Origin of the sequence: Bordetella flabilis, assembly GCF_001676725.1 — a bacterium.
In the GTDB taxonomy this organism is placed as follows: Bacteria; Pseudomonadota; Gammaproteobacteria; order Burkholderiales; family Burkholderiaceae_B; genus Bordetella_C; species Bordetella_C flabilis.
Genome location: NZ_CP016172.1, coordinates 3,595,121 through 3,651,261, shown reverse-complemented (window position 1 = coordinate 3,651,261; position 56,141 = coordinate 3,595,121). Strand labels below are relative to the sequence as shown.

Annotated in this window: 53 protein-coding genes (2 of these 53 running past the window's edge); 32 read left to right on the top strand and 21 right to left on the bottom strand. The window is 66.6% G+C overall.

Annotation, left to right across the window (positions count from 1 at the left end; all coding sequences use genetic code 11):
* On the top strand, positions 1–499 hold the end of the coding sequence (locus BAU07_RS16005) for a lytic murein transglycosylase (protein WP_084025813.1). Its footprint begins 839 nt before the window's first position; only the last 499 of its 1,338 coding nucleotides appear in the window; the start codon falls outside the window, past its left edge; it ends in the stop codon at positions 497–499.
* A gap of 11 nt (positions 500–510) precedes the next feature.
* Here the strand turns inward: BAU07_RS16005 and BAU07_RS16000 are convergent, their stop codons facing one another.
* Positions 511–1,653, bottom strand: a complete 1,143-nt coding sequence (locus tag BAU07_RS16000) for a hypothetical protein (protein WP_157122524.1) — start codon at positions 1,651–1,653, stop codon at positions 511–513.
* 201 nt (positions 1,654–1,854) lie between these two features.
* Here BAU07_RS16000 and mdtD point away from each other — a divergent pair, with 201 nt between their 5' ends.
* The 3 genes from mdtD to BAU07_RS15985 all read left to right on the top strand — a co-directional run bounded on the left by mdtD (position 1,855) and on the right by BAU07_RS15985 (position 4,767).
* Positions 1,855–3,225, top strand: coding sequence for a multidrug transporter subunit MdtD (gene mdtD, locus BAU07_RS15995; RefSeq protein WP_066659508.1), 1,371 nt, complete (start codon positions 1,855–1,857; stop codon positions 3,223–3,225).
* Between the two features lie 130 nt (positions 3,226–3,355).
* Positions 3,356–4,120, top strand: coding sequence for a meso-2,3-butanediol dehydrogenase (budC, locus tag BAU07_RS15990; RefSeq protein WP_066659506.1), 765 nt, complete (start codon positions 3,356–3,358; stop codon positions 4,118–4,120).
* 113 nt (positions 4,121–4,233) lie between these two features.
* The gene (locus BAU07_RS15985; RefSeq protein WP_066659504.1) at positions 4,234–4,767 is read left to right on the top strand and encodes a hypothetical protein; all 534 of its coding nucleotides are present in this window, start codon (positions 4,234–4,236) and stop codon (positions 4,765–4,767) included.
* 33 nt (positions 4,768–4,800) lie between these two features.
* On the opposite strand, the gene BAU07_RS15980 is transcribed toward BAU07_RS15985, so the two are convergent.
* Entirely contained in the window at positions 4,801–5,889 is a 1,089-nt protein-coding gene (locus BAU07_RS15980) for a flavodoxin family protein (RefSeq protein ID WP_066659502.1), read from the bottom strand.
* Positions 5,890–6,066: 177 nt separating this feature from the next.
* Between BAU07_RS15980 and BAU07_RS15975 the strand changes: the two genes are divergently transcribed.
* The 5 genes from BAU07_RS15975 to BAU07_RS15955 all read left to right on the top strand — a co-directional run bounded on the left by BAU07_RS15975 (position 6,067) and on the right by BAU07_RS15955 (position 11,026).
* The gene (locus BAU07_RS15975; protein ID WP_066659500.1) at positions 6,067–7,203 is read left to right on the top strand and encodes an extracellular catalytic domain type 1 short-chain-length polyhydroxyalkanoate depolymerase; all 1,137 of its coding nucleotides are present in this window, start codon (positions 6,067–6,069) and stop codon (positions 7,201–7,203) included.
* Between the two features lie 42 nt (positions 7,204–7,245).
* Complete coding sequence (locus BAU07_RS15970; RefSeq protein WP_066659499.1) at positions 7,246–8,094, top strand: haloacid dehalogenase-like hydrolase; 849 nt, start codon at positions 7,246–7,248, stop codon at positions 8,092–8,094.
* 52 nt (positions 8,095–8,146) lie between these two features.
* Complete coding sequence (gene tadA / locus BAU07_RS15965; RefSeq protein WP_066665481.1) at positions 8,147–8,596, top strand: tRNA adenosine(34) deaminase TadA; 450 nt, start codon at positions 8,147–8,149, stop codon at positions 8,594–8,596.
* Positions 8,593–9,624 (top strand): LD-carboxypeptidase, encoded by a 1,032-nt coding sequence (locus tag BAU07_RS15960; RefSeq protein WP_084025811.1) that lies wholly within the window; start codon positions 8,593–8,595, stop codon positions 9,622–9,624. Before tadA ends, BAU07_RS15960 begins: the two co-directional genes overlap by 4 nt.
* Positions 9,625–9,793: 169 nt before the next feature.
* Positions 9,794–11,026, top strand: coding sequence for a cation:proton antiporter domain-containing protein (locus BAU07_RS15955; RefSeq protein WP_084025809.1), 1,233 nt, complete (start codon positions 9,794–9,796; stop codon positions 11,024–11,026).
* A 143-nt stretch (positions 11,027–11,169) separates the two neighbouring features.
* Here the strand turns inward: BAU07_RS15955 and BAU07_RS15950 are convergent, their stop codons facing one another.
* Positions 11,170–11,991 carry an enoyl-CoA hydratase-related protein gene (locus tag BAU07_RS15950; RefSeq protein ID WP_066659498.1) on the bottom strand — a complete coding sequence of 274 codons (822 nt, stop codon included), beginning with the start codon at positions 11,989–11,991 and terminating at the stop codon, positions 11,170–11,172.
* A 393-nt stretch (positions 11,992–12,384) separates the two neighbouring features.
* Between BAU07_RS15950 and BAU07_RS15945 the strand changes: the two genes are divergently transcribed.
* From BAU07_RS15945 to BAU07_RS15935, 3 genes are all read left to right on the top strand, one after another.
* Positions 12,385–13,989: an ABC-F family ATPase gene (locus BAU07_RS15945; protein ID WP_066659497.1), complete on the top strand. Its 1,605-nt coding sequence runs from the start codon at positions 12,385–12,387 to the stop codon at positions 13,987–13,989.
* Between the two features lie 215 nt (positions 13,990–14,204).
* Positions 14,205–15,482, top strand: coding sequence for an MFS transporter (locus BAU07_RS15940; protein ID WP_066659495.1), 1,278 nt, complete (start codon positions 14,205–14,207; stop codon positions 15,480–15,482).
* Between the two features lie 2 nt (positions 15,483–15,484).
* A complete protein-coding gene (locus BAU07_RS15935; protein WP_066659493.1) occupies positions 15,485–16,093 on the top strand; it encodes an IMPACT family protein in 609 nt (202 codons plus the stop codon).
* 35 nt (positions 16,094–16,128) lie between these two features.
* Here the strand turns inward: BAU07_RS15935 and trxA are convergent, their stop codons facing one another.
* Entirely contained in the window at positions 16,129–16,515 is a 387-nt protein-coding gene (gene trxA, locus BAU07_RS15930; protein WP_066659491.1) for a thioredoxin, read from the bottom strand.
* 120 nt (positions 16,516–16,635) lie between these two features.
* A complete protein-coding gene (locus BAU07_RS15925; protein WP_066659489.1) occupies positions 16,636–17,673 on the bottom strand; it encodes an LLM class flavin-dependent oxidoreductase in 1,038 nt (345 codons plus the stop codon).
* Between the two features lie 151 nt (positions 17,674–17,824).
* On the opposite strand from BAU07_RS15925, the gene arfB reads away from it, so the two are divergent.
* On the top strand, positions 17,825–18,247 hold the full coding sequence (gene arfB, locus BAU07_RS15920) for an alternative ribosome rescue aminoacyl-tRNA hydrolase ArfB (protein WP_066659487.1): 423 nt from the start codon (positions 17,825–17,827) through the stop codon (positions 18,245–18,247).
* A gap of 51 nt (positions 18,248–18,298) precedes the next feature.
* Here arfB and BAU07_RS15915 read toward each other — a convergent pair whose 3' ends face one another.
* The 6 genes from BAU07_RS15915 to BAU07_RS15890 form a co-directional block, all read right to left on the bottom strand.
* Complete coding sequence (locus BAU07_RS15915; protein ID WP_066659486.1) at positions 18,299–18,730, bottom strand: carboxypeptidase-like regulatory domain-containing protein; 432 nt, start codon at positions 18,728–18,730, stop codon at positions 18,299–18,301.
* Positions 18,731–18,986: 256 nt separating this feature from the next.
* Entirely contained in the window at positions 18,987–19,763 is a 777-nt protein-coding gene (locus BAU07_RS15910) for an NRDE family protein (RefSeq protein WP_066659484.1), read from the bottom strand.
* Between the two features lie 4 nt (positions 19,764–19,767).
* A complete protein-coding gene (locus tag BAU07_RS15905) occupies positions 19,768–20,295 on the bottom strand; it encodes a YbaK/prolyl-tRNA synthetase associated domain-containing protein (protein ID WP_066659481.1) in 528 nt (175 codons plus the stop codon).
* A 1-nt stretch (position 20,296) separates the two neighbouring features.
* Positions 20,297–21,289, bottom strand: a complete 993-nt coding sequence (locus tag BAU07_RS15900; protein WP_198168934.1) for an aldo/keto reductase — start codon at positions 21,287–21,289, stop codon at positions 20,297–20,299.
* A gap of 189 nt (positions 21,290–21,478) precedes the next feature.
* Positions 21,479–23,074, bottom strand: a complete 1,596-nt coding sequence (locus BAU07_RS15895) for a glycerol-3-phosphate dehydrogenase/oxidase (protein ID WP_066659477.1) — start codon at positions 23,072–23,074, stop codon at positions 21,479–21,481.
* A complete protein-coding gene (locus BAU07_RS15890; RefSeq protein ID WP_157122256.1) occupies positions 23,071–23,922 on the bottom strand; it encodes a DeoR/GlpR family DNA-binding transcription regulator in 852 nt (283 codons plus the stop codon). Before BAU07_RS15890 ends, BAU07_RS15895 begins: the two co-directional genes overlap by 4 nt.
* Before the next feature lie 326 nt (positions 23,923–24,248).
* Between BAU07_RS15890 and BAU07_RS15885 the strand changes: the two genes are divergently transcribed.
* Complete coding sequence (locus BAU07_RS15885; RefSeq protein ID WP_066659475.1) at positions 24,249–26,105, top strand: phosphoenolpyruvate carboxykinase (GTP); 1,857 nt, start codon at positions 24,249–24,251, stop codon at positions 26,103–26,105.
* Positions 26,106–26,113: 8 nt separating this feature from the next.
* Here the strand turns inward: BAU07_RS15885 and BAU07_RS15880 are convergent, their stop codons facing one another.
* From BAU07_RS15880 to BAU07_RS27175, 3 genes are all read right to left on the bottom strand, one after another.
* Positions 26,114–26,632, bottom strand: a complete 519-nt coding sequence (locus tag BAU07_RS15880) for a GNAT family N-acetyltransferase (protein WP_232338143.1) — start codon at positions 26,630–26,632, stop codon at positions 26,114–26,116.
* Positions 26,616–26,915, bottom strand: a complete 300-nt coding sequence (locus BAU07_RS15875; protein ID WP_066659474.1) for a DUF2513 domain-containing protein — start codon at positions 26,913–26,915, stop codon at positions 26,616–26,618. The genes BAU07_RS15880 and BAU07_RS15875 overlap by 17 nt, the downstream gene beginning before the upstream one ends.
* 169 nt (positions 26,916–27,084) lie before the next feature.
* The gene (locus BAU07_RS27175) at positions 27,085–27,243 is read right to left on the bottom strand and encodes a hypothetical protein (protein WP_157122254.1); all 159 of its coding nucleotides are present in this window, start codon (positions 27,241–27,243) and stop codon (positions 27,085–27,087) included.
* A gap of 296 nt (positions 27,244–27,539) precedes the next feature.
* Here BAU07_RS27175 and BAU07_RS15870 point away from each other — a divergent pair, with 296 nt between their 5' ends.
* The 6 genes from BAU07_RS15870 (at position 27,540) to BAU07_RS15845 (ending at position 33,824) form a co-directional block, all read left to right on the top strand.
* Positions 27,540–28,559 (top strand): Bug family tripartite tricarboxylate transporter substrate binding protein, encoded by a 1,020-nt coding sequence (locus tag BAU07_RS15870; RefSeq protein ID WP_066659472.1) that lies wholly within the window; start codon positions 27,540–27,542, stop codon positions 28,557–28,559.
* A gap of 74 nt (positions 28,560–28,633) precedes the next feature.
* Positions 28,634–29,953 carry a Rieske 2Fe-2S domain-containing protein gene (locus tag BAU07_RS15865; RefSeq protein ID WP_066659470.1) on the top strand — a complete coding sequence of 440 codons (1,320 nt, stop codon included), beginning with the start codon at positions 28,634–28,636 and terminating at the stop codon, positions 29,951–29,953.
* Positions 29,954–29,962: 9 nt separating this feature from the next.
* Positions 29,963–30,952: an ABC transporter substrate-binding protein gene (locus BAU07_RS15860; RefSeq protein ID WP_066659468.1), complete on the top strand. Its 990-nt coding sequence runs from the start codon at positions 29,963–29,965 to the stop codon at positions 30,950–30,952.
* Between the two features lie 53 nt (positions 30,953–31,005).
* Positions 31,006–31,971 (top strand): PDR/VanB family oxidoreductase, encoded by a 966-nt coding sequence (locus tag BAU07_RS27170; protein WP_066665478.1) that lies wholly within the window; start codon positions 31,006–31,008, stop codon positions 31,969–31,971.
* A gap of 6 nt (positions 31,972–31,977) precedes the next feature.
* Positions 31,978–33,165, top strand: coding sequence for a Gfo/Idh/MocA family protein (locus BAU07_RS27165; RefSeq protein ID WP_066659466.1), 1,188 nt, complete (start codon positions 31,978–31,980; stop codon positions 33,163–33,165).
* A gap of 113 nt (positions 33,166–33,278) precedes the next feature.
* Positions 33,279–33,824, top strand: coding sequence for a MarR family winged helix-turn-helix transcriptional regulator (locus tag BAU07_RS15845; protein WP_066659464.1), 546 nt, complete (start codon positions 33,279–33,281; stop codon positions 33,822–33,824).
* A gap of 39 nt (positions 33,825–33,863) precedes the next feature.
* On the opposite strand, the gene BAU07_RS15840 is transcribed toward BAU07_RS15845, so the two are convergent.
* A complete protein-coding gene (locus BAU07_RS15840; RefSeq protein ID WP_066659462.1) occupies positions 33,864–34,622 on the bottom strand; it encodes an IclR family transcriptional regulator in 759 nt (252 codons plus the stop codon).
* 146 nt (positions 34,623–34,768) lie between these two features.
* Here BAU07_RS15840 and BAU07_RS15835 point away from each other — a divergent pair, with 146 nt between their 5' ends.
* From BAU07_RS15835 to BAU07_RS15820, 4 genes are all read left to right on the top strand, one after another.
* Positions 34,769–36,058 carry an aromatic ring-hydroxylating dioxygenase subunit alpha gene (locus BAU07_RS15835; RefSeq protein WP_066659460.1) on the top strand — a complete coding sequence of 430 codons (1,290 nt, stop codon included), beginning with the start codon at positions 34,769–34,771 and terminating at the stop codon, positions 36,056–36,058.
* Between the two features lie 55 nt (positions 36,059–36,113).
* The gene (locus BAU07_RS15830; RefSeq protein ID WP_066659459.1) at positions 36,114–37,088 is read left to right on the top strand and encodes a Bug family tripartite tricarboxylate transporter substrate binding protein; all 975 of its coding nucleotides are present in this window, start codon (positions 36,114–36,116) and stop codon (positions 37,086–37,088) included.
* Positions 37,089–37,172: 84 nt separating this feature from the next.
* On the top strand, positions 37,173–37,955 hold the full coding sequence (locus BAU07_RS15825; protein ID WP_066659458.1) for an SDR family NAD(P)-dependent oxidoreductase: 783 nt from the start codon (positions 37,173–37,175) through the stop codon (positions 37,953–37,955).
* A gap of 16 nt (positions 37,956–37,971) precedes the next feature.
* Positions 37,972–38,934 carry a PDR/VanB family oxidoreductase gene (locus BAU07_RS15820; protein WP_066659457.1) on the top strand — a complete coding sequence of 321 codons (963 nt, stop codon included), beginning with the start codon at positions 37,972–37,974 and terminating at the stop codon, positions 38,932–38,934.
* Here the strand turns inward: BAU07_RS15820 and pcaDC are convergent.
* From pcaDC to pcaH, 4 genes are read right to left on the bottom strand one after another with little or no spacing between them, the layout of a single operon-like run.
* Positions 38,929–40,107, bottom strand: coding sequence for a bifunctional 3-oxoadipate enol-lactonase/4-carboxymuconolactone decarboxylase PcaDC (pcaDC, locus tag BAU07_RS15815; protein ID WP_066659456.1), 1,179 nt, complete (start codon positions 40,105–40,107; stop codon positions 38,929–38,931). The genes BAU07_RS15820 and pcaDC overlap by 6 nt on opposite strands.
* Before the next feature lie 18 nt (positions 40,108–40,125).
* Complete coding sequence (locus tag BAU07_RS15810; RefSeq protein ID WP_084025807.1) at positions 40,126–41,514, bottom strand: class-II fumarase/aspartase family protein; 1,389 nt, start codon at positions 41,512–41,514, stop codon at positions 40,126–40,128.
* Between the two features lie 38 nt (positions 41,515–41,552).
* A complete protein-coding gene (locus BAU07_RS15805) occupies positions 41,553–42,089 on the bottom strand; it encodes a peptidase associated/transthyretin-like domain-containing protein (protein ID WP_066659454.1) in 537 nt (178 codons plus the stop codon).
* Positions 42,086–42,796: a protocatechuate 3,4-dioxygenase subunit beta gene (gene pcaH, locus BAU07_RS15800; RefSeq protein WP_066659453.1), complete on the bottom strand. Its 711-nt coding sequence runs from the start codon at positions 42,794–42,796 to the stop codon at positions 42,086–42,088. Before pcaH ends, BAU07_RS15805 begins: the two co-directional genes overlap by 4 nt.
* A 100-nt stretch (positions 42,797–42,896) precedes the next feature.
* On the opposite strand from pcaH, the gene BAU07_RS15795 reads away from it, so the two are divergent.
* Positions 42,897–43,835: a LysR substrate-binding domain-containing protein gene (locus tag BAU07_RS15795; RefSeq protein WP_066659451.1), complete on the top strand. Its 939-nt coding sequence runs from the start codon at positions 42,897–42,899 to the stop codon at positions 43,833–43,835.
* 138 nt (positions 43,836–43,973) lie between these two features.
* Complete coding sequence (locus BAU07_RS15790) at positions 43,974–46,346, top strand: DNA/RNA non-specific endonuclease (protein ID WP_066659448.1); 2,373 nt, start codon at positions 43,974–43,976, stop codon at positions 46,344–46,346.
* A gap of 16 nt (positions 46,347–46,362) precedes the next feature.
* On the opposite strand, the gene BAU07_RS15785 is transcribed toward BAU07_RS15790, so the two are convergent.
* On the bottom strand, positions 46,363–47,928 hold the full coding sequence (locus tag BAU07_RS15785; RefSeq protein WP_066659447.1) for a M81 family metallopeptidase: 1,566 nt from the start codon (positions 47,926–47,928) through the stop codon (positions 46,363–46,365).
* 7 nt (positions 47,929–47,935) lie between these two features.
* Positions 47,936–48,919: a Bug family tripartite tricarboxylate transporter substrate binding protein gene (locus BAU07_RS15780; RefSeq protein ID WP_066659446.1), complete on the bottom strand. Its 984-nt coding sequence runs from the start codon at positions 48,917–48,919 to the stop codon at positions 47,936–47,938.
* Positions 48,920–49,118: 199 nt separating this feature from the next.
* On the opposite strand from BAU07_RS15780, the gene BAU07_RS15775 reads away from it, so the two are divergent.
* From BAU07_RS15775 to soxC, 6 genes are all read left to right on the top strand, one after another.
* The gene (locus BAU07_RS15775) at positions 49,119–50,027 is read left to right on the top strand and encodes a LysR family transcriptional regulator (protein ID WP_066659445.1); all 909 of its coding nucleotides are present in this window, start codon (positions 49,119–49,121) and stop codon (positions 50,025–50,027) included.
* 223 nt (positions 50,028–50,250) lie between these two features.
* Entirely contained in the window at positions 50,251–51,216 is a 966-nt protein-coding gene (locus BAU07_RS15770) for a Bug family tripartite tricarboxylate transporter substrate binding protein (protein ID WP_066659443.1), read from the top strand.
* A 95-nt stretch (positions 51,217–51,311) separates the two neighbouring features.
* Complete coding sequence (locus BAU07_RS15765; RefSeq protein WP_066659438.1) at positions 51,312–51,626, top strand: YciI-like protein; 315 nt, start codon at positions 51,312–51,314, stop codon at positions 51,624–51,626.
* Between the two features lie 258 nt (positions 51,627–51,884).
* Positions 51,885–52,265, top strand: a complete 381-nt coding sequence (locus BAU07_RS15760; RefSeq protein WP_066659436.1) for a VOC family protein — start codon at positions 51,885–51,887, stop codon at positions 52,263–52,265.
* 89 nt (positions 52,266–52,354) lie between these two features.
* A complete protein-coding gene (ppc, locus tag BAU07_RS15755) occupies positions 52,355–55,126 on the top strand; it encodes a phosphoenolpyruvate carboxylase (protein WP_066665477.1) in 2,772 nt (923 codons plus the stop codon).
* Positions 55,127–55,314: 188 nt separating this feature from the next.
* Positions 55,315–56,141: the 5' portion of a sulfite dehydrogenase gene (gene soxC / locus BAU07_RS15750; protein ID WP_084025803.1), read on the top strand. Its footprint extends 481 nt past the window's final position; 827 of the gene's 1,308 nt are visible here — the first part of the coding sequence; it begins with the start codon at positions 55,315–55,317; the stop codon falls past the right edge of the window.

Below are 56,141 nucleotides of genomic sequence, written 5' to 3'. Positions count from 1 at the left end.
GGCATCGCCGGATGCCGAATACATGAACCGCGACGACAAGCGTCCGCTATCGCAGTGGGCGGGCGACGGCGTGACACGCGCGGACGGCACGCCGCTGAACAGCGTGCCGATGGCGCAGCCATGGGAGTCGGTGTCCGCCTACCTGTTCGCGCCAACGGGATCGCAAGGGCCGGTATTTCTGGCCACCCGCAACTTCGACGCGATCCTGCACTACAACCAGTCGCATAAATACGCGCTGGCGGTCAGCCTGTTGACGAACCGGCTCCGGGGCGATGCGGGCCTGCTCACGGCCTGGCCCACGGACGATCCCGGGCTTTCGCGAGCGCAGATCAAGACCTTGCAGGGGCTGCTGGCCGCGCGCGGTTACGACGTCGGCACGCCCGACGGCATTCCGGGCAGCAAGACGCGCCAGGCCGTGGCAGCGGAACAGCAACGCCTGGGCCTGCCCCAGGACGGCCGCGTGGGCTACAAAATCTTCAGCGCCCTGCAGAATCCCTGACCCGGACGCCGCTATAGCGGCGGCAGCACCAGGTCCGTGGTCCCGGGCCTGACCCACCGCACGCATTCGCGCGTGGTGTCGATGCAGCCGCCGTCCACATAGACCCCGCGAGGCTCGCGCAAACGCACCATCTTCTTCAGGATGCGGTCGACTTCAGCGGGGTCGGCCATGGTCGCGCGCACACGGGCTTCCACCCGTGTCTCGTCCAGCCGCAGGATGCCGCGCTCGTCGGTGTGGACGCCGTCGCGCCAGTGGTATATCTCCACGCACTTCGCCGTCAGGCTGAAGGGCTGCTCGTGCTTCCAGAAATTGTTGAACATTCCGCGGCCCAGGTAGAACACCCATGAACCCTCGAAGCCTTCGACGTTGGACGAACGTTCGTCGGGGTTTCGAAACCACAGCCGGTCCCCCGGCACGTAGAACCGCGGCGGCAGCGGTTCCTCCATGGACCCGTATTCGCGCAGGAACACGTCGTGGAACAGGCCCGACATGATGGCGCGCGTTTCCCAGTGCCGTTGCAGCTGCGCAAGCAGTTCGGGGTTGCAGCGCGCCAATTCCTGAGCGATACCCAGCAGCGTCACGTACTCCGTGGCGCGATAGCAGGAAAAGGAATACAGCTTGCCCGAGGCCCGCGGCTGCGTCGCCTTGACCAGGCCTTCGATCAGCGACTTGCCGGGCAGGATCGTGAAGCCCCGTGCCTCGTCGTAGGTCCAGTAGTCTTCCGGCCGTTCGGCGTGCTCGGTATCGAAGGCCAGTTCGGTGCGGCACGCGGCCTGCACGATGTTCAGCTTGATACGAACCGCCGACTCGAATTCGTCGTGGCTGGGATAGCGGAAGGGCACGGGCGCTGCCAACATGGCCAGCACGACCTCGCGTTCCATGTTGCGTGCGCGATCCGCGTAGCGCGCGTCCAGGGCCTCGGCCAGCCCGGTGGTGTCGTGGTCGGGGGTCCACTGCGCGGCGGCCGCGTCGGTCAGGCGAAATCCCGCCACCGGGCCTGACGTCTCCTGCCAGCTGGCCGTGGCCACCAGGTCGGCCAGGCCCAGGCCGGCCAGGTAATCCATCGTCCGGCGCATCGATGCGGCATGGTCGTCCACAGGGCAACTGAAGAGATGCACACCGGCGATATGCGGGCGCGCGGCAAGCGGCGTAATGCGATTCACGAACAGGCTCCCCAGGCGGCCGCGATGGCGATATTTGCTGACGAAATGCTGAATTCCGCCGGCCGCAATGGACTGTGCCTTGTCTTCGCCGCGGCGGATTTCGCGATCATAGGCGATCGGCCTATGATTCCGGCGGTCGTCCGGCACGGCGCCGCTTCCTGAGGTGGGCAGGCCGCGCCATGGGAAGGGGAAATGAAGCAGAGTTCTTCGCAGCGCGGCATGCTCGGGGTGGTGGCCGCGGGCTTTTTCATGCAGTCGCTGGATACCACCATCGTCAATACGGCCTTGCCGGCCATGGCGCACAGCCTGGGCGAAGCGCCGCTGGCGATGCGGCCCGTCGTGGTGGCTTATTCGCTGGCCATGGCGATGCTGACGCCGGCGTCGGGATGGCTCGCCGACCGTTTCGGCACGCGGCGCGTGTACTTCGCCTCCATCCTTGTCTTCGTGCTGGGCTCGCTGTTCTGCGCCGTGTCGACCACGCTGTCGCAGCTGGTGATCGCCCGCGTGATACAGGGCATGGGCGGCTCCATGCTGCTGCCCATCGGACGCCTGTCCATTCTGCGCACCATGCGCGGGGAAGACTACATCGCCGCGCTGGCGGCGATTTCCGTCGCGGGTCAGGTGGGTCCGCTCATCGGCCCCATGACGGGCGGATGGCTGGTCCAGGCCTTGAGCTGGCATTGGATTTTCCTGATCAATCTGCCCATCGGCATCCTGGGCCTGGTGGCCGTACGCCTCTACATCGCGCCCAACGCGCTGCTGACCACGCCGGCGTTCGACGTTGCCGGCTTCACGCTGCTCTCGGCCTGCATGGCGGCTTTCTCGCTGGCGATGGAGGGCACCGGGGACACGCACCGGGCCGCCTACAGCCTGGGCCTCGTCGCGGTGAGCGCGGCGATGGTGCTGCTGTACATCGCGCATGCGCGCCGCCGTCCGCGGCCGCTGTTCAAGCTGGCGCTGTTTCGCGACGCCACCTTCAGCGTCGGCCTGGTGGGCAACCTGGTATCCCGCATCGGCAGCAGCGGCGTGGCCTTCCTGTTGCCCCTGCTGCTGCAGTTGCAACTGGGCTACGAGCCCTTCCATGCCGGGCTCATGATGTTCCCCGTCGCGCTGGCCGCGCTGCTGTCCAAGCGCTGGGTGGCGCCGCTGGTCCGCCGCGTCGGATATGAAGCTTTCCTGTCTGTCAACACGATCGTGGTCGGCGTGTCCATCATGTCTTTCGCGGCCATCGCGCCCGGCTGGCCCACGGCGATCCAGATCGTGCAATTGCTGGTGTTTGGCGCGGCCAACTCGATGCAGTACGCCGCGATGAACAGCGTCACGCTGAAAGGCTTGAGCGTCGAGGACGCCGGCAGCGGCAATAGCCTGTTCTCCATGGTGCAGATGCTGGCCCTGAGCCTGGGCGTCAGCGTGAGCGGCGGCCTGGTTGGGCTCTTTTCCCACGGCTCCCGAGCGGACGCCATGGGTTTTCGCCTGACCTTCGTGTGCGTGGGCGCCATCACGCTGCTGTCGACGCTGGTGTTCCGGCGCCTGGAACCGCAGGCCGCGCACCGGCGCGCCTGATCGCCCACGGCACGGACCTGTGCGTTGCCGGCCTTGCCGGTATGCCGCTTGCGGCTGGGTGCGCCTTGTCCATCCAGGCGGCCGTCCGGGCCAGCGCCAGGCCGCGCCGCCAGCCAGCGGGAGTTCAGCCATGAATCGCTTTACCGGCAAGGTCGTCATCGTCACGGGCGCAGGATCCGGCATAGGCGCCGCGACCGCGCGCCGTTTCGCCGAGGAGGGCGCCAGCGTGGTGCTCGCCGGCCGCACGGAAGAGAAATTGCGCAAGGTCGCCGAGTCGCTGCCCGCAGGCCGGGCGCTGGTCCATGTGACCGACGTGGCGCAAATGGAGGCCGTGCAAGGCCTGGTACGCGCGGCGGTGGACCGTTTCGGCGCCTTGCATGTCATGGTCAACAACGCGGGTGTCGCCCCGGAGGGCAAGATCACCGAAGCCAGCCCGGACGATTGGCGCAAGGTGATGGCCATCGATGTGGACGGCGTGTTCCATGGTTGCCGTGCCGCCATCCCCGAATTGGCCAAGACCCGTGGGTCGGTGATCAACGTGTCGTCGGTTTCGGGCCTGGGGGGTGACTGGGGGCTGAGCTTCTATAACGCCGCCAAGGGCGCAGTCACCAACTTCACCCGCGCGCTGGCCATGGATCACGCGCGCGACGGGATCCGCATCAACGCGGTCTGTCCCAGCCTGACCCGTACCGACCTGACGGAGGAAATGTACGGGAACCGCGAACTCATGGCGAAGTTTGCCGAGCGTATCCCCATGGGACGCGGTGCCGAGCCGGAGGAAATCGCCGCCGTCATCGCTTTCCTCGCCAGCGACGACGCGCGTTTCGTCACGGGCGTCAACCTGCCGGTGGACGGCGGCCTGACGGCGTCCAATGGCCAGCCGCCGCAGGCCTGATGCGCGTCCCGCGCGCCGATCAACGCGCCGCGATGGGTACGGCGCTTGCTGATCCATGGACTTGATGAACCGTGCCACCACGGGGGTGGCCATCCCGACTTTGGAGGTCAAGCATGACGCATCAGTTGAAATTGTCTGCCATCGGTCTGGCGTTCTGCGCCGCGGGTATGCTGGGCGCCGCATCGACGTCCCTGGCGGCGTCCGGTACGGACGCCCAGTATCGCGAAGACGTGGCGCGTTGCAAGAGCGGAAGCTCGGGACAGGACCAGGCCACGTGCATGCGGGAGGCCGGCGCGTCGCTGGTCGAACGCCGCCGCAACGGACTGAGCAACCCTGCCGACGCCCGACGCAACGCCATGGCGCGCTGCGATGCCTTGCCGGCGGCGCAGAGGCAGGATTGCATGATCCAGATGTCGGGCCAGGCCAATACCACGGTGCAGGGCAGCGTGGCGGGCGGCGGCATCCTGCGCGAGACGGTCATTCAAGTGCCGGCCGGGACACCCGGCGCCAGCCCCGGCTATAACCAGTCCCCGGGCTATGCCGCACCCCCTGCGCCGCTGGCGCCGCCGCCCGCGGTGCCGCCAGCCGGTGCCGCTCCCTACGGCACGCCGGCGCCTGCCCCGTACGGCAGCATGCCGCGCCAATAACCAACCCCTGCGGCGATCCGCGGCCACTCACCTTCACTTCGGCCGTGGATCTCGCAGCCCCTGATCGGGCCGGCGCAGACGGCCCGCGCGTACATCCCCCACCGCAGCAGCCACCGCCCGCGCGACATTGCGTACCTCCTCGTGCAGCGCCTCGTCGGCGTCCAGTTCGTCATGGCTGGTGGCATACGGACGGTAATAGCCGATATAGCGGTCCAGCCGGGCGCTGGCGCCCGCGTCGATCAGGCCCATCCAGTCCAGCCAATCGCTCAAGGCCCGGCGCGTGCCTTCGATGCCCGCCACGTCGCCATGGACCACCAGGCCGTAGACCCGTCCGGCCAGGTGCTTGGGGTATGACCAGCCGGCCAGTTCGATTTCCTTCGCCTTCAACGCGTCCTTGCCGGACGTCGAGGAAGGGTCCGGATTGCCGCCGTCGGCGCAGACCAACCGGTCGATCATCAGTTTCAGCGGGCTGGGGGATTGGTACCAGTACACCGGCGTCAGCAGGATGACGCCATGCGCGCGCACCCAGCGTTCGTAGATTTCGTTCATGCAGTCGTTGACCTGCCCCAGCGAGTGGTTGGGGTAGCAACTGCACGGCCAGTGGCAGAGCGGCATGGCGGTGGACACGCAGCCCTTGCAAGGGTAGATGACGCGCTCGTATTCCGAGGTGAGCCGGCTCAGGTCGAGCACGTCCGTTTCGATTGCGGCCTGCGCCAATGCCTCGCGGGCGATCGCGGTCAGGCGCCAGGTCTTGGACATCTCACTCGGACAGGTGCCGTCGTTGCGGGAGGATCCGGCGATCAGCAGCACCCGCGCGGGGGTGGTTGCCTGTCCCTGCTGCCGTGCCGCTTCCCGCAGGCGCTCCGCCGCGGCCTTCCATTCGGTGGACAGGTCGTAGTCGGGGTCGGCATGGCCGGGGCCGGCTTTTACCGTTACAGGCGCCTTGCGGCTGTTGCGGTAGGCGTCCCAGGCGATGGCCTCCAGGCGGTCGAGCGCGGCGTCCTCGGCACGGAAGGCGGGATCGTAGAAGCGCCGCATGAAGCGTTCGCGGAAGGTGGCCCGCGATAGTTTCTCCTGGACCTGGCCTTTCCTGACTTGCGGTATCGATATGGGCATGGGCATGGACCGTTCGCGAACAAATGCGCGGGGGCCGCAAGCGCTGTGCCCATCCATGTCGGTTGCTGCATCGCAGCATAAAGCGCACAATACCTGGGATCCCGCGCGCCGTGCCGCGCCTCCAAGCACCCCGGCGATTTGTTTTGGAAGGCTCCGGAATGCACGAATCTCCCAGGTAAACCGATGCAAAGAAAGCTGTCCTCGCTGTTTTTCTCGACCGCCCGCAAAGTGGCGCGTCTGCAGCGGACGGCGTGGGGGCTGGGCATGCCATTTACGGGGCTGGGGGGCGGCGCCGCCAAGCCGGCCAAGCGCGCCAAGGCGAAGCCCGCGGCGCCGGCCATGGTGGCAGCGCGCCGCCGGGGGCTGGCCCCGGCCGCGCCGTACACGCCCGACCCCAGCGCTTTCGCGGGCACCTGGCGGGGCCATGTGTATCGGACACCGCCGCTGCCCGGCGCCTGGCCGGTACGGCTGTCATATTTCGTTTACACCCCACCCCGCTTGCCCAAGGGCAGCCCCATGCTGGTCATGCTGCATGGCTGCGAACAGGGCGCGCTCGATCTTGCGTGCGGCACGCGCATGCACCGCCTGGCGGACCGGGAGGGCTTTCTGCTGGTCTATCCCCAGCAATCGCAGCGGGGGCAGCGCCATCGCTGCTGGCATTGGTATCAGCCCGACCCGGCCCACGGTTATGCCGAGGCCGATGCCATCGCCGGTATCGTGCGCGAAACGGCGATCGATCACCAGGTCGATACCACGCGCATCTACATCGCCGGCCTGTCCGCCGGCGCCAGCATGGCGGCGCTGGTTGCCTTGCGTCATCCGGAATGGATCGCGGCGCTGGGCATGCATTCCGGCGCCGTGCTGGGCAGTGCGCAGAACGCCAGTGAAGGCCTGCGCGCCATGCGTTACGGCGCGGCGCGCGCGCCGGCGCAGGCCATGCCGTCGCTGGTCCCGCAAGACGTTGCCTTTCCCGGCTTGCCTGCCATCATCCTGCAGGGCGAACGCGACTCCGTGGTGGATCCGCGCAGCGGCACGCAGTTGATGGAACAACTGGCCTGGGTCAATGGCGTCCCGCTCGATCGCGCCGCGCCGGCGCAGCACTACGCCGTGGGTACGGTGCGCGCGTATTCGCGCACCGACCTGCCCGCCGGACGTTCCGCAATGGTCACGCTTTGCGAGATACCCGGCCTGGGTCATGCCTGGAGCGGCGGCGATGGCCGCATCCGTTTTCACAGCCGGCAGGGGCCGGACGCCTCCCTGTTGATGTGGCGCTTTTTCAAAACGCGCCGTCGTGAGCCGCCGGCAGGGGTCGATGACTGAATTCAGGCAAAATGGCGCCTGTCCCTCCCCGCGCCTTGCCCCATGTCCGATGTCATCGCCCTGATTTTCGATTTCGACGACACGCTTGCGCCCGACAGCACATCGGGCTTTCTGGCGAGCATGGGCGTGGATACGGCCGGTTTCTGGAAAGAGCAGGTCGACCCGTTGCTGTTCCAGCAGGACTGGGACCCGGTGCCCGCCTACCTTTATCGCATGATCGAGCTTTCGCGCGAAGGCCGCCACGGCCTCATTACGCGGGAACGGTTGCAGGAATGGGGCGCCCGGTTGCCCCTGCACGACGGCGTCGCCACGTTGTTTCCGCGCCTGCGCGCCGCCGTGCGGGAAGTGCAGCCGCAGGTGTCCCTGGAGTTCTACCTGATTTCCAGCGGTATCGGCGACGTCGTGCGCTCCACGCCGATCGCCCACGAGTTCACCGAGATCTGGGCGTCGGAATTCATCTATGGCGAGGACGGCGGCATCGTGTTTCCGCGCCGTATTGTCAGCTTCACGGACAAAACGCGCTATCTGTTCCACATTCAGAAAGGCATCATCGGCCGCGACTTCCGCAGCAAGCCGTTCGAGGTGAACCGCAAGATTCCCGAGGACCGTTTGCGCGTGCCTTTCGACCAGATGGTTTTCGTCGGCGACGGCTATACCGATATTCCGTGCTTTTCCCTGATCCGCAGCGCCGGCGGCTTCGCCTTCGGGGTGTGGGATCCGCGCCATCGCGACAAGCGCAGCAGGGCCTGGGGCTTCATCGAGGAAGGCCGGGTCTCCAACCTGAACCAGGCCCGTTACGACGAGAACGCGGAGCTTTACCAGTGGCTGGAGGAGGCGGTGACCAGCCTGGCGCACCGTATCGCGCTGAAGTCGCGGGTGTACCGTGGCTGAAGCGGCCGTGGCCCTCCCGGCGCCGGCACAGGCGCGCTTCGACGAAGCCATGATGCAGTTGGCGCTGGGACAGGCGCAGGCCGCGTGGGATGTCGGGGAAGTGCCCGTGGGCGCCGTTGTGGTCGACGCCGACGGACAGGTCATGGGGGCTGGCTACAACCGCACCATCATCGACGCCGATCCCACCGCGCACGCCGAGATCGTCGCCCTGCGCGCGGCCGCGCGGGCCTTGTCCAATTACCGCCTGCCGGGCCTGATGCTGTACGTGACGCTCGAGCCCTGCGTCATGTGCATGGGCGCGATGCTGCACGCGCGGCTGGCGCGGGTCTGCTATGGCGCGGCGGATCCGAAAACGGGTGCCTGCGGCAGCGTGCTGGACGTGGGCGCCATCGATCGACTGAATCACCATACTTCGTTTCATGGCGGCGTTCTGGCGGAACCCTGCGGCGACCTGCTGCGCCGGTTCTTCCGGGCACGCCGCGGCAAGGAAAGCCCACTATGAGCAGTACGCAGCACGGCATCTATCTGTTTTCCCCTTCGTCGGCGGTGCAGGATCCCGCTTTCCTGGAACGGGCGCAGCAGCGCTTGCAGGCCGAAGGCTTCAAGACCGTGATCGACCGGGGCGCCGCGCGTGCGCACCAGCGCTTCGCCGGCACGGACGAGCAGCGCCTGGCGGCACTGTCGCGGGCCCTGAAGCAGAAGCAGTCCATCGTCATGGCCACCCGCGGCGGCTATGGGCTGGGCCGCCTGCTGCCCATGATCGACTGGAAGGCGGTGGCCGATAGCGGCAAGCGTTTCGTCGGGCATAGCGATTTCACGGCCTTCAATCTTGCGCTGCTGGCGCGCACCGGGGCCATCAGCTATAGCGGCGCGACGGCGGTTGCCGATTTCGGCGGCAAACGGGTGGACGAACTGACCGCGGCCCTGTTCGGCGAACTGATGCGCGGGGAACTGGAGATACTGAGCTTCGAGACCCCGGATGCCGATCCGGTCGATTGCCGCGGGATCCTCTGGGGCGGCACCCTGGCAATGGTGGCGGCCCTGGTCGGCACGCCCTACATGCCGAAGATCAAGGGCGGGATCCTGTTCCTGGAAGACGTCGGCGAGCATCCCTACCGCGTCGAGCGCATGCTGACCCAGTTGTGGCAGGCCGGCATCCTGCAGAAGCAGAAGGCCATCCTGCTCGGCTACTTCTCCAATTACCGCCTGGCGCCGCACGACGCCGGCTTCGACATGCCGGCGGTGCTTGCCTGGCTGCGCAAGACAGTCAAGGTGCCCGTGCTGACCGGTTTGCCCTATGGCCACATCGCATCCAAGGCCACGCTGCCGGTGGGCAAGAAAGTCGGGGTGGCGACCGAACCCGGCATCGTCCACCTGGTGCTGGACGAGCACGACCATGACCATGATGCGCATCCGGACCGCGGTAACGGCGATCATGATGATGCGCTCGACGCCGGCCGTAACGGTGCTCATGGCGAGCGCCATGATGGCGAGGCCGTCCGCCCCCGACGCCGCGCCCGCGCGGCTTGAAGCGACGCCCCCGCAGTTCCGGCATGCGCGGTTGACCGCGGCGCTTCTGCCGGCGCACCATGGCGGCCACGGACGCGCCGCAATATCGCCGTGATATCCTGCTGTTGCTGAACGTGTTCAGCACGCATTCAGGACGCGGCTGCGCAGCGTCCTTCCCCCAGGAGCATGCATGCCTCATTCCACACCGCTCATTACGACGATTGTGGGCGGCTTGGTGTTGGCGTTCATTCTGGCCACCATCGCTGTCCGCCTGAAGCTGCCGCCGTTGATCGGCTACCTTTGCGCGGGCATCCTGTGCGGGCCGCATACGCCCGGATTTACCGCCGACAGCCATCTCGCCAATGAGCTGGCGGAACTCGGTGTCATCCTGCTGATGTTCGGCGTGGGCCTCCATTTTTCGATGAAGGATTTGCTGTCGGTCAAGAACATTGCCGTTCCGGGCGCCATCGTGCAGATCAGTGCGGCGACGATATTGGGACTGGGCCTTTCGCAGATGATGGGATGGAACATCGGCGCAGGGCTGTTGTTCGGCCTTGCTTTGTCGGTCGCCAGCACGGTGGTCCTGATCAAGGCCATGGAGGAACGGAACCTCGTCGACAGCAACGAAGGCCGGATCGCGGTGGGGTGGCTGATCGTCGAAGACCTCGCCATGGTCGCTGCGCTGGTGCTGATTCCCGCCTTGTCGGGCGCCTTGGGCGGTCGCCAGGCCGACGACGGCGGCACCTCGGTCTGGGTCGTGCTCGGCCTGACCATCGTCAAGGTCGCGGCCTTCGTCGCCGTCATGCTGGTCATTGGCCGGCGCGTGGTGCCATGGCTGCTCGAGCGCATCGTCTATACCGGCAATCGCGAGCTGTTCCGCCTCGCCGTGCTGGCCGTTGCGCTGGGTATCGCCTACGGCGCCACCGCGTTGTTCGGCGTGTCCTTTGCCCTGGGGGCGTTTTTCGCCGGCATGGTGATGGCCGAGTCGGAATTCAGCCAGCGGGCGGCGGACGAGTCGCTGCCCATGCGCGACGCGTTCTCAGTCCTGTTCTTCGTTTCGGTCGGCATGTTGTTCGACCCCCTGGTGTTGCTGCGCGACCCGTGGGGCGTGCTGGGCACCTTCCTCATCATTCTGGTCGGCAAATCCATCGCCGCGTATTTCATCGTGCGGGCCTTCCGCCATCCCAAGCTGACCGCCTTGACGATTTCCGTCAGCCTGGCGCAGATCGGGGAATTTTCATTCATCCTGGCAGGGCTGGGCGTGGCCCAGGAGATCCTTCCCAAGGCGGGACAGGACCTTGTGCTGGCCGGTTCCATCCTGTCCATCCTGGTCAATCCGCTGTTGTTCAATGCGCTGGACCGCTATCGCGCCCGCACCGAGACCGCGCGCATGCGGCCGGAAGAGCCCGACCCCGGCGTCTAGGGCGCCGGCGCCCGCGAAGCATGGCTGCCCGATGTGGGAACTGCCGTTGCGAAACCTGCGCGGCAAAATGCGTCGTGGGCTGAAACGGGCGCCCCAGGGCCTGGAGCCGGACTGCCATCCCCCTGTTCCGAACAGAACGCCTCCTAGCTTTTCACCCAGCCTATGTCGCCCGGTCCCAGCCGGCGCGCGGGCCACTCCGCCGCATGCCGTTCCATGACCGGCGCCGCCACGACGCCTTCCGGTACGTCCAGGCGCGACAAGGCAGGCTGGTCGATGGCGTCTTCCCCGCCGCTGCCGCTGCCCCGGCGCGCGGGCAGGTCGTGGACCAGCGATTTGGCGGCCGCGACGGCGTCCGGTGCGGTCATCATGAAGGTATCGACCAGCGCCGCGACGCGCATGTCCAGCGAGTCCGCCTCCGACAAGCCATGCACGAAACCGATGCGCCAGGCCTCGGCGGCGCTGAAGGTCTCCCCCGTCAGGAACCAGCGCGTGGCGTCGCGCGGCCGCATTGCCCGCAATACATAAGGCGCGATCGTCGCCGGAACCAGGCCGAGCCGCGTCTCCGGCAATGCAAAGGTGGCCTGCGAGGACGCGATGGCGATATCGCAGGCGGCGGCCAGCCCCATGCCCAGGCCCATGCAGGGGCCGTGCAGGCGGACAATGGTGGCCTTGGGACAGCGATAGACGGCTTCAAGCATGGCCGAACAGGCCAATGCATCGGCATGGTGCGCCGACTCGCCCATCTCGGTACTGCGGCGTATCCAGTTCTCGTCGGCGCCCACGCAGAAAGCGATACCGCGCGCGGCCAGCACAATGACGCGCACCTGGCTGTCCTGTCCCAGGGACTCGTAGGTCTCCGTGAGCTCGGTCACCATGAGCGGGTCCAGCGCGTTGCGCACATCCGGCCTGCAAAGCCACACCACGGCGGCCTGGGGCTTGTGTTCGACTTCCAGCGTATGCAGCATGATCTAGACCTTTTCTGGATGCCTGCCGGCCCCGCGCCGACGGCCCGGCCATGGCCGGGCGAGGGCGCTTGGACGGCTGGTTCGTGCCATGCCCGGCGTGGCGGCATCGCCGTCTCGCGCCTTGGCCCTCTGTCCGCATTACATCCCTGTTGCCCGCCCTTGACAATTGGCTGAAGGCGTGGATTAAGCCATATGGCGCAGTCCGGCCGCGGGATAGGGTCGCGTGGCGCGGCATGCGCTCAACCCATTGCCTATCTGACGGACCGACGCCGCAGGTCCGACAACGGCGTGCCGCGCCGCGCAGCGGTACACTACCGGGTTTGGCCTGGGCGCAACGCGCCCTTGTCGCGCACCCCGCGTTCCGGCCCCATTCTGCTTCTCTTCTGACTCCCCGTGATATCCACTGCCAATCTCACCATCCAGTTCGGTCCCAAGCCGCTATTCGAAAACGTCAGCGTCAAATTCGGCGAGGGCAACCGGTATGGACTGATCGGCGCCAACGGATCCGGCAAGTCGACCTTCATGAAGATCATCGGCGGCGACCTGGAACCGAGTTCAGGCAACGTGTCGCTGGAACCCGGCATGCGCCTGGGCAAGCTGCGCCAGGACCAGTTCGCGTTCGAGGACATCCGTATCCTCGACGTGGTGATGATGGGGCACACCGAAATGTGGGCCGCCATGTCGGAGCGCGACGCCATTTATGCGAATGCCGAGGCGTCGGAGGACGACTACATGCGCGCCGCCGACCTGGAAGCCAAGTTCGCGGAATTCGACGGCTATACCGCGGAAGCGCGCGCGGGCGAGCTGCTGCTGGGCCTGGGCATCGAGGTCGAGCAGCACAACCAGCCGATGCGGGAAATCGCGCCCGGCTGGAAACTGCGCGTGCTGCTGGCGCAGGCGCTGTTTTCCAGCCCCGACGTGCTGCTGCTGGACGAGCCCACCAACAACCTGGACATCAATACCATCCGGTGGCTTGAGGATATCCTCAACGGCTACCAGAGCACGATGATCATCATCAGCCACGACCGGCACTTCCTGAACCAGGTGTGCACGCACATGGCCGACCTGGATTATCGCGAGATCCGCATCTACCCCGGGAACTACGACGACTACATGCTGGCGTCGACCCAGGCGCGCGAACGCCTGACCTCCAGCAACGCCAAGGCCAAGGAGCGCATCGCCGAATTGCAGGATTTCGTGCGCCGGTTCTCGGCCAATAAGTCCAAGGCACGGCAGGCCACCTCACGATTGAAGCAGATCGACCGCATCAAGGCCGAGCAGGTCGAGGTAAAGCCGTCGTCCCGCCAGAATCCCTACATCCGTTTCGAGCAGAGCAAGGTCATGCATCGCCTGGCCGTGACGGTCGAGAAACTGCGCAAATCCTACGACGCGCCGGTGATCCGCGATTTTTCCGCGATGATCGATGCCGGCGAGAAAATCGCCATCGTCGGCGCGAACGGCGTGGGGAAAACCACGCTGCTGCGCATGCTGGCCGGCGATCTGGTGCCGGACGCCGGCACGATCCGGTGGTCGGACAATGCCGACCTGGGCTATATGGCCCAGGACGTTTCCGACCAGTTCCTGCAGACCGATATCAACCTGTTCGACTGGATGAGCCAGTATCGCCAGGCGGGCGACGACGACCAATCGATACGTTCAGTGCTGGGGCGCCTGCTGTTTTCCGCGGACGACCTGCCCAAGGCGCCCAAGGTCTTGTCGGGCGGCGAAAAGAACCGCATGACATTCGGCCGCCTGATGCTGGGCCGCCACAACGTCCTGCTGCTGGACGAGCCGACCAACCACCTGGACATGGAATCCATCGAATCGCTGCAGTTCGCGCTCGAAAAATACCAGGGCACCTTGTTCTTCGTGTCCCATGACCGGGAGTTCGTGTCGGGGCTGGCCACGCGCGTCATCGAAATTCTCCCGACCGGAGAAATCGTGGACCACCGCGGCGGATACGAGGATTACCTGTCTTCGCGCGGCATCGAGTCCTGAGGCAGCCGGCGCGGCGAGGGACGCGGCTCGGAGGCAGCGGCGGGGTCGCGACAGGGAAGGGGGGCCACCGGGCTCAGCGGCCGCCCGTCCCGGGATGTTGGATTTTTTGTGCAGTGCGCCCCCCTTCGCGGCCATGCGGTATCATTCGGGAAAACCCTAGGTAGCCCTCCACGCCCCGTGCATCGCTCCTGGGGGTTGCTCTCGTGATCGCCCTTATGTTGCCCCCCTCGACCGCTCCTTCCCGACGCCTTGGCGGCCCCGCCGTCACCCTGCAAGTCCTCTCCGTCGTCTTTTTTACCTTTCTGTGCTATCTGGTCATCGGTCTTCCCATGGCCGTGTTGCCGGGCTACGTCCACGACGGCCTGGGATACGGCTCCGTGCTCGCCGGCCTGGTGATCAGCGTGCAGTACCTTGCGACGCTCCTCAGCCGCTCGCATGCCGGCCGGATGGCCGATACCGTCGGGCCGAAGCAGACCGTCATGATCGGGCTGGTGGCGTGCGCGGCGAGCGGAGTGTTCCTGCTGCTGGCGCATGCGCTGGCGGACCGGCCTGCGCTGGGCCTGGCCGCGCTCATGGCGAGCCGGCTGGTGCTGGGCTTCGGCGAAAGCTGGGTGGGCACGGGCTGCATCACATGGGGAATCGGGCGGGTTGGATCGGTCCATACCGCCAAGGTCATTTCCTGGAACGGCATCAGCACCTATGGCGCCCTGGCCATCGGTGCGCCCCTGGGCGTGCAGTTGCAGGCTCACTGGGGTTTCGGTGCCGTGGGGGCCGCGGTGCTCGCCGCCGGCCTCCTGGGCCTCGCGCTGGCCGCGCCACGCGCCGGGGTGGCCGTCGTGGGCGGTGCGCGCATGGCGTTCACCCAGGTCGTGGCCCGGGTCCTGCCGCACGGCATGGCGTTGGGCCTGGCGTCGGTGGGTTTCGGCTCGATCGCCGCCTTCGTGACGCTCTACTACGCCGCTCATCATTGGGACGGCGCCGCACTGTCGTTGAGCGTGTTCGGCTGCTTCTTCATTGGCGCCCGGTTGCTGCTCGGTGGCACCATTCGCCGTTTCGGCGGCTTTCGCGTCGCCATCGGCTCCATCGCCGTCGAGATCCTGGGGCTGTTGCTGCTTTGGGTGGCGGTCTCGCCCTGGATGGCGCTGGCCGGTGCCGCCCTCGCGGGCTTCGGGTTCTCGCTGGTTTTCCCCTCGCTGGGCGTGGAGGCGGTGAACCGGGTGCCGGCCGGCAATCGTGGCGCCGCATTGGGCGCGTACTCGGCGTTCCTGGACCTGTCCCTGGGAATCACGGGACCGGTCGCGGGCCTTATCGTGGCCGGTTTTTCCTATCCGGCGATCTTCGTCTTCGCCGCCATGTCGGCTGCGGTCGCCATGGCGATTGCCCTGGCGCTACAGCGTTCGGCAAGTACGGCGGCAGGACTCGAGGCGCCGCGTCCCGTCGCCCAGCTTGCACCGCTTTCCAGCGCGCATGCCGTCCCGGCGGGTGGCGACTGACCGTGCCGAGCACGCTGGCCGCATCGCATGTGTACCGGGAGACGGTCAAGAAAAGCGTCTTCCTGGCCCAGGCCGGCCCGGCGGCCGATCCCCAGGCCGCGCTGGCCTTCATTGCCGCGCACAGCGACGCGGCCGCCACGCACAACTGCTGGGCCTACCGCATCGGGCAGGCCTACCGTTTCAGCGACGATGGGGAACCGGGAGGCACCGCCGGCCGCCCCATCCTGCAAGCCATCGAAGGCCAGGATTGCGACCGCGTCGCCGTCGTTGTCACGCGCTGGTACGGCGGCATCAACCTGGGCACCGGCGGACTGGTGCGCGCCTATGGCGGCACCGCGTCCAATTGCCTGCGGCTCGCGGCGCGCCTGGAAATCGTGGATGCAGTAATGGCGACCTGTACCTGCCCGTTCGGCGACCTGCAGCACCTGAAGGCCAGGCTGGCACAGGCCGGAGCCAGTATCGTGGAAGAAAGCTTCGGTGCCGCCGGCGCCACGCTGACGCTATCGATTCCCCGGCCGGCCGTGGACGGGTTGCGCGATTGGGTGGCGAATCTCAGCCGGGGACAGGCGCCTTTGCGAATAATGGACCCGCCCATGGGCGGGGACCGCTGAAGCGGACGGATCGCCCCAGGGCCTGCAAGGCGGAATCAGGCCTGATCGTCCGGCGCGCCCTGGTCTTGGGCGGCGGCGATTTCCTGGTGGACCTTGTCCATGTCCAGCTCCTTGACCTTGCCCAGCAGCTCGTTCAGTTGACCGGCGGACAGGGCGCCAGGTTGCGAAAACAGCAGCACCTGCTCACGGAAGACCATCAGCGTGGGAATGGAACGGATGCCCAATGCGCCCGCCAGTTCCTGTTCGACGTCGGTATTGACCTTCGCGAAGGTGACGTCCGGATGGTCTTCGGCCGCCTTTTCGAACACGGGCGCGAAGCCGCGGCACGGGCCGCACCAGGGGGCCCAGAAATCGACGATCAGCGTCCCGTCGGGTTGGATGGCTTCCTGGAAGGAATCCTTGGTGAGTTCGACGATGCTCATTCGATGCGTCCTTGCCGCGCATTGCGCGGCCAATGCGAGCCTGCGGGCTCTGGGTGGATGAGGCCGTGCCGGGTGGCAGGCTGCGGGTTCATGGTAACGCCTGCCTTGCACGGCTCCGTTTCATTGCGCAACGGCGCGATCCGGATGGTCCGGCGCGACGCTGTCCGATTGCTTGATGGCGGCCAGGATTTCATAGGACCGCAGGCGATCGTCGAGCTCGTAAAAGTCGGAAACGATCATCACCTCGTCGGCCTGTGTGCGTGCCACCAGCGCCTGCAATTCGCGCTTGACGGTTTCCGGGCTGCCGACAATGGCCGCGCCCAACTTCTGTTGCACGGCGGCCTTCTCCCAATCGTTCCAGACCGTCGACATGTCTTCGACCGGCGGCTGCAATTGCAAACGTCGGCCGCGGATCAGCGACAGGAATTTCTGTTCCTGGGTCGTGGCCTGGCGGCGCGCCGCTTCGTCCGTATCGGCTGCGATGACCGGCACGCCTATCATCGCGTACGGCTTGTCCAGGGTTTCGGAAGGCTTGAACAAATGCCGATACAGCTGCATGGCCGCCATGCCGTCCGGCGAAAAGTGGCCGGCGAAGGAAAAGGGCAGGCCGAGTTCGGCGGCCAGCCGCGCGCTGTAGTCGCTGGAGCCCAGCAGCCATATGGGAATATCCAGGCCTTCGCCCGGGATCGCCCGTACCGCCTGCGTGGGGTGCGCCGGGCGCAGGAAGGCGCGCAGCTCATCCAGCAATGCAGGAAATTCAAGGCCGCTGCGTGCATCGCGCCGCAGCGCGCGCTGCGTCAGGCCGTCGCTGCCGGGGGCGCGGCCCAGCCCCAGGTCGATGCGCCCGGGAAACAGCGTTTCCAGGGTGCCGAATTGTTCGGCGATGATCAGCGGCGCATGGTTGGGCAGCATGACGCCGCCGGACCCCACGCGGATAGTGCGTGTATGCGCGGCCACATGGCCGATCAATACCGCCGTCGCGCTGCTGGCGATGCCGTTGATATTGTGGTGTTCGGCCAGCCAGAAGCGCTTGTAGCCCAGGGCCTCCACATGCCTGGCCAGCGCCACGGTATTGCGAAAGGCGTCCGCGGCGGTGCGCCCCTGCGCGATGGGCGCAAGGTCGAGGACAGAGAATGGAATTTCTGAAAAAGGCTTCATGGCGTTCCTCACGCTTCATAGATGGGGCAGTGTATCGGCGATTTCAAGCGCGTACCCGAGCAACCTCGCCGGCGGTCGGGTTGTCCGCCATACGCCTCCCTATCTCGATGAAACGCGTAGACTGGCGGACAGGATTTTTCATACAGCCATCATGATTCCCATATCCAGCAACATCTTCCTGGACGAACGAGAAATCGAAGTCAGCATGATCCGCGCGCAGGGCGCGGGCGGCCAGAACGTCAACAAGGTATCCAGCGCGGTGCATCTGCGGTTCGATATCCGCGCGTCGTCACTGCCTGACGAGATCAAGCAGGCGTTGCAGGAAAGCGGGGACCGCCGTATTACCAAGGACGGCGTCGTGGTCATCAAGGCGCAGACATATCGCACCCAGGAAAAGAACCGCCATGAGGCCCTGGCGCGATTGGTGGCGATGATCGAGGCGGTGGCGCGGCCGGTCAAGCCGCGCAAGCCTACAAGGCCGACCCGGGCATCCCAGCGGCAGCGCGTGCAGCGCAAGGTGCGGCACGGCCAGGCCAAGCAGTTGCGCGGGAAGGTCAGCGACGATGCGGGCTAGGACTGCCGGCCCCGTCCAGTGCAATTGGGCCGCCTCACGGCGCGCCCCGCTTTACTTCCACTCGAATACGGCGCGCGTGTGCGAGCCGGGCCCGCCCACGGTGGCCTGGCGTACCAATTCCTTGCCATTGAAGGTGGAGGTGATCCTGTACTGTCCGGCCGGCAGCCTGACCAGCAGATAGGGGCCGTTGGTCGTGGTCCGCAAGACCGTTGCGCCCTTGCTGTCCGTGATGGTCACCGGCACGTCGGCCGCGTAGGCGTTCTGTCCGTCCATCTGCTGCGCGAACACCAGCGCGAGCGGATAGTCCTTTTCGGCGGCCTTCATCGATTCGGATTCATTCAAGCCGATACCGCCGGACACGAACTGCACATTGCCCTGCTGCTGGACGGGCGGCAGCTCGGCGTGGGCGGTCGACCATCCAGCGGCCAACACCACGGCGGCCACGGCGCTCAGCACCGGACGGTTGAATCGAAGCATATTCATCGTTTTTCTCCCATATCAAGACATGGATGCTTCCTTGCATTGCATCGGTTTCGGAATGCGCGACAGGCGTCTGACGCAAGCCATGTACCCGCCGCACATTCGCTTGGATACCCGGGCGCCGCGAAAGTTCTGGGACGCGGTGCGGGACGCCTGGCGGCGCCTCGATGTCCAGGGGGAAATCTCCAGCACCCGTCATCGCAGGAAACCGCGCGGGTGTCTTCAACCAAGGCAGCATCACGCGTTCGCCGCGCGCGCTTCAGGACTGTGCACTGCGTAATTCAAAACTCCAGTCCGAACGGCCACTCGCCGATCCGTCGGGCCCGAAGCGTTGTTCATGCAGGTGGCAGCGGCGCCCGTCGATGGCCATCACGGTCGAGGACCGCGTCCCATAGGTCAAGCCGACGATGAAGGCGCTGCTCAGGAAGCGTTCGCGTTCCAGGCCGACGCCCGTGTCGGGCAGTTCGGCGTCGGCCGCCACGGAGCGATCCGCCAGGGCCTGGAACAATGCGTCGACGTCAGGCTGGGGCGTGGCCCGCAGCACGTGGGCAAAGGCCGCCTTGGTGCGGGCCAGCTTGGGCCATGGCGTGTCGAGCAGGTGATTCGACAAGGCGTAGATGCCGGGTTCCAGCGCGCGCGCGGGTCCGCCGCGGTTGCTGTAATACCAGGTATCGCGCGTGTCGCCCACGATGAGGTTGAAGCCGTTGTACGCCTCACCGGTCTCCTGGATGGCCGCGGCATACGCGGCCGGGGGCGTATCGCCGCGCAGGAAGTCCGCGACGAGCTGGCCGCGTGACGGCGTGCCGGGCCGGATGGTCATGGGATCGCGGTAGTTCGTCACGAGCGCGTAGCGCCCGCCGGTGGTCATGCCCATCCAGGTGCCGCCCGACTGCAGGTCGCGCCCCGCGATGATGTCCGGCGCTTCCGGCCAGGGGCCCGCCGCGGTGGTGGGACGCGCGTGGTACTCGTCGCGGTTGGCCGCAATGACGACCGGTATGTCGGACAGTGTACGAATCGCGAGGACGGCCAGGCACATGGCTTCAATGCGCAGTAGAGGGAATGTCGGTCGGGCTTTCCACCCGGTCGCCGTCGCGTGCAATTGCCGCGATCCTGGGTTGCGCCAGGGCCAGATAGTCCTGCGCGCGCATGATGATCGAGGTATCGAGCCGCCCCGCGTTGAACACGATTTCCTCATGCCGCCGGCCCAGCGTGGCGTCGACCAGCAGCGAAAGGTCCTCGTTGAATACGAAGGGCGGGATCGCGCCGATCTCGCAGCCGGTGAGTTCGCGCGCCAGGTCGCGCGATGCCAGCGCGGCCTTTTTGCCGCCGACCGCGCGCGCGATCGCTTCCAGGTCGGCCTGCTTGTCGGCGGGGAACACGGCGAGGACGTGCGCGCGCTGGGTCGACGTCAGCTTGACGCGGCACACCAGCGCCTTGGCGCCCTGGCCGACCGCCGTGCCACGCAGCGCGGCGACCGCTTCGGAGCGGCCTTCGGCGGCGTGGCGCAGAAGGCGGTAACCGATGCCCCGTTCGTCCAGCAGCGCCGTCAGGCGCTCGTGGATCTGCATATCACCGCACCGAGTCGCCATAGCGGTATTCATGCGTCAACGTATCGAGCCTGGCCTTGAGATCGGGCGCGAGCTTGTATTCGACCGCGGCGAGGGTATCGTCCAGTTGCTCGGGCTTGCTGGCTCCCAGCAAGGGCGCGGTAATGGCCGGATTCGCCAGCACCCAGGCCAGCGACAAGGTGGTCAGCGATACGCCGGCTTCGGCCGCCACACGACGCAGGGCCTCGACGCTTTCGAAGGCGCGGTCATTCCAGTAACGATCCTGGTAGCGGCCGCCCGCGGTGCCCAGGGTGAACCGTGTGCCCGGCGTGGGCGCGCTGTTCGGCTGGTGCTTGCCGGTCAGCAGGCCGCCGGCCAGCGGGTTGTAAGGAATTACCGCCAGGTTCTCCGCCTCGCACAGCGGCAGCAATTCCCGCTCGATTTCCCGGAACAGCAGGCTGTAGCGCGGCTGCACCGAAACGAAACGCGTCAGCCGATGCAGCTCGGAACGTCCCAGCGCCGTCGCCAGCCTCCATGCAAGGAAGTTCGACACTCCGATATAGCGCGCGCGGCCCGACTTGACGATGACGTCCAGCGCTTCCAGGGTTTCATCCAGCGGCGTGTCGCTATCGTCCGAGTGCAGTTGGTACAGGTCGACGTAGTCCGTTTGCAGGCGCTTGAGAGAAGCGTCGATGGCGTCCAGCAGGTGCTTGCGCGAAGCGCCACGCTCCCATTCCTGCGGCCCCATGACACCGACGGCCTTGGTGGCGAGGATGAAGCGCGAACGCTTGCCGGTCAGCCAGCGGCCGACGATTTCCTCGGTGCGCCCCACCGTGTCGGGCGTACCGCCCAAGGGATAGACGTCGGCCGTATCCAGGAGATTGATGCCGGCGTCCGTGGCCTTGTCGAGGATGCGGTCGGCGACGGTTTCTTCGGTTTGCAGGCCGAAGGTCATGGTGCCGAGCGCGAGGCGGGAAACCTTCAGGCCGGTACGGCCGAACTTGATCTGGGGCATGGACATCGTGCGTTCTCCGGGAAGGCGGCGCGCCGGCCGGCGCGTTCGGGATTGTGCAAGCGGGCGGTGCCGTGCCGGCGCCGCCGAACCGTCGTGAATCGCGCCGATTCTACGCCCGATATCCGGATCGCAGCGACTTGAGCGCTGTCCATACCGGAAGGCGGCTTGCCCCGGCCATGCGTGCCCGCATCAGGACGCCAGTCGGTACCGTTGCGCGGTCTGCTCGAAATCCGCCACCGTGCGCCGCTGCCAGGCGGCATCGTGCCCCAGTTCCTCGGCGAGGATGCGCGCGACCTCGGGAGCGGCCCGCAGCGCCGCGCCGCTATCCAGGAACAGCGCCCGGTTGCGACGGGCCAGCACGTCTTCGGCGCTGCGCGCCAGCTCGAAACGAGCGGCGTAGCGGACGTGGGCTTCGGTCAGGGCGCTGGCCGCGATCAGCATGCGGTCGGCACCCGCCAGCGCGCGCAGCGCAGGCAGGTCGCTGCCATAGTACGCGTCCGGCGTGCCGGGGGAGGTCATGCCGGCCGGTGCGCCGGGCGCGCCGTGCAGCGCCAATTGCTCGGTCCGGCACGGGGCGTGGGGCAGCATGTGTTCCCGCGCAGCGGTATCCATGACGTCCTGCGCCATGCGCCGGTAGGTGGTCCATTTGCCGCCCGTTACCGTGATCAGTCCCCCCGGCGACACCAAAATGGTGTGCTCGCGCGACAGTGTCTTGGTCGCACCTTCGCCACCCGCCTTCACGAGCGGCCGCAGGCCTGCCCATACGCTGGTCACATCGGAACGCGTCGGCTTGCGGCTGAGGTAGCGTCCGGCCGTGCGCAGGATGAAGTCGATGTCCTGTGAACTGGCCTCCGGCTCGAGCGGTAGGTCGGCCCGCGGCACATCGGTGGTGCCGACGATGGTATGGCCATTCCACGGCACAACGAACAGCACGCGGCCGTCATCGGTCTTGGGGATCAGGATGGCGTTCTTGCCGGGCAGGAAATCGTGCGGCAGCGTCAGGTGCACGCCCTGGCTCGGTGCGACGATGCCCGTGGCGGCACGGCTTTCCATGTGCCGGATCTCGTCGACCCATACCCCGGCGGCATTGACCACGCACTTCGCGTGCAGCACGAAGCTGGTCCCGGTCAATGCATCGCGCGCCGTCACGCCGTCGATGCGGCCCTTGCTCTGGTTCAAGCCGGTGGCGGGCATGTAGTTGATGGCGATGCCCCCGAGATCGAACAGGGTACGCATCAGCGAGACCGCCAGCCGGGCGTCGTCGAACTGGCCGTCGTAGTAGCGCACTCCGCCCCGCAGCCGCCGCCCGTTCACCTCCGGCGCCAGCGTGGGGGCATCGGCCAGGGTTTCGGCACGGGACAGCATGCGGCTCGGCGCCAGGTTCAGCCTCCCCGCCAGCAGGTCGTACATCTTCATGCCGGTGCCGTAGAAGGGCCGCTCCAGCAGGTTGTAGGCGGGTACCACGAAACCCAGGGGCCAGACCACATGCGGCGCGTTGCGGCCCAGCAACCCGCGTTCGTGCAGTGCTTCGCGAACCAGGCTGATGTTGCCCTGCGCCAGGTAGCGCACGCCGCCATGCACCAGCTTGGTGGCCTTGCTGGAGGTGCCCTTGGCGAAATCCGCCGCCTCGATCAGCAGGGTGCGATAGCCGCGCGCGGCGGCGTCCACCGCCGTGCCCAGGCCGGTGGCGCCGCCGCCGATGACGATGACGTCCCAGGGTTGGGCGGAATCCAACTGCGCCAGCAGGCGGTCGCGGGAGGGGGGCGTGCGGGAAGGGAGGGTCATGGTGTTGCCTGGGATGCGGGGGAGGCTTGCGGCGTGCCGCCGTCGACAGCCTGCTGCTGCAATGTGTCGGCGATCTCGCAGTGAACGCCGGCGTCGCGCAGGAGCTCGGCCAGGGAAGAGGGGACTTGCCGATCGGTGAACAAGCGGCTGATGCGTGAGACATGCGCGACTTCGACCATGGCGCGACGCTCGAACTTGCTGCTGTCGGCGGCCAGCCAGACCTCCCGCGACTGCGCAATGATGGCGCGCGCCACGCTGACCTCGCGCAGGTCATAGTCGCGCAGCGTGCCGTCGGGCTCGATGCCGGAGATGCCGATCACGCCTATGTCCACCTTGAATTGCCGGATGAAAGCCGTGGCGGCTTCGCCGACGACGGCGCGGTCGCTCGGACGCATCACGCCGCCCGCGACGATGACCTCGCAATCCGGATTGGCGGCCAGGATGTCCGCCACATGCAGGTTGTTGGTGATGACGCGCAGCCCGCGATGCCGAAGCAGCGCGCGGGCGATGGCTTCCGTGGTCGTGCCGATGTTCAGGATCAGGGAGCAGCCGTCCGGCACCCGGCGTGCGACGGCTTCGCCGATGCGGCGCTTGCCTTCCGCATTGACCACCTGGCGTTGCTGGTAGGCGATGTTCTCCGTGGTGGATGCCGCGACACGCACGCCGCCATGGAAGCGGGCCAGCAGGCCGGCGCGCGCGAGCAATCCCACGTCGCGACGCACGGTCTGCAGGGTCACGCCGAAGCGCTGCGCCAGTTCTTCGATGGTGACCGCACCCTGCTGCCTGACAGCATCTGCCAAGGCGAGTTGTCGCGGATTCAGGTCCATGTCATCATCATAAAACAACATAAACGAAAATGAAAGCGCTTTTTCGAGCGCGTTATTTCGCAAAACGAACGAAATCGAAAAGAGGGGCTAGCAGTCCGTGACGTAATGGCTCAATTTGACACGGCAGGCCCGTATCTCGCCCTCATATCCTGTCCCGCAGTCCGGTTCCCCCATGTGGTGGGTTGACGGTGCTGGCACGTCGCCGGGTATGATCGCCCGATATGCAACGCGGCATGGGGCACTGTCATGACACCCTGATGACCGCGCGGGCGGTTTCCGCCCGGACCTATCGGTGCCCCGGCGCCGCGCCAGATTTCGACTATTAGCTATAGATAAGGAGATACGCCATGAACCGACCCCTGGATGGACTCGTCGCCGCGCTCGATGTGCCGGCCCACATACGGCACCGCAGGCTGGTGGACTGGGTCGGGGAATTCGCGGCGCTTGCCAAGCCGGATCGCGTCGTCTGGTGCGATGGTTCGCAGGAAGAGAACGATCGGCTTTGCGCCCAGATGGTCGAGGCCGGCACCTTGCGCCGGCTCAATCCGGAGAAGCGGCCCAATTCCTATCTGGCGTGGTCCGATCCGGGCGATGTCGCACGTGTGGAAGACCGCACCTTCATCTGTAGCGAGCGCGAGGAAGATGCCGGGCCCACCAATAACTGGGCCGCCCCCGGCGAGATGCGGGCCACGCTGAACGGCCTGTTCGACGGCGCCATGCGGGGCCGCACGCTGTATGTGGTGCCCTTTTCCATGGGGCCGCTGGGTTCGCCCATCTCGCACATCGGCGTGGAGCTTACCGACAGCCCCTATGTGGTGGTCAGCATGCGCATCATGACGCGCATGGGGCGCGCCGTGTACGACGTGCTGGGCGACGACGGCGAGTTCGTGCCTTGCGTGCATACCGTGGGCAAGCCGCTGGCCGCTGGTGAGGCAGATGTGCCGTGGCCGTGCAATCCCACCAAGTACATCGTCCATTTTCCCGAGACGCGCGAGATCTGGAGCTTCGGCTCCGGCTATGGCGGCAACGCGCTGCTGGGCAAGAAGTGCTTCGCGTTGCGCATCGCGTCCACGATGGGCCGCGACGAGGGCTGGCTGGCCGAGCACATGCTGATCCTGGGCGTGACCTCCCCGGAAGGCCGCAAGTACCATGTGGCGGCGGCATTCCCCTCCGCCTGCGGCAAGACCAATTTCGCCATGCTCATCCCCCCGCAGGGGTTGCAAGGCTGGAAAGTCAGCACCATCGGCGACGACATTGCATGGATCAAGCCCGGCGCGGATGGGAAGCTGCATGCCATCAATCCGGAGGCCGGCTATTTCGGCGTGGCGCCGGGCACCAGCGAGCAGACCAATTACAACGCGATGGCGACCTTGCGCGCCAATGTCATCTTCACCAATGTGGCCCTGACCGATGATGGCGACGTGTGGTGGGAGGGCATGACGGATACGCCGCCCGCACACCTGATGGACTGGCAAGGGCAGGACTGGACGCCGCAGATCGCCAAGGAAACGGGCCGCAAGGCGGCGCATCCGAATGCCCGCTTCACCGCGCCGGCGGCGCAGTGTCCGTCCATCGATGACGAATGGGAGAACCCGCAGGGCGTGGTCATCGACGCGTTCATATTCGGTGGACGTCGTTCGACCACGGTGCCGCTGGTGACCGAAGCCCGAGACTGGGAAGAGGGCGTCTATATGGCCGCCACCATGGGGTCGGAAACCACCGCCGCCGCCGCCGGGCAGCAGGGCGTGGTGCGCCGGGATCCCTTCGCCATGCTGCCGTTCTGCGGCTACAACATGAGCGACTACTTCCAGCACTGGCTGGCCCTGGGCGAGAAGCTGCGCCAGCGCGGCGCCACCTTGCCGCGCTTCTACTGCGTCAACTGGTTCCGCAAGGGACCGGATGGCAAATTCGTCTGGCCCGGTTTCGGCGAGAACATGCGGGTCCTCAAGTGGATGCTGGAACGCATCGACGGCAAGGCCCAGGGCAAGGAGCATGTATTCGGCGTCACGCCGCGCTACGAGGACCTCGATTGGACCGGCCTGGATTTCGGTCCGGAGAAGTTCGAGCTCGTAACGCATATCGACGCTTCGGCCTGGCGTGATGAACTGGCCCTGCACGAAGCGCTGTTCACGCAGTTGTCCGAGCGCCTGCCCGAGTCCTTGCCGGCCACGCGGCAGCGCATCGAGGCACGGCTGGCCGCCTGAGGCCTGCCTCAGCTCAGCGTCTTTTCCATGAAGACGCTGAGCGGGTCCGGGCCATAGTCGCCGAAAGGCGGGATGTCCCGGTACCCGCTGCGCCGGTACAGGCTCAGCGCCTCCGGCTGGTAGATCCCCGTTTCGAGTCTCAGCGTGGCGATGCCGCGCCGTAGCGCCCGGCTTTCCAGTCGTTCGAGCAACTGCCGTCCCAGCCGGCGTCCGCGCGCGCTGGGCGCCACGAACATCCGCTTGATTTCGGCACTGCCATCGGCAGCCGGAACCAGCGCGCAGCAGCCCAGCACGGCACCGCCACGGCGCGCAACGAAGAAATCGATGCCAGGCCGCTCCAGCGCGTGTATATCCAGGATGTGGTTGCTCTCCGCCGGGTAGAGCGCGTGCAGATAGGCGTCCGCCTCGGCCAGCAGGGCGATCACATCGGGCTGTCCAGGCGCTTCCAATGCGATAGCCGCGTCCGCCGGCGCGGGGCCTTCCTTCCGGGGCCCCGCACCGGTTGGCGCTTCAGTCGTCCAGGTCAAGGTCCTCGTCCTCGTCCTCGTCTTCCTCGTCCTGCTCCAGGGCGTCGTAGCCCTTCCATGTGATGCGCCACATGGCGTCCTGTCCCGAAGTACCTTCGGTCAGCTTCCTGGCCAGGCCGGCATCGGCCAGCAGTTCCAGATGGTGGCTGACGGACTCCGGCGTGGCCTCCTCCATATCCAGTTCCTGCAACGCGGCCGTCACGTCGCGTCCGCTCAGGACGGGCGCCTCGGCGTCACGGAAAGCACCCAGGATGGTTACGACCAGGTCGAAATTGCGTTGCATGGCGACACCTCTCAGGTTGGCGCCGGATCGGCGCATCCGCACACGTTAACAGATGCGCCTCGCGTGCGCGCCGTTCGCGACGCCGGTTGCCGATGCATCGTGGCGGCGCCCGGCGATGACTCTTCCGTGACGCGGTACCACCGCGCGCGCCCGCTCGGCATCGTGCGTGTCAACGACCCGTATCCGGGTAATCCGGCCCGGCGTAGCGGAAGCCGTACCGCCAGGCATCCCCGTTCACGCGCTCGCCGGTGCTCGCGGCGCAGCCGTTCAACAGCAGCGCGATCAAGATCGCTGCCAGCGCAAGCCCGGGCTTGTTCTCTGTTTCCATATGCATGTTCCACGCATGTCGCAACGCCGATATGTCATTCACGCCGACGGCCGCGAGGGCAGGCGATACGCAAAGACCGATTCTATTCAATCGGGCGCGGTGACGCCTGCACCCACACGGACAGGCGGTGTGGACCGGGCGCTGCCGCGCGCGATGCGTCTCCGTAGGGCAGCCGATGCGCACGTGTTGCCGCTTGAAATTTGCTTAGCTCTCTAATATTATTCGGCCACGCGCTCACCGGCCTGCCCGACGCATGCCGGCCATCGAAAGACGCGAAACACATCGAGGAGACAGACATGACTATCCGTTGCACGGCCGCCTGGCCTGGCCCGGGGGCGCGCCGTACCCTGCACGCGCTCGCGGCGGCCGCGGCCATCGCCCTGATTTGCTGTACTGCGCGCGCGGCCGAAACCGCGTCGCAGTTTCCATCCCATGCGATCCGTTTCATCGTGCCGTATGCGGCCGGTGGGCTGCCCGACACGGTTGCGCGCGTCGTTGCGCAGCGCGTCACCTCCAGCCTTGGCCAGTCCGTGGTCGTCGAGAACAAGCCGGGCGCGAATGGCGTCATCGCCGCGCAGGCGCTCATGAGCAGCCCGCGCGACGGCTATACCTACCTGGTCACGGACGGCTCGATGATGTCCATCAACCCGACCTTGTACAAAGACCTGGCCTACGATCCGAAACGGGACTTTGTCCCCGTCTCGCTGATCGCCACGTCGCCGCTGTTCCTGGCGACCAGCGCGCAGACCGGCATTACGACGCTGCAGCAATTCGTCGAGCGCGCGCAGGCCGCGCCGGGCAAGATGAATTACGGCTCTTCCGGCGTCGGCAGCTCGCATCACCTGACGATGGAAGCGCTAGCCCTGGGCCTGCACACCACGTTGACGCACGTGCCTTTCCGCGGCTCGGGGCAGTCCGTGCCCGCGCTGGTCGGCAACCAGGTCGAAGTCGTTTTCGCGGCGCTGCCTTCTCTGTCCGGCTTCGCCGACAAGGGCCAGGTGAAGATACTGGCCACGAACGGCGGCAAGCGCTCGGCGCTGGCGCCGGACATCCCGGCCATCGCGGAGATCCTGCCCGGCTTCAACTTCGCCGTGACGGTCGGCGCGCTGGCGGCCACCGGCGTGCCCGACTACGCGGTGCAACGGGTCAGCGCAGAGATCGCCAAGGCGGTCAAGGACCCGGCCGTGATCAAGCAGTTCAGCACGCTCGGCATCGAGCCCGTGGGCGGTTCGCCCAAGGGGTATGCGGCCGCGATCGACGATGAAGCGCAGCGCTACGCAGGCGCGATCAAGGCAGCCAATATCAAGACGGAATAACAGCACGGGCGGCCGGCAGCGGCCGCAGGCGTGCGTCCAGCCCGGCCGGGCGCGCCATGAAAGACGGAGGACCTATGTTGACACCCGAAGAGAACGATTTGCTTTGCCGCGTCGAAGGCGACGCCCCGATGGGAAGGCTGATGCGGCGGCATTGGCTGCCTGTTTGCCTTAGCGAGGAAGTCAGCGAACCCGATGGCGATCCGGTCAAGGCCCAGGTCCTGGGCGAAGACCTGGTGGTTTTCCGCGATACGGAGGGACGTGTCGGCGTGATGGACGAATACTGTCCGCACCGCAGGGTATCGCTGGTATATGGGCGCAACGAGGAATGCGGGCTGCGGTGCTTGTATCACGGATGGAAGATGGATGTGCAGGGCAACGTGGTGGAGATGGTGTCCGAGCCGGCAGCCAGCGTCATGGCGCAGAAGGTAAGGCACAAGGCCTATGCCGTGCGGGAATGGGGCGGGATGGTGTGGGCCTACATGGGCGCACAGGACGAGATCCCGGAATTCGTTCCGCCATCGTGGGCGCCGTCGGTCGACACGAAGGTGAGCATCGCCAAGGTGCTGGTGCCGTGCAACTGGGCGCAGATCCTCGAAGGCGCGATCGACTCCGCGCACAGCTCCAGCCTGCATTCTTCCGACTTCGTTCCAGCCCGCGTCGGCGGCGCGCAAGCGACGGAAAAGAACTGGCTGCGGCCTTCGACGGACAAGGCGCCGCGCATGCAGGTGCACCGCACGGATTACGGATTCCGCTATGCCGCGATCCGGCGGCCCATTACCAACGCGGCGCAAACCGATTATGTGCGTTCCACCGTGTTCGTCGCGCCGGCCACCGTGCTGATACCGCCCAACAATCTGTACAACGTGGCCAACGTGAACGTTCCCATGACCGACACGTCCACCGCGTTCTATTTCATTGCCTGGGGCGAGAAGGCCGGCACGCCCGATACCGAAACCTGGCGCAAGTTCCTGGGCACCAGCATCGGACGCGACCTGGACGAACGATACAGGCCGCTGCGCAACCATGAGAACCGCTTCTGGCAGGATCGCCAGGCGATGAAGGCGGGGAATTTCACCGGAATCAAGGGCTTTCCCAACCAGGACATCGCGATGTGGGTCACCATGGGGCCCATCGCGAACCGCTCCGACGACAGGCTGGGCGCCAGCGATCTGGCGATCGTCGAGTTCCGCAAGCAGATGCTGCAGGCCGTGCTCGGCTTCCGCGACGGCGAGACTGCCATCGGCACCGGCGACAAACGCATCCCCGATGACGTCTGCGCGTTCCAGGCCATTGTTCCGAAGGACATCGACTGGCGGGATTTCCGCGCGGAGCCCGTCGGCCGGCCGGGCCAGCAGGCTCCCGAGCTCGACACCAACTACCAAACCACCGCCTAGGAGCCGGACATGGCCAAGCTGCAGCTATCTTTTTCCATCGGCGACTACGACCGCAACCGTCCGCTTGTCGACGGCTCGGTCCAGGTCGACGGCGTCGATCCCGTGTTCACGCTGCTATCGCCCGAGGAAATGTTCTTCCGGTCTTTCCGGTACCAGGACTTCGACGTCAGCGAACTGTCCTTTTCCAGCTATCTGGTCAAGCATGCGAACGGCGACTGTCCTTACATTGCCTTGCCCGTTTTCCTGTCGCGCGCATTCCGCCATACCTCCATCCATGTGCGCAAGGACAGGATCAAGACACCGCAGGACCTGAAAGGCAAGCGTATCGGCGTGCCGGAATACCAGTTGACCGCGAACGTATGGGCGCGCGCGATCCTGGAGGACGATTATGGCGTCCGGCCCGCCGACATCACCTGGGTGCGCGGCGGCATCGACCAGCCCGGCCGCCAGGAGAAGATCAAGATCCGGTTGCCCGCGGACGTCAGGATGGTGGACGCGCCGGCGGACACGACCATATCCGACATGCTGGACCGCTGCGAGATCGAAGGCTTCATGGCGCCACGTGCCCCGTTCGGTGCGGCCCGCCACAATCCCGACATCGGATGGCTCTTCGACGACCCCACGGCCGCGGCCAAGGAGTACTACACGCGCACGGGGATCTTTCCCATCATGCATGTGCTCGGGCTGCGCAAGACCCTGGCGGAAAAACATCCCTGGCTGCCCGGCACGCTGCTGAAGGCTTTCGAGCAATCGAAGGCCACGGCGCTTGCGAAGCTGTCCGACACATCGGCGACCAAGGTGACGCTGCCCTTCGTCGAGGAGCAACTGAAGGCGGCGCGCGAGACCATGGGCGAGGACTACTGGGCCTATGGCGTCGAAAGCAGCCGCAAGACGCTGGAGGCGTTCACCCGCCATCATCATGCACAGGGCCTGTCGTCGCGGCGGGTGCCGGTCGAAGAGCTGTTCCATCCCAGCACCTATGAAACCTTCAAACTCTAGCGATGCCGGGCATCGCGGCGCGCCCGCGCCGCGATCCGGCGGGAGCCTGTGCCATGACTGAGCCGGCCATCGAACCGGCGATGCCGCTGCGCGTCGCCAGCGTCACGGAGGTGGCGCGCGGCATACGCGCCTTCGAACTCGTCCACCCCGACGGCGCCGACCTGCCTGTGTTCAGCCCCGGTTCGCACATCAGGGTGCGCGTGCCGAACGGGGAAGTACGCAAATATTCCCTGTGCAACAGCCCGGCGGAACGCAAGCGCTATGTCATCACCGTCAAGCGCGAGGATCAGGGCCGTGGCGGGTCGATCAGTCTGGTGGACCAGGTCCGTCCCGGCGATATGCTGGCGGTGTCGGCGCCCGACAACGCCTTTCCGCTGGTCGAAGCGCCCGGCAGCCTGCTGTTCATCGCGGGAGGCATCGGCATTACGCCTATCCTGTCCATGATCCGCTCCTTCCAGGACGAACCGGGGCCGGCGTGGAAGCTGTATTACCTGAGCCAGGCCCCGGAAACCGCCGCCTACCTGGAAGAGCTTCTCGCCCTGGACCCGGGCGGCAGCGTCACCATCCACCATGACCGGGGCAACCCGGCGGACGCCTTCGACCTGTGGCCGGTGCTGGAAAAGCCGAACCGCGGACATGTCTATTGCTGCGGCCCGCGCGGGCTGATGGAAGCGGTGCGCGACATGACGGGCCACTGGTCGCCCAGCCGCATCCACTTCGAGAGCTTCCTGGAAGGAGGCGGGAGGCAACCCGATGACCGCCCGTTCACCGTCGAGCTGGGCCGCTCCGGAACGGCATTCGAGGTGCCGGTCGGACAGTCGATTCTTTCCGTGCTGCGGGGCGCCGGCGTCAAGATCGCCTATTCCTGCGAAAGCGGCACGTGCGGTTCGTGCAGAACACGCATGCTGGCAGGCACGGCCGATCATCGCGACATGGTGCTGATGCCGGAAGAACAGGAAACGCAGATCATGGTCTGCGTATCGCGCGCCAAGGGCGAGAAACTTGTACTGGACCTATAGCTTCCCATGGACCCTTCGATTCTTCGCGTCGGCGTCGCCGGCCTGGGCCGGGCCTTCTCGGTGATGCTGCCGACGTTCCTGGCCGATGCCAGGGTGCGGCTGGTGGCGGCCTGCGACACCCGTGCCACCGCGCGCGACCAGTTCCAGCGCGATTTCGGCGGCCCGGCCTATGCGGACATCCAGGCCCTCGCGCGCGATCCGGATGTACAGGTCGTCTATATCGCCAGCCCGCATCAATTCCACGCGGAACACACCCGCATCGCGGCCGCCCATGGCAAGCATGTGCTGGTGGAAAAACCCATGGCGCTCAGCCTGGCCGAGTGCGACAGCATGATCGCGGCCTGCCGCGCCGCCGGCGTCCATATGGTCGTCGGCCATTGCCACAGCTTCGACACTCCATACCTGGAGACGCGAGCGCTCATCGCCAGCGGCGAATTCGGCGCCGTGAAGATGATCCATGCGCTGAACTACACCGATTACCTGTTCCGGCCGCGCCGTCCGGAAGAGCTGGTCACCGCCGAAGGCGGCGGCGCGGTGTTCAGCCAGGCCGCGCACCAGGTCGACATCGTGCGCATGCTGGCCGGGGCGCGACCTGTCCGGCTGCGCAGCGCTCTAGGCAACTGGCATCCCCGGCGGCCGACCGAGGGCGCGTACAGCGCGCTGCTGTGGTTCGAATCCGGTGCGTATGCGTCCTTGAACTACAACGGCTACGCGCACTTCGATTCTGACGAGTGGATGGACTGGATCGGTGAAATGGGCGGCGCGAAGAACCCGGCCGACTATGGCGCGGCGCGCCGCAAGCTGGCGTCGCTGGAATCGCCTGGCGAGGAAGCACAGCTCAAGGCCGCGGGCACCTATGGCGGCGCGATGTATGCGGGGCGATCGCCGGAGGCCGCATCGACGTCATCGTCCCACCAGCATTTCGGCCCCATCGTCGTTTCCTGCGAAAGGGCGGACCTGCGGCCCATGTCCGACGGCATACGGGTGTATGGCGACGACGGGCGCGAAGCACGCCCGCTGCCGGATCCGGCAGCGCCGCGGCACGAGGTCATCGACGAACTCTACGACGCCATACGGAACGGCCGACCAGGTCTGCACGATGGACCGTGGGCGAAGGCGACGCTCGAAATCTGCCTGGCGATGCTGGCTTCGGACAGGAGCGGGACGGACATCGTGCTGCATCACCAGGTTTGACGCGCCGCATTGCCCTGTCATGGCGTCGCCGCCATGCGGGGTCCCGCGAACGGAAGGCCAGGGCAGTTGCGGTATGATCGCCGGTGACTTTGCGATACGTTGTTCACCCGCCGATGACTTCAAAAGAAACACGCAAGCTACTGGATCACTGGCGCGAGGCAGTTCCGGACGACCGTCTGGCCCACCTCATCAAGGACGCGACGCGCGCCCTGGTGCGTGGGCTGCAGATGCGACTGGCCGAGCACAACGTTTCGTTCGGGCATTGGGCGTTCCTGCGCATACTCTGGGAGCAGGATGGCCAGACGCAGCGGGAATTGAGCGAACTGGCTGGCGTCATGGAGCCGACCACGTTCTCCGCGATCAAGGCCATGGAATCGCTGGGTTATGTCGAGCGCCGGCACCTGCCCGGCAACAACAAGAACATTCACGTATTCCTGACCCGCAACGGCCGCGCCCTGAAGAAAAAACTCGTCCCGCTTGCGGAGGAAGTCAACGCCATCGGCACCCGCGGACTGACGGACGCAGAAATCAAGACCGCGCGCAAGGTCTTGCTGACCATCATCGCCAATATGGCGGATGACGAAACCTCCGCCGAGAACGCCGAACGCCGAGTGCCGTCCACGCGCGAGCTGTCGCGCCGCATCAACAAGGCCGCATGACAAGCGGGCATGCTCGCGCCGTCGCAAGACATGCCGGGTTCAGGGCTGAGGTTGTCCCAGCGCGCGCGACAGGACGGCGGCCTCTTCCAGCAGCATCGCGCCGCAGGTCTTGACCCGATCGGCGGTCATGCGGACGCTGGGCCCGAAAATGCATAACGATCCGGCCACCTCGTCCGCGCCGTTGAAGTAGGGCGCGGCCACCGCGACGGCGCCTTCGATCAGCTCGTGGCGACTCGTGGCGTAACCGTGCTTGCGCACGCGTTCGAGTTCCGCCATGTAGGCATGCGTGTCCACCTTCGTGTCCGTGGCATAGGTCCTGAGATCCTTTTCCGTCAGGTTCATACGCGCCAGGATGGTTCGTCCGCTGGCGCCCAACACCAGTTTTTCCCGATATCCCACGCCGCGGCGGAAGCTTAGCGGCTGCGCGCTCGCGAGTTCGGAAACGCAGACCCGGTAGATGCCTTCCCGCACGAACAGCGCCACCGTTTCGCCCGTGGCTTCCCACAGGCGCTGCAGCGACGGGTAGGCGATATCGGCGATGTTGTGACTGGATGTCCAGACGTGCGCGAGCCTCGCCACGGCACTTCCGAGACGGAACTGCTGCGGGTCGCCCGAGGAAACCAGAAAGCCGTTGTGCTCCAGCGTGGCCAGCAGCCGGTACAGCGTGGGACGGCTCAGGTCGACGCGCTTGAGCAGTTCCGCGGCGGTGAGCCCGTCGTCTCCCGGCCGGAAGGCCAGCAGTATGTCCAGCGCCCGGTCCACCGCGCGGACGCCTTCCTGGCGCTTGTCATTGTCCATTCGTGATTCGTATCGCGCTGTTTGGATGTGCGGATTGTATTCAAAAGCGGTTTGACCCTGTCCAATTCCTGTCCGTATAATGGACTACGGTATTACCAGACGGACAAACAAATGCGAGCGGCGCTCGCATCGCGCATGGAGGAAACATGGACAAGAACACGGCCGAAACCCTGGTGCGGACCGGGCCGGGCACGCCGATGGGCAATCTGCTTCGCCGTTATTGGGTGCCGGTGCTGCTGGCCAGCGAAATCGCGGAACCCGATTGCCCGCCGGTGCGGGTGCAGATCATGGGAGAGAAACTGCTTGCCTTCCGTGATACGGAAGGCAGGGCCGCGTTGATCAGCGAGTTCTGCTCGCATCGCGGCGTATCGCTGTATTTCGGGCGCAACGAGGAAAACGGTATCCGCTGCTCCTACCATGGCTTGAAGTTCGACCGCGACGGCAATTGCGTCGACGTGCCCTCCGCGCCGCAGGCGTGCAAGCACATGGGGATCACCGCGTATCCCTGTGTCGAGATGGCGGGCATGGTCTGGGCCTATATGGGTCCCCGGGACAAGAAGCCGGCGCTGCCCGACGTCGAGTGGTGCTCGCTGCCGGCCAGCCATGTTTTTGTCTCGAAGCGGCTGCAGGAATGCAATTACCTGCAGGCCATGGAAGGCGGCATCGATACCAGCCACGTTTCGTATGTGCATCGCTACGAAGTGGACCAGGATCCCTTGCACCAGGGCACCAAGGCCCTCGACTACATCAAGGCGGATGGCAACGTCATCTTTGAAATCGAGAAAACGCCTTTCGGGCTGACGCTGTTCGGGCGCCGCAACGGCGAGCCGGATTCATACTATTGGCGCGTCACGCAATGGCTGTTCCCCTGGTTCACCCTGATTCCACCGTTCGGTGACCATGCCCTTGGGGGCCACGTCTGGGTGCCCATCGACGACCATCATTGCTGGGCCTGGAGCATCAACTTCCGCGTGGACCGTCCGCTGAACGAAGAGGAACTGCGCGACCTGAACGAAGGGAAGGGCGTTCATTGCGAATACGAACCCGGCACCAATGTCCCGGGCGGAACCTTCCGGCCCAAGGCCAACAAGGACAACGATTACCTGATCGACCGCCAGGCACAGCGGGAAAAGCGCGCCTACTCCGGCGTGTTCGGCTTCGCCATCCAGGACGCATCCCTGCAGGAAAGCATGGGTCCCATCCAGGACCACGCCAGTGAAAAACTACTGCCTACCGATCGGGCCATCGTAATGGCGCGGCGCATGCTTTTCGAAGCCGCGACAACCCTGCAGCCTGATAGCGACCCACCCGCCATCGACACCGACCAGCAACGCGTGCGCGCCGCCGGCGTGCTGCTGCCGCGCGACCAGAAGCCCCAGGAATGGGCGGTCGTCCACCTGGCAGACGCCAAGAACCAGAAGGTGTATTCCATTTAGCTTGCCCGGTCGGAAACGGGCAACGCCGAACACCACCACCAAAAGGAGACAACCCATGATAAGGAACAAGGGGCGCGCGGCATGGATAGCGGCCGCGCTGGCGGCATGCTGTACTCTTTCGGTCGCGCGGGCCGAGGAATGGAAACCGGTCAAGCCGATACGTATCGTCGTGCCTATCGTGGGCAGTACCAACGACGTGCTGGCGCGCCTGGTCGCGCCGGAACTCGGGGCCGCGCTGGGCCAGCCGGTCGTCGTGGAGAACAAGGGCGGAGGCGGCGGCCTGATCGGTACGATGGACGTGGTCAAGTCCGCCCCCGACGGATATACGCTGCTGGTGGGCTACAACGGACCGATCTCCATCAATCCCACGCTTCTGCCGCAGACGCCCTACGACCCCATCAAGGAGCTCGCGCCGATCACGCTCGCGGTCAAGGCCTCGCAATACCTGGTGGTCAATCCCAAGGTGCCGGTAAAGACGCTGGCGGAATTCGCCGATTACGCGAAGACCCATCGCATGAGCTACGCGTCGGTGTCGGTCGGCAGCTCATCGCATTTGACGATGGAAATGCTGAAACAGGCCGCCCATATCGACATCACCCACGTTCCATACCGGGGCGCGGGCCCGGCCGTCGTGGACCTGATCGGCGGACAGGTGGATGCCGCCTTCCTGGTGCCGGGCAACATACAGGACTACGCCAAGGACGGACGCGCGCGTTTGATCGCATCGTCGGGCCTGAAGCGCTTTGCGTCCACGCCGGACGTACCCACCGTGGCCGAGAGCGGCTATCCCGGCTTCAATGCCACGTCCTGGATCGGCTTCCTGGCGCCCGCCGGGACACCCAGGCCCGTCATGGAGCGGCTGAATACCGAGATGGTGCGCATCCTGAAGTCTCCCAAGGTCCGCAAGCAGCTGGAAGACATGGAATTCGATGTGGTGGCCAGCAGTCCGCAGGAGTTCTCGGAATGGATCAAGGAGGATACCGAACGCTGGGCCAAGGTGATCCAGGCCGCGGATATCAAGGCGAACTGAAGCAGGCCGGAGACATCGAGGCGAGCTGAACGCAATCGCTCGCCGCGGCCAGCGCCGCGGCGGCACGGACGACAGGAATCATTCATGCAAGGAAAACCCAGGCTATCGGGCAAGTCCGCCCTTGTCACGGGCGGCGGCGGCGGCATAGGCGCGGCCGTCGCGGATCTGTTCTGCGCGGAGGGCGCGGCGGTCATGCTGGTCGATGCCAGCGACGAAGCGCTGTTGCGGACCGCTCGCGAGATCAGGCGGGCGCAGCCCGATGCCCGGGTGGCCGTTTTTCGCGCGGACGTGTCGGACGCGGGTCGCGCCGTGGAGGCCGTCGATGCCGCCACGCAAGCGCATGGCGGCCTGGACATCCTGGTGAACAATGCCGCCATGCGCAACTACTCCGCGCTGGCCGACGTAACGCCCGAGGAATGGTATGCAGTGGTGTCCGTGAATCTGGTCGGCACGTCGAACTACTGCAAGGCCGCCCTGCCGGCGCTGAGGAAGTCGGGCCGCGGCGCCATCGTCAATGTGTCATCGTGCTACGCGGAAACGGGGCGCAAGGGCATGGCGCTGTACGACTCGACCAAGGCCGGCATCCTTGCGATGACCCGCACACTGGCTTTCGAGGAGGCGGCGAACGGCATACGGGCCAACGCGGTGTGTCCCGGATCGACACTGACGGACTTCCATATCGGCCGTGCGCAGGCGGCCGGAAAAAGCGTGGACGTGTTGAAGACACAGCGCCAGGACACATCGTTGCTGGGCCGCTGGGCGGAGCCCCGCGAGATCGCCTGGCCGATCCTCTGGCTGGCGAGCGACGAGGCCTCGTACGTGACCGGCACGACGCTGATGGTGGATGGCGGCTTGTCCGCCATGTAGCAAGGGGGACCGCGGGATGAGTGCAAATCGCTTGACGGTGCGCGTCGCGCGCAAGCTGGCGGAGACCGCCGATATTTGCAGCTTCGAGCTGGTCGATCCGGGCGGCGGCGAACTGCCCGCGTTCACGGCCGGTTCGCACATCGATGTCTATTTGTCGGATGGGCTCACGCGCCAGTATTCGCTATGCAATGCGCCATCGGAGCGCACACGGTACCGTATCGCCGTGCTGCGCGAGCCGGCGTCGCGCGGCGGGTCGCACGCCATGCATGACGTGGTGCGCGAAAACGACCTGCTGGAAATCGGCGTGCCGCGCAATCTCTTTGCCCTGGCGGAGAGCGCAGAACGGCACGTGCTGTTGGCCGGCGGCATCGGCGTCACGCCGCTGCTGTGCATGGCGCAGCGGCTGGCGGCCATCGGCGCGGACTTCCGGCTTCACTATTGCACGCGCTCGGCGGAGCGCGCGGCGTTCCGCGGACAATTGAACGAGCCGCCATACGCGGGGCGGGTGGATTTCCATGTCGACGATGGCCCGCCCGGACAGAGGCTGGACCTGTCGGCGGTGTGCACGCCAGCCGCCGGCACGCACTTGTATGTGTGCGGTCCCAAGGGCTTTATGGATGCGGTGCTCGGCGCGGCGCGGGCGCGCGGCTGGCCCGAGGACAGCCTGCACTACGAGTTCTTCGCCGCCGACCCTGCGCCGGTCGAGGCAGGCGGCGCGTTTTCCGTGAAGCTGGCCAGTTCCGGCCGGGTCGTGGACGTGCCGGCGGATTGTTCGGTGGCCCAGGCCCTCGCCCGCGCCGGCGTCGATGTGCCGGTAGCCTGCGAACAGGGCATCTGCGGCACCTGCCTTACCCGGGTGCTGGAGGGAGAGCCCGATCACCGCGACCTGTTCATGTCACCGCAGGAACAGGCCAGGAACGACCAGTTCACGCCCTGTTGTTCGCGGGCGAAGACGCCGCTTCTGGTGCTGGATCTATGAGCCGGCGCTTCCTTCTTCCCATTGCTTCAGCAGCCTGCCCGCGATGGCGAAGCCGGTGTTGGCGGCCGGCACGCCGGCATAGACGCTGACCATGAACAACGCCTCTTCGATGAGGCCGCTCTCCGTGCCGGCCCGCAGCGCGGCGCCGACATGCAATTCTAATTCCTCCCAACGCCCGAGCGCGGCGGTGATCGTCATCACGACCAGGCGCCGCGTCGCGTCATCGATGCGACTAGACGTCCAGATCCTGCCCCACGCCAGTTGCGTGATCATTTCCTGGAAGGCGGTGTTGAAACCGGTGCGTGCGGCGAGGCGCCCGTCCACATAGGCACGGCCCAGCACGTCGCGTCGCCGTTCCAGGCCAAGCGCATAGCGTTCGCTTTCCGTGGGGTCGCCCGCCGGGGCCAGGAACGCCAGGACGGCGTCGCTCCATTGCACCGGCAGCTCGACCATCGGTATGTGTGCGCCCGGCAGCGCGGTAACCGCGGCGCCGGAAATCGCCGCCGCGATCTCGATGCCGCGCTCGGGAGGCGTGGACAGGTCTTGCGCGCCGGTCAGGACCAGCGCGGGAATGCGGATCGAGGCCAGGCCATCAGCGATCCGCATGTCCCGGATGGCCGCGCAGCAGCCGGCATAGCCGGCCGGATCGATGGATAACAGCGTCTCCCGTATCTGCTCCACGCGCGGATCGCCCAGCGCCAGGAAGCGCGGCGTGAAAAACCGGCCGAGCACGGCCTGCTCGATCGCCGCCATGCCGCCGCGCTCGACGTTCTGGATGCGGGCGCTCCAGACGTCCGGAGGAAACCGCACGGCCGTATTCGAGAGCACCAGCTTGTCCATGCGGTGGTCCGGGCGCTGCGCGTAGGCCATGCCCACCATGCCGCCCAGCGAGACGCCGCAGTAGTGGAATCTGTCCAGCCCGGCGCCCTGCACGACGGCGGCCAGGTCGCCGGCCAACTGGGCCATCGTGTAGGAGCCCGCCGGCGCATCCGAGGCGCCGTGGCCGCGCATATCGAAGCGGATGACGCGGAAATGACGCATCAGCCGCGGCAGGACGGGGTCCCATAGCGAGAAATCCGTGCCCAGGGAATTGCCCAATACCAGCGCGGGCAAAGAGCGGAGGCCATCGCTGCGCCAATAGATGCGCGTGGGACCGTTGAGGGCGAAAGCCATGTCGTTCCTTGGAAAAGACTACGAAGCTTGATCGTCGAGGAGGCAGGCGGCGTGCAGTTCGGCGCGGCGTTGCGCCCAGGCCGCCAACACCGGTTCGCATTGCGCGTCGGCGGCGTCCAGGCAACGCGCCACGCTGCAGGCCTGTTCGATCTCGATGCGCGGAATCCTGCCTTCGACTTCGGGATGGCGCAGCAGCAGTTCGCGCAGCTCGACGCCTTGCTCCAGCGCCTGTCTGCATAGCGCGTCGACGATACGCTGGCCCGCGGCGGCGCCGAGTTCACGGCCCAGCAGCAGGCCAACGCTTTCGGAATGGACGACGCCGCATTGGCGCGCCAGGTTCGCCCGCATCGCTTCGGGGCTGACCCGCAGTCCCTGGATGGTTTCCACCGCCATGGACAAGGCGTTGTCCAGCAGCATGAACAGGTCGGCGAGCAGGGGCAGGGCATTGGGCCAGCTTCCGAGCCCCCGCTCATGCTCCGCGCCCATGTCCGAGACCAGCGACAATGCCAGCGGCGGCGCGCGCAAGGCGGCGTCCAGCATGTGCATGCACGCCATGGGATTGCGCTTGTGCGGCATGGCCGACGATCCGCCGCGGCCCGCGCTCGTCGGCTCGAAAGCTTCGGCCACCTCGCTTTGCATCATCAGTGAAATGTCGCGCCCCAGCTTGCCCAGCATGGCGCAGCACAGCGCCAGTTCGTTGCCCAGACGCGCCAGCCGGTCACGCGCGCCGTGCCAGGCGATCGGCGTGGTGCGTAGCCCAAGCGCATGGGCGACGGCGGCGGCGACATCCCCGCCGGGGGCGCCCAGCGCGGCGCGCGCGCCATTCGAACCGCCGAACTGGATAACCCGGCCGGCTTCCCCGGCATCCCGCAGCGCGCCCGCGCAACGGTCCAGTGCATCGAGCCAGCCCGCCGCCTTCCAGCCGAAGGAGATCGGCGCGGCGGGTTGCATCAGGGTGCGCGCCAGCATTTCCGTGCGGCGATGCGTCACGACGAGGTGGCGCAGCGCATCTCCCAGCTCTCGCAATTGCCCATAGACCCGCCGCAGCGCCAACTGCGACTGCAGGATCAGCGCCGTCTCGCAAACGTCCTGGCTGGTGGACCCGTAGTGGGCAAAGGGTGCGTACTCGGGCGCGCCGTGGGCGATTTGCTGCTTGAGCGCCTTGATGAACGGTATTGCCGCCGTTCCCGCCTTGCGCGCATCCGAGGACAACGCGGACCAGTCGAACGGGGCCGGGTCGGCGCATACCCTGGCGATGTGTTGCGCGGTCGCGGGCGGAATCAGGCCACATTGCGCCTGGGCATGCGCCAGCGCGGCCTCGAAGCGCAGCATCGCGGCATACACCGCCGCGTCGGTCCATAGATCGCGCATGGCGTCCGTGGAGAACATCGCGCGTATCGATAGCATCGGCGTCGGGTCCGCGGTTTCGGATGGAAGGGCTGCCGCTACAGTTCGAAGAAAACCGTTTCGTCGCTGCCCTGCAGGCGGATGTCGAAATGGTAGTGCTGCGGCGACAAGGGTCGCGCGATCAGCGTAGGGCGACGGGCTGGCGCAACGGCGTTCAGCGTTCGGTCGGCGGCATTGGCCTGCTCTTCGTCGCCGAAGTAAACGCGGGTAATGGCGTGCAGCAGCATGCCGCGCGCCATGACGATGATGTCCGCGTGCGGCGCGTCGCCGGGGTCCGCGGCTTTCGGCCGGGGAAGATCGACGATGTAGCGGAACTGCGGGTCCGTACCTGTACCGATGCGGCACATCGCCGGCGCTGCGCCGTCACGTTCGAGCCAGAATTCGAGCATGGCGTCGTGTATGGGCTCGCCATCGCCGTCCAGGACCCGGCCGGTGATCGTGACGCGCGGGGCGGGATCGTCCGGTTCGATCAGGCGGCCCGGAAAGGCGCTCTTCAGGTCGAAGCCGTATTGCTCGGGGACCAGGCCATAGGCGAAATAAGGCCCCACGGTCTGTGAAGGGGTCTGGCGGCTCATCGGCGGTTCTCCATCGGCGTTTCGGCGGCGCCTCGCAGGACGATGTCGAAGACGTAGCCCAGCGCATGGCCTTCTTCGGTCACATCGGGCGAAAACCTGGACACCAGCCGCTCGCGCGCGGCCTCGGGCACGCCTTGCACCATGGGATCGAAGGCCAGCAGCGGGTCGCCCGGAAAGTACATCTGGGTCACCAGCCGCGACGCGAACCAGTCGCCGAACAGCGAGAAGTGGATATGGTTGGGACGCCAGGCGTTCGGATGGTTGCCCCAGGGATAGGCGCCCGGCTTGATCGTCAGGAACCGGTACACGCCATCGGCATCGGTCAGGCAGCGCCCCGCGCCGAGGAAATTCGGATCGAGCGGAGCATCGTGCTGGTCGCCCTTGTGGACGTAGCGGCCCGCCGCGTTGGCCTGCCAGATCTCGACCAGCGTGTTGGCGACCGGCCTGTTCCGCTCGTCCAGCACCCGGCCGGTAACGATGATGCGCTCGCCCAGCGGCGCGCCGTTCTTCACGGCGTTACAGGTCAGGTCATGGTCCAGCGCCCCCAGCCGGTCGGCGCCGTAAACCGGCGCGCGCATATTGCGCATGCGCTCCGGCATGGGCAGCAGCGCCGCGCGCGGCGAGCGCTTGGCGGTGGAGCGATAGCCGGGGTAGTCATACGGGGGATGCGAGCCCCAGTCGAAGGGGGCGACCTTGCTGTCGGCCATTGCGCTGTCTCCTTTGCTTCGGCGTCGGACGGGATGACAGGCATTCTGGAATTTCTCTAAGATTATGAAAAGTGAATTTTCTGGATGGTTTCCATAACTTATGGATATACAAAACTTGGCCGCCAGCAGCCGCGTAAGCCTGCGCCACCTGCATTGCTTCGTCGCCATCGCCCAAAGCGGCTCCCTGCTGCGGGCCGCCGAAAAACTGGCGATTTCCCAGCCGGCCATCTCCAAGCGGCTGGTCGAGCTGGAGGATATCGTCGGCACTGCGCTGTTCACGCGCGGCAGGCAGGGGGCCAGGCTCACGCGGGAGGGCCAGCGCCTGCTGCCCTATGCCACCCAGGTGCTCGCCACCTTGCGCGAAGGCCTGCACGCCGTCGCGGTTCCGGAAAGTCCGCAGCGCGCGGAAGTACGTTTCGGCGTACTTCCCACGCTGGCGGCCATCCTGGTTCCCCGCGCTTTTGCCGCCATGCGCGATGCATGGCGCGATGTCGAACTGGAGGTCGTGACGGCGTCGAATTCGGAGCTGCTCGCGGGCGTGCGCAGCGGCCAGCTGGCTTTCGCCGTCAACCGGGCCGCCGATCCCGAGCTGTCGGAAGGACTGCGATTCGAATACCTGTTTGCCGATCCGCTGGTCGTCGTGACGCGGCCTGGCCACCCGGCCGCGCGCGGCGGCCTGCGCGAAACGGCGGCCGGCGGGGCGTTTCCGGTGCTCCTGCCGCCGACGGGCACCCTGATCCGCCAGTCCGCCGACCGGCTGTTGGATGACGCGGGCGCCGGCAAGCCGGGAATGTTGCTGCAGACCCTGTCGATGTCGATGTCGCGTGCGATGACGTTGGAACACGATGCCATCTGGCTGGTGCCGCGCAGCGCGGTGGCGCGCGATATCGCCAGCAATTCGCTGGCCGTGGTGCCCGTCTCCGTGCCCGGGAGCGAGGAGAGGGTCGGCATCACTACGCGCCGGGGCGCCGTGCCGACGGCGGCGTCACGGTCGCTGATGGAGAACCTGCGCCAGGCGACCGCCGCCCGGCAGTTCTGAGGGCGCGGCTGCGGGGCTGCGACGACGGGGCATTGCGCGCGAGCTCGGCTCGCCGGCCCGATTGCAAGCAAACATGAATGTCACCGCGCTGTCACCCCGGCGCCCGAACATCCTGGCCCATCCCAGCCAGGAGGATCCATGCGGCCGGACACCATCAGCGATATCCTGCGGCGCATCGCCGCGACCTGTGAAGATAGGGCGCGCACGCGTGCGCTGGTCGCTTCGGGCGCCTGGCGCGCGGCGGATGACGATGCCACCCGTTGCGCCGCCTTCGATGCGCGCGTAAAGCGCGACTCGGGCCTGGCCGAGGCGGTACGCGGCACCAACGACTTCCAGCCGGCCGCCTTCCTGTCCGAGGGCGCGGCGTCGCGCCGTGCCGTGGCGCGGGTAGTGTTGCAGACGCCACGGCTCTCGGTATCCGGCACGGGCTTCCTGATCAGCCCCGAACTGTTCATGACCAACCAGCACGTCATCGGCGACGCAGTGGCCGCCGCCCAGGCCACCGTCGTGTTCGACGATGAGCTGGACGAGCGTGGACATCCGCGGCCCCGCACGATATTCCGGTTGGCGCCCGAGCGCTGCGCCCTGTTTTCCGACGAGAAGGACCTGGACTATGCCTTGATTGCCGTGGGCGAGCGGGTGCAGGGCGAGGCCGTGCTGGAGGAGCTGGGCTATTGCCCCATCAGTTTCACTCCCGACCGCCATCGCAAGGGCATGAACGTCAACATCATCCAGCATCCGGAGGGCATGCCCAAGACCATCGCCATCCGCGACAATCTGCTGACGGCGCGCACCGGAACGCGTCTGCTGTACGAGACCGATACCGATTTCGGATCTTCAGGCGCTCCGGTGTTCAACGATCAGTGGGACGTGGTGGCCTTGCATCATTATGGCGCGCCATCGGGCGCTGGACCGGCCGCGGCGCCGGCCGGCGCCGATATGCCGGGCGCCCCTGATGCGCCCCAGGCGCCGGACGTGAACGATGAAGCCGCGCTTGCCGCGCCCGCGAAGGGCGGACGCAGCCGGTCCGGCCCGGCACGAAAGGCGGCGCGCGGTGGCCCGACCGGGCGGAAAGCTGCAGCGGCTGCATCCGCGCGGCCGGCCGCGGCGGTGCGGCCCGACCGGGTATCCCGGTCCGCCCTGCGGCCCGCGCCAGCCGCGAGTGCATTGGAGGAAACGGCCGCGGCACAGGTGAACGAGGGTATCCGCATCAGCAGCATCTATGAAGACCTGCAGTCGCGGTTACCGCAATTGGACACCGGAACGGCGCAACTCCTGCGCCGCGCGCTGTCGCTGTGGGTGGATCCATCGTCGGCTGCCGGCAGGCAACTGGAGCGGCGCGTACCTTCAAGGAATGCCAAGGCATCCCCGGCGCACGGGGGCGCCTCGGCGCCTGGAGCGGTGGACGCCCCGGCAGAGGCCGCGGGCGCGGGCCTCCAACCGTATCCCGTTGCCGGGCAGATCGTCGCGATTCCATTGACCGTGACAGTGGCGCTGGGTGCTGCCGTCCCGGCCACGTCCACGGCCGCCGAAGCCGCCCCCAAGCCGGTCGATACGGCAGCCAGGACGCTGAAGCGGCTGCCCGAACGCGCGAAGGTCGACACCGACTACGGCAATCGCAACGGCTATGACGCGAGGTTCATCCCGGGTCTGAAACTCGATCTGGCCCGGATTGCCGCTCCGCGCAAGGGTGTCATCGCGCCGCTGCAGGAACGCGCCGAGGGCGCCTTGGCGGGCGAGCTGCGCTACCAGAATTTCAGCGTGATCATGCACAAGGCGCGCCGGTTCGCGCTGCTTACCGCCACCAATATCGATGGTGCCAGCTGGCTGGACATCGACCGCAAAACCGGGCAGCCGGCGGTCGCTCAAGCCGAAGGCGACGTCTGGTACAACGACACCCGCATCAACGCTTCGTACTTTGTTGGCCAAGCCTTTTATTCGGGCTGGAGCCATCTATTCGACCGTGGCCATCTGACCCGCCGAGTGGATCCCACCTGGGGAGAATTCGCGGCGCGCGCCAACGCCGACACGTTCCACTTCACCAACTGCACGCCGCAGCACTGGAAGTTCAATCAGTCGATCACGTACTGGCAGGGTATCGAGCGCTACGTGCTCGAAAAAGGCATCTTCGACAGCGGGCGCGACAAACCCGTGACGGTGCTGCAGGGGCCGGTGTTCGACGATGTCAACGATATGTGGGCGGACAACGTGCAGGTGCCGTCGGCGTTCTGGAAGGTCGTGGTGTGGAAGGGCGCGGGCGGCCTGAAGGCGGTGGCGCTGGTTGCCGACCAGACCGCGCTGTTCCCGCTCACGCGGCGTGGATCGGCGCCGCCACCGGACGACACGCCGGTCAACGTGCTGCAGTGGCGGGCATCGATTCCGGCCATCGAAGGCAGGACCGGCCTGGATCTGTCCGCATTGCGTGCGTATGACACGGCGGCCGGCGCATTGCCCATCGTCGGCGAAGCGCTGATGCCGGTCACGCGCTGGGAAGATATTCCGTTGGAATAGGGGCAGGCAAAACGGGTCACGAGGCCTGCGCGGAGGTGGGGCGCAGGCGCACGCTGGGCGTCCATCCGGTATCGGGGTCCAGCGGCACGACCGGCCGCGGCAGTCGCCCGAAATCGAAGCGCGCCAGGATGGGCGACGTCAATCCCGGCGCGTCGACGCTATAGATGCGCTCCGGCGGGAAGAATTCGTCGAAGGCCGCCCGGAAATGGCCGCGCGATTTGACCACCACGGTGCGCGCGGCCGCGATATCCAGCCCGAACATTTCAAAGAAGCTCGGCTCGTGGCATTGATGCCTGTGCGTGATGACCACGACCTTGACGCCACCCATGGCCAACAGGGCCGAAGGCCCCAGGTCGAAGCTGCATCCGGCCAGTTGGCCGCGCCGGCCCACGCCCTTGCCGCCGTGCAGCGCCAACACCGTGGCCGTGGCTTCGAACGGTTCCGAATATCGCGTCGTTTCGCTGCGGTTCAAGCGTGCCTGCAGCGTCCCGCCGCGACCGCAGGCGTGCGCGTCGGCCGCCAGTTCGGCGTCCGTGACGACGCCCATGATGACGCCCTGCGCGCCGGCCTCGATCAGGGCGCGCAACAGGAACGGCGTGTTGCCGCGTGCGCCACCGCCGGGATTGTCGGCGACGTCCGCGAGCAGCACGGGAGGTCGCTCGGGATGCTGGCCGGCGGCCACGGCCAGCGATACGGCATCGTCCATGGAAGTCAGGTGCGGAAAGAAAGCGGCGCGGTCGCGCCAGGCCGGCGTGGCCAGGTCCAGCGCCGTGCGGGCGGCCAGGTCGGCATCGCCGCGCGTCGTGACCAGCACGGTGAGTCCGTTCTTCGGCGTGTCGCCGTAGGCGAAGCCGCCCACCGCCGAGACGTTGACGATCTGCGGGTCCGCCAGCGCTTCGGCCTTCTGGATCATGTCGGCATAAGGCCCTGTACCGGGCGCGGTCAGCAACTGGGTGGGCGGCGCGCAAACCGGCAGGCGGACATGCGCGACTTCGACGCGCATTCCGGCGACCAGCTCGCGCAACACGTCCGCTGCTTCGGCGCCGCGCTCGGCCATGTCGACATGCGGATTACGCCGGTAGGAGATCAAGGTGTCGACTTCATCGACCATGCGATCCGAGATGTTGGCATGCAGGTCCACTGTCGCCACGACAGGCACGTGAGGGCCGACGATGCGGCGCACACACGCGAATACCAGGCCGTCGGGGTCGTCCTCCTGCGTGGTGATGGCGGCCCCATGCTCGCAGATGTAAACCGCGTCCACCGGCAGCGCGGCACGCAGGCGTGTTTCGAACTGCGCCAGCGTGTCGGCGAAGAAGCCGTGTTCCACCGGCCCGCCCGATTCGGCGTTGGTGAACAGGATGGGCACCGGGGTCCAGGCGCCGGTGGAATCCATGCGGCGTACGAAGGCGGGGATTTCCGGCGTCATGCGCGGAGCCGGACTGCGGGCGTCGCGCATCAGGTCGTCGCCCGCCAAATAGGCGCGCGCCTCGAAATCGTCGCGGGTGGCGACCGGCGCGAAGCGGTTCGATTCGATCGCGAAGCCCAGCAGGGCGATACGCAAGGGCATGGTTGCGGACATGGCGGCGTCAATCCTGCTTTTCGATATGGGCGGTGGCGATCAGGTCGCTCCACTTGCGCTGTTCGGTCGCGATGAAACGTCCGAAGTCCTCCGGCGAACCCGGCGTGCCGGGCGATGCACTGGCGTTGGCCAGGTCCTTGCGCAGGGAATCGCTGGCCAGCGCCTTCTGCAATGCCCCGGACAATTTGTCGACGACGGGGCGCGGCGTGCCCGCGGGAAAGACCAGTCCACCCCACGACACGTTTTCGTAGCCTTTCAATCCCGCTTCGTCCAGCGTCGGCAGGTCTGGAAACAGCGGCACACGCGTCTTGCTGGTGATCGCCAGCGCACGCAGCTTGCCGCTTTGCACCAGCGGGTAGGCCACCGATGCGTTGGTGAACGTATAGTCCAGGCGCCCCCCGGCAAGATCCTGCAGGGAAGCGGGATCGCCGTTATACGGAATAAACATGGTGTCCACGCCTGCCATTTGCTTGAACAGTTCACCCGCCATCTGGCCGCTGCTGCCGATGCCGGCCGCGCCATAGGAGAGCTTGCCCGGCTCGCGCCGGGCCCGGGCGATCAGATCGGCGACCGAACGGATGGGCGAATCGCCGCGTACGACGAGCAGGTTGTACACCGCGAACATTTGTCCGACGGGCTGGAAATCCTTGCTGGCATCATAGGGCAGTTGCTTGAACAGGGCTGGGTTGACCGCCAGCGTATTGATGTTGCCGTAGCCCAGCGTATAGCCGTCAGGCGTCGCCCGCTTGACCTGGCTCATACCGATGTTGCCGGCCGCGCCGGGACGATTTTCGATGATGAAGGTGGCGCCGATCTCCTGGGCGACGTGATTGAGCACGATGCGGCTCAGCACGTCGGCCGAGCCGCCCGCCGCGGACGCCACGATGACATTGACCGGGCGCTGCGGCCACCCCGGCTCGGCGGCGGATGACGCGAAGGGCAGGGCGCCGGTGGCAAGGACGGTCAGGGTATGAAGGAACAGGCGTCGCATGCAAGGCTCCATAACGAGGTGTGACGGCGCCGCCTGCCGCGATGCGGCGCGCAACCGTCGGTGGCGCGGCCCGGGGCCGGCCGGCGGGCCGGCGTGTCGGGGGAAACGCTCGGATGACGCCAGTATGACCACAAGGCTAAAGTCGGGGATTAACGACGATTGAATGCGCGCTTAAGACGAGAGTTAATAGGGAAAGGGGATGTTGTCGAGCGAAGACCTGCGTTTCTTCCTGGTTGTGGTGGCCTCGCAGTCGCTGGCCGAGGCCGCGCGCACGCTGGACGTGACGCCGCCGGCGGTCACGCAGCGCCTGGCCGCGCTGGAACGGCGGTTGGGCGTGCGGCTGGTGGAACGCGGCCGGCGCCGCATCGCCCTGACCGACGAGGGCGATCTGCTGGCCGCGCGCGGGCGGCGCATCTGCGACGAACTGGGCGAACTGGCCGAAGCCGTGGGCAGCCGCCGTGGCGTGGTGGCCGGCCACCTCCGCATCCTGGCGCCGCTGGGCTTCGGCCATCGCTATGTGGCGCCCGCCGTGGCGCGGGTGCGGCGCGACCATCCCGGAGTCACCGCCACCTTGACCTTGTCGGATCGTCCCGCGCGCCTCGCGGAGGACAGCTGGGATGTCATGGTCCATATCGGCGAGCTGCGCGATTCGGCGCTCGTCATGCAGCGCATCGCGTTCAATCGCCGCATCCTGTGTGCCGCCCCGGCCTATCTGGAGCGGCATGGCGCGCCCGCGCGCCCGGCCGACCTGCATCGGCACGCCTGCATCGCGCTGCGCGAAAACGATGAAGATGTCACCCTGTGGCGCTTTACGGATGAAGGCGGCAAGGTCGACAGCGTGCGCATCGATCCCGTCCTGGCCAGCACGGAGGGCGGCGTCGTATGCGAATGGGCGCTGGCCGGCATGGGCATCGTGGTCCGTTCGGAATGGGATGTGGCGGCGCATCTGCGCGAGGGCCGGCTGATCGCCCTGCTGCCGCGCTGGCGCTTGCCCGACGCCGATGTGGTGGCCCTGTTGCCGTCCCGCGAAGCCCGCTCGGCGCGGGCCTCGCAGTTCCTGGAGTGCCTGCGCGGCGAAGTCTGCGCGCGGCCCTGGACGATAGCCTGACCCCCGGGCAGGGCCGTACCGCGCCGCAAGCCCGCAGTGGACTTCACGATCCGTGCAGAGGGGTTCTGTGCGCAGCTAGGGTTTGCCCGTATATGGGGGTATACAATCCGGCCCCAGCGCTCGCGGCAATACGGCGGTCCTCATAGAAACGGCTTCAAGGCGTCCCGGGACCCGCATTCATCACATCGATCCGCCGCTGTCGGATCAAAGTATGGAGAATCAAATGAAACTCGGCATATCCCTGATGGGGAAATTGCTCGCGAGCACCGTCCTCTGTGCCAGCACGCTGATGGCCCACGCCGCTGACTGGCCCGCCAAGCCCATCACGCTGGTCATCCCCTTCCCGCCGGGCGGCACGACCGACATGGTCGGCCGTCCGCTGGCCCAGCTGCTGAGCCAGAAACTGGGCCAACCGGTGATCGTGGACAACCGCGCGGGCGCGGGCGGCACGATCGGCGCGGGCTACGTCGCCCGGTCCGCCCCGGATGGCTACACCCTGTTCCTGTCGACCATTGCGCACACGATCGCGCCGTCGACCTACGACCGGCTGCCTTATGACTTCGAGAAGGATTTCGCGCCGATCACCATCGTGGCGTCGTCGCCCAACCTGCTCATCGTCAACAACAACCTGCCGGTCAAGTCCGTACAGGAACTGATCGACTACGCCAGGAAGAACCCCGGCAAGCTGAATTTCGGCTCGGCCGGCATCGGCAGCACCGAGCACCTGGCCGGCGAGCTGTTCAAGCGCATGGCCAGGATCGACATCCTGCACGTGCCCTACAAGGGCGGCGCGCCCATGATGGCGGACCTGATCTCCGGCCAGATCCAGATGGCGCTGGAGACCAGCGGCTCCGCGATTTCGCAGATACGCGCCGGTACGGTGCGCGCCCTTGGCGTCAGCACCGAACAGCCCAGCGCCTCCTTCCCCGGCATCCCGGCGATCGCGCAATCCGGCGTGCCCGGCTACACCTTCTCGACGTGGTACGGCCTGGTGGTTCCCGCCAAGACGCCGGCCGATGTGCAGGCCAGGCTGTACCAGGCCACCGTGGAAGCCTTGCAGGACCCGCAGATGAAGAAGGTGCTGGAAACCATCGGCGCGGATGCCGGCGGCGAAAAGCCGGAGGTCTTCAAGAAGTTCATCGCCGACCAGACCGCCAAGTGGGCCGAGATCCTGAAGGAAAAGAAGTAAGCTGAACGGCAAGCGCCCCGGCACGGCGCGCCGTTGTTCCCTGCAATGGCCGCCGGCATTCGCCGGCGGCCATTTTCACATCCGGGAGTTCCACCATGCACTACCTGCTGTCGTACGAACTGGCGCCGGATTACCTGGCGCGGCGCGGACCGTACCGCGAAGTCCACCTGGCCCTGGCGTGGCAGGCATCCGATCGTGGACACATCGTGCTCGCCGGGGCGGCAGGCGATCCGGTGGACAGCGCGCTGCTGGTGTTCCAGGCCGATACGCCAGCGGTGGCGGAGGACTTCGCCCGCAGCGATCCCTACGTCATCAACGGCCTGGTGACACGCTGGACGGTCAAACCCTGGCATACCGTCGTAGGCGGCGGCGCCGCCACGCCGGTCCGGCCGGAGTCCGCATCCCGTTAGGGGGCATCTCGTTGGGCCGCGGCACGGCCCGCCCGTCGGGCTGGGCCCGCGGGTCACTTCCGGCAACCTTGCACGGACGCCGCGCCGGCAATTTCCCGTAGCCACCGTGCCCTTTGCGTAACGCGAAGGCGGGCTGCACCAAACGGGAATTCCAAATCAGGGTGGAATCCCATACATTCGGATGGTCGCGCGACTTGCGCCGATGGCCGGCAGCCCCGCGCTGGGACTGCGGCGCAACGAATCAGGGGAGACACGCCATTGATCGACCACCTGGACCACCTTGTCCTGACCACCTCCGATGAAGCCGCCTGCGTGCGTTTCTATGTCGACATCCTGGGCATGCGGCTGGAGACATTCGGGGAAGGGCGCAAGGCCTTTCTCTTCGGCAACCAGAAGATCAATCTGCACGTCAAGGGCCGCGAGTTCGAACCCAAGGCGCATACGCCCGTACCGGGTGCGCTGGACCTGTGCTTCATCGCCAGCCGTCCGCTGGACGCGGTCATCGCGCGTCTGGGCGAGCTGGGCGTGCCGATCCTCGAAGGCCCGGTCATGCGCACCGGCGCCACCTCACGCATCCGGTCGATCTACCTGCGCGATCCCGACTTGAACCTGATCGAAATCTCGGAGCCGGCGGTATGAGCGTTCACCACGAAACCTCCGGCTTGCCGCACGCTGCGGCAGGCGAATCCGCTGATTCCGCGATACGCCCCGCGACGGAACAGCCGCTCATGGAAGACGTCCGTCTTCTTGGCCGGCTTTTGGGCGAAGTCATCCGCGAACAGGAAGGGGAGCAGGCCTACACGCTGGTCGAGCAGGTCCGGCAGCTCGCGGTGGCGTTCCGGCGCGATGCCGACGCGCAGGCCGACCAGACCCTCAAGGGCCTGCTGCAATCGCTGTCCGGCCTGATGCTGGTCTGCGTCGTGCGGGCGTTCACCTATTTCAGCCTGCTGGCCAACCTCGCCGAAGACCGCCACTACATTCGCCGCCGCCTCGCGCGCGAGCGTGCGGGCGACGTGCAGGAAGGCAGCATAGAGGCCATGATGGCCAGGCTGCGCGGGGCGGGCATCGGCCCGGACCGTATCGCCGAAACGCTGGCCGGCAGCCATGTGTCGGCCGTGCTGACGGCGCATCCCACGGAGGTCCAGCGCAAGAGCATCCTGGACGCACAGCGCGCCATCGCGCAATTGCTGGCGGAACGCGACGATATACGGGCGCGCGGCGTGGGCGGGGCCAATGACGCCGTGCTGGCGCGCGAGCTCGATGCGAATGCCGAGCAATTGCGTGGCCGCATCATCCAGCTATGGACCACGCGGCTGCTGCGCATGTCGCGCCTGACCGTCGCCGACGAGATCGAGAATGCCCTCAGCTATTACCAGACCACATTCCTGCGGGAGATCCCGCGGCTTTACGCCAGCCTGGAGCGTGAGATCCCGGCGCGGGACGTGGCCAGCTTTTTCCGCATGGGGCAGTGGATCGGCGGCGACCGCGACGGCAATCCCAACGTCAGCGCGCAAACCCTGGACTACGCGTTGCGGCGGCAGGCCGAGACCGCGCTGCGCCATTATCTGGCCGAAGTGCACCAGCTGGGGGGTGAACTGTCGATGTCGTCTTATCTGGTCGACGTATCGCCCGCCCTGCTGGAACTTGCGGCGCGCTCGCCCGACGACAGCGCGCACCGGCGCGACGAGCCGTATCGCAAGGCATTGTCCGGGATATATGCGAGGCTGGCGGCGACGCTGTACGAACTGACCGGGGCCGAGGCCGCGCCGCATCCGGTGGCGGCGCAGCCCCCTTATTCCGGCGCCGAGGAATTCCTGGGCGACCTGCGCGTCATTGCGCAATCGCTGGCAAGCCACCATGGCCGGACGCTGGCCGAGCAGCGGCTGCGGCCCCTGATGCGCGCCGCCGATGTATTCGGATTCCACCTGGCCACCGTCGACTTGCGCCAGAGTTCGGACAAGCACGAGGCGGTGGTGGCCGAACTGCTGGCGGTCGCGCGCGTGCACGCCGACTATGCCGGCATGCCCGAGGACGGCCGCGTGGCGCTGCTGTTGCGGCTGCTCGACGATCCACGGCCGCTGCGCATTCCCGACGCCGCGTATACGGACCTTGCGCGCGGCGAGATCGCCATCTTCGAAATGGCGCGTCGCATGCGCGAGCGCTACGGGCACCATGCGATCCGGCACTACATCATCAGCCATACGGAGACGGTCAGCGACCTGCTGGAAGTGCTGGTGCTGCAGAAGGAGTGCGGCCTGCTGCACGGCCTGCTCGGCGAGGACGCGCGCGCCGAACTCATCGTCGTACCGCTGTTCGAGACCATCCAGGACTTGCGCAACGCCGCCGGCATCATGCGCGGGTTCTACGCCCTGCCGGGCATCCGGGGCCTGATCCAGCGCAGCGGCGCGGAACAGGACATCATGCTGGGCTATTCGGATAGCAACAAGGATGGCGGCATCTTCACCAGCAACTGGGAGCTGTACCGCGCCGAAATTGCGCTGGCAGGCCTGTTCGATGAGTTCGGGGCGCACGCGCCGATCAAGCTGCGCCTGTTCCATGGGCGTGGCGGTACGGTCGGCCGCGGCGGCGGTCCCAGCTACCAGGCCATCCTGGCGCAGCCGCCGGGAACCGTCCGGGGCCAGCTCAGGTTGACGGAGCAGGGCGAGGTCATCGCCTCGAAGTACACCAACCCGGACATCGGCCGGCGCAACCTGGAAACCCTGGTGGCGGCCACGCTCGAGGCCACGCTGGTGCAGATCGACGAGCCGGCGCCGGAAGCCTTCCTGAGCGCCGCCGCCGCGTTGTCCGAAGCGAGCATGGGCGCCTATCGCGCGCTGGTGTATGAAACGCCCGGCTTCGGCGCCTACTTCTTCGGTTCGACGCCGATCCGCGAGATTGCCGAATTGAATATCGGATCGCGTCCGGCATCGCGCACGGGCAGCCAGAAGATCGAGGACCTGCGCGCCATTCCCTGGGGATTCAGCTGGGGGCAGTGCCGCCTGACGCTGCCGGGATGGTACGGGTTCGGCACGGCGGTACAAGCCTTTGTCGGCGCCGGCCCGGACGACAAGGATGCGGCGGGGGATGCCGACCAGCGTTGGGAAGCGCTGCGCGCCATGTACCGCCAGTGGCCGTTCTTCCGCACGCTGCTCTCCAACCTGGACATGGTGCTGGCCAAATCCGACCTGGCGCTGGCGTCGCGCTATGCCGAACTGGTGGACGACGACGCTTTGCGCCAGCGGGTCTTCGCCGCCATCCAGGCCGAATGGCGGCGCACCGCGCAGGCGCTGTCCCGCATCACCGGCGACCGTGAACGGCTGGCACGCAACCCGGTGCTGGCGCGCTCCATCAGCCACCGGTTCCCGTATCTGGATCCGCTGCACCATGTGCAGGTCGAGCTGATGCAGCGTTATCGCGAGGGCAGGGGAGACGCGGTGGTCAAGACCGGGATACACATCTCGATCAACGGGATCGCGGCCGGGCTGCGCAATAGCGGCTGACGGCGTGTGTGCGCCGGCGTTGCGTCGCGGCGCCGGAAAGTTTGCTGCAGCGAAGGGCGCCGCGGGTCGGCGCCCTTCCGTTGTGCGCGTCGCCGCACGGCAGGGTGTTCATCCGTCCGCCTGCCGGATGCCGATCGACAAGCGCCCCGACCTGCGCTAGTGTCGATGGAATCCAAGGAGGGAAGGCGATGAAGAAAGAGCTACCCAGTCCCGCGGGCCTCGTGCCCGACAAGGCGAACCGGCGGCGATTCCTGCGCCAGGGTGTGATGGTTGGACTGGCCGGAGCGGCGGGTACCGCATTGGCCCAGCAGCCTCCAGGCGCCGCGTCCGCCAGCGCCGCGACGCCAGCTTCGGGCAACCTGCCGCCGGCCGTGCCGGAATGGACCGGGAAGCCAGGAGCGCCCACCGGCGGCAAACTCTATGGCGTCCCTTCCTTGTACGAGAAAGATGTCGTTCGCCATCTGCGTTCGACGGATAAACAGTACTTTTCTTCCTCGACCCGCACGCCATTGCAGGAACTCGACGGGATCATCACGCCCAATGGCCTGTTCTACGAGCGCCATCATGGCGGCGTGCCGGAGATCGACCCGGCGCAGCACCGCCTGATGGTGCATGGACTGGTGGAAAGGCCGCTGGTCTTCACGATGGAAGCGCTGCGCCGCTTCCCATCCGAATCGCATATCTATTTCCTGGAATGCTCGGGCAACCCCAGCTACACGGCATATGGCAAGACCGCGGCCGAGGCGAATGGACTGGTGTCCTGCGCCGAATGGACGGGCGTGCCCCTGAAGACCGTATTGGAAGAAGCCGGGTTGAAGAAGGACGCGAAGTGGATCATCGCCGAAGGGGCGGATGCCGCCGCGATGAACCGCAGCATCCCGATCGAGAAATGTCTGGATGACGCGATGCTCGTCTACAGCCAGAACGGCGAACGGTTGCGTCCCGAGCAAGGGTATCCGGTACGGCTGCTGTTGCCCGGATATGAGGGCAACATGAGCATCAAGTGGCTGCGACG

Excerpts from the sequence above, each read along its gene's own strand:
- mdtD (WP_066659508.1), top strand. The coding sequence starts at position 1,855 with ATGAAGCAGAGTTCTTCGCAGCGCGGCATGCTCGGGGTGGTGGCCGCG.
- budC (WP_066659506.1), top strand. The coding sequence starts at position 3,356 with ATGAATCGCTTTACCGGCAAGGTCGTCATCGTCACGGGCGCAGGATCC.
- BAU07_RS15985 (WP_066659504.1), top strand. The coding sequence starts at position 4,234 with ATGACGCATCAGTTGAAATTGTCTGCCATCGGTCTGGCGTTCTGCGCC.
- BAU07_RS15980 (WP_066659502.1), bottom strand. The coding sequence starts at position 5,889 with ATGCCCATGCCCATATCGATACCGCAAGTCAGGAAAGGCCAGGTCCAG.
- BAU07_RS15975 (WP_066659500.1), top strand. The coding sequence starts at position 6,067 with ATGCAAAGAAAGCTGTCCTCGCTGTTTTTCTCGACCGCCCGCAAAGTG.
- BAU07_RS15970 (WP_066659499.1), top strand. The coding sequence starts at position 7,246 with ATGTCCGATGTCATCGCCCTGATTTTCGATTTCGACGACACGCTTGCG.
- tadA (WP_066665481.1), top strand. The coding sequence starts at position 8,147 with ATGCAGTTGGCGCTGGGACAGGCGCAGGCCGCGTGGGATGTCGGGGAA.
- BAU07_RS15960 (WP_084025811.1), top strand. The coding sequence starts at position 8,593 with ATGAGCAGTACGCAGCACGGCATCTATCTGTTTTCCCCTTCGTCGGCG.
- BAU07_RS15955 (WP_084025809.1), top strand. The coding sequence starts at position 9,794 with ATGCCTCATTCCACACCGCTCATTACGACGATTGTGGGCGGCTTGGTG.
- BAU07_RS15950 (WP_066659498.1), bottom strand. The coding sequence starts at position 11,991 with ATGCTGCATACGCTGGAAGTCGAACACAAGCCCCAGGCCGCCGTGGTG.
- BAU07_RS15940 (WP_066659495.1), top strand. The coding sequence starts at position 14,205 with ATGTTGCCCCCCTCGACCGCTCCTTCCCGACGCCTTGGCGGCCCCGCC.
- trxA (WP_066659491.1), bottom strand. The coding sequence starts at position 16,515 with ATGAGCATCGTCGAACTCACCAAGGATTCCTTCCAGGAAGCCATCCAA.
- BAU07_RS15925 (WP_066659489.1), bottom strand. The coding sequence starts at position 17,673 with ATGAAGCCTTTTTCAGAAATTCCATTCTCTGTCCTCGACCTTGCGCCC.
- arfB (WP_066659487.1), top strand. The coding sequence starts at position 17,825 with ATGATTCCCATATCCAGCAACATCTTCCTGGACGAACGAGAAATCGAA.
- BAU07_RS15915 (WP_066659486.1), bottom strand. The coding sequence starts at position 18,730 with ATGAATATGCTTCGATTCAACCGTCCGGTGCTGAGCGCCGTGGCCGCC.
- BAU07_RS15910 (WP_066659484.1), bottom strand. The coding sequence starts at position 19,763 with ATGTGCCTGGCCGTCCTCGCGATTCGTACACTGTCCGACATACCGGTC.
- BAU07_RS15905 (WP_066659481.1), bottom strand. The coding sequence starts at position 20,295 with ATGCAGATCCACGAGCGCCTGACGGCGCTGCTGGACGAACGGGGCATC.
- BAU07_RS15900 (WP_198168934.1), bottom strand. The coding sequence starts at position 21,289 with ATGCCCCAGATCAAGTTCGGCCGTACCGGCCTGAAGGTTTCCCGCCTC.
- BAU07_RS15895 (WP_066659477.1), bottom strand. The coding sequence starts at position 23,074 with ATGACCCTCCCTTCCCGCACGCCCCCCTCCCGCGACCGCCTGCTGGCG.
- BAU07_RS15890 (WP_157122256.1), bottom strand. The coding sequence starts at position 23,922 with ATGTTGTTTTATGATGATGACATGGACCTGAATCCGCGACAACTCGCC.
- BAU07_RS15885 (WP_066659475.1), top strand. The coding sequence starts at position 24,249 with ATGAACCGACCCCTGGATGGACTCGTCGCCGCGCTCGATGTGCCGGCC.
- BAU07_RS15875 (WP_066659474.1), bottom strand. The coding sequence starts at position 26,915 with ATGCAACGCAATTTCGACCTGGTCGTAACCATCCTGGGTGCTTTCCGT.
- BAU07_RS27175 (WP_157122254.1), bottom strand. The coding sequence starts at position 27,243 with ATGGAAACAGAGAACAAGCCCGGGCTTGCGCTGGCAGCGATCTTGATC.
- BAU07_RS15870 (WP_066659472.1), top strand. The coding sequence starts at position 27,540 with ATGACTATCCGTTGCACGGCCGCCTGGCCTGGCCCGGGGGCGCGCCGT.
- BAU07_RS15865 (WP_066659470.1), top strand. The coding sequence starts at position 28,634 with ATGTTGACACCCGAAGAGAACGATTTGCTTTGCCGCGTCGAAGGCGAC.
- BAU07_RS15860 (WP_066659468.1), top strand. The coding sequence starts at position 29,963 with ATGGCCAAGCTGCAGCTATCTTTTTCCATCGGCGACTACGACCGCAAC.
- BAU07_RS27170 (WP_066665478.1), top strand. The coding sequence starts at position 31,006 with ATGACTGAGCCGGCCATCGAACCGGCGATGCCGCTGCGCGTCGCCAGC.
- BAU07_RS27165 (WP_066659466.1), top strand. The coding sequence starts at position 31,978 with ATGGACCCTTCGATTCTTCGCGTCGGCGTCGCCGGCCTGGGCCGGGCC.
- BAU07_RS15845 (WP_066659464.1), top strand. The coding sequence starts at position 33,279 with ATGACTTCAAAAGAAACACGCAAGCTACTGGATCACTGGCGCGAGGCA.
- BAU07_RS15840 (WP_066659462.1), bottom strand. The coding sequence starts at position 34,622 with ATGGACAATGACAAGCGCCAGGAAGGCGTCCGCGCGGTGGACCGGGCG.
- BAU07_RS15835 (WP_066659460.1), top strand. The coding sequence starts at position 34,769 with ATGGACAAGAACACGGCCGAAACCCTGGTGCGGACCGGGCCGGGCACG.
- BAU07_RS15830 (WP_066659459.1), top strand. The coding sequence starts at position 36,114 with ATGATAAGGAACAAGGGGCGCGCGGCATGGATAGCGGCCGCGCTGGCG.
- BAU07_RS15825 (WP_066659458.1), top strand. The coding sequence starts at position 37,173 with ATGCAAGGAAAACCCAGGCTATCGGGCAAGTCCGCCCTTGTCACGGGC.
- BAU07_RS15820 (WP_066659457.1), top strand. The coding sequence starts at position 37,972 with ATGAGTGCAAATCGCTTGACGGTGCGCGTCGCGCGCAAGCTGGCGGAG.
- pcaDC (WP_066659456.1), bottom strand. The coding sequence starts at position 40,107 with ATGGCTTTCGCCCTCAACGGTCCCACGCGCATCTATTGGCGCAGCGAT.
- BAU07_RS15810 (WP_084025807.1), bottom strand. The coding sequence starts at position 41,514 with ATGCTATCGATACGCGCGATGTTCTCCACGGACGCCATGCGCGATCTA.
- BAU07_RS15805 (WP_066659454.1), bottom strand. The coding sequence starts at position 42,089 with ATGAGCCGCCAGACCCCTTCACAGACCGTGGGGCCTTATTTCGCCTAT.
- pcaH (WP_066659453.1), bottom strand. The coding sequence starts at position 42,796 with ATGGCCGACAGCAAGGTCGCCCCCTTCGACTGGGGCTCGCATCCCCCG.
- BAU07_RS15795 (WP_066659451.1), top strand. The coding sequence starts at position 42,897 with ATGGATATACAAAACTTGGCCGCCAGCAGCCGCGTAAGCCTGCGCCAC.
- BAU07_RS15790 (WP_066659448.1), top strand. The coding sequence starts at position 43,974 with ATGCGGCCGGACACCATCAGCGATATCCTGCGGCGCATCGCCGCGACC.
- BAU07_RS15785 (WP_066659447.1), bottom strand. The coding sequence starts at position 47,928 with ATGTCCGCAACCATGCCCTTGCGTATCGCCCTGCTGGGCTTCGCGATC.
- BAU07_RS15780 (WP_066659446.1), bottom strand. The coding sequence starts at position 48,919 with ATGCGACGCCTGTTCCTTCATACCCTGACCGTCCTTGCCACCGGCGCC.
- BAU07_RS15775 (WP_066659445.1), top strand. The coding sequence starts at position 49,119 with ATGTTGTCGAGCGAAGACCTGCGTTTCTTCCTGGTTGTGGTGGCCTCG.
- BAU07_RS15770 (WP_066659443.1), top strand. The coding sequence starts at position 50,251 with ATGAAACTCGGCATATCCCTGATGGGGAAATTGCTCGCGAGCACCGTC.
- BAU07_RS15765 (WP_066659438.1), top strand. The coding sequence starts at position 51,312 with ATGCACTACCTGCTGTCGTACGAACTGGCGCCGGATTACCTGGCGCGG.
- ppc (WP_066665477.1), top strand. The coding sequence starts at position 52,355 with ATGGAAGACGTCCGTCTTCTTGGCCGGCTTTTGGGCGAAGTCATCCGC.